The sequence below is a fragment of the Blautia sp. 2227st1_G12_2227SCRN_220401 genome (genome assembly GCF_039062885.1).
Classification (GTDB): Bacteria; Bacillota; Clostridia; order Lachnospirales; family Lachnospiraceae; genus Blautia_A; species Blautia_A fusiformis.
The window spans coordinates 57672-115342 of sequence record NZ_JBCLNI010000001.1; the positions used below are offsets into that span (position 1 = coordinate 57672).

At 43.4% G+C, this 57671-nt stretch carries 58 protein-coding genes and 1 pseudogene (2 of these 59 cut by a window edge); 22 read left to right on the top strand and 37 right to left on the bottom strand.

Annotated features, from left to right (window positions below; genetic code table 11):
* From ABCM67_RS00240 to rsfS, 9 genes are all read left to right on the top strand, one after another.
* On the top strand, nucleotides 1–427 hold the final stretch of the coding sequence (locus tag ABCM67_RS00240; protein WP_147603578.1) for a ribonuclease E/G. 797 nt of this gene lie to the left of the window's left edge; the window shows 427 of its 1224 coding nt (coding positions 798–1224); its start codon lies off the left edge, out of view; the stop codon is at nucleotides 425–427.
* Between the two features lie 141 nt (nucleotides 428–568).
* Entirely contained in the window at nucleotides 569–874 is a 306-nt protein-coding gene (gene rplU, locus ABCM67_RS00245) for a 50S ribosomal protein L21 (protein WP_015525170.1), read from the top strand.
* Between the two features lie 12 nt (nucleotides 875–886).
* Nucleotides 887–1207 carry a ribosomal-processing cysteine protease Prp gene (locus tag ABCM67_RS00250; RefSeq protein WP_015525169.1) on the top strand — a complete coding sequence of 107 codons (321 nt, stop codon included), beginning with the start codon at nucleotides 887–889 and terminating at the stop codon, nucleotides 1205–1207.
* Between the two features lie 5 nt (nucleotides 1208–1212).
* Complete coding sequence (rpmA, locus tag ABCM67_RS00255; RefSeq protein WP_015525168.1) at nucleotides 1213–1500, top strand: 50S ribosomal protein L27; 288 nt, start codon at nucleotides 1213–1215, stop codon at nucleotides 1498–1500.
* Between the two features lie 64 nt (nucleotides 1501–1564).
* Entirely contained in the window at nucleotides 1565–2857 is a 1293-nt protein-coding gene (gene obgE, locus ABCM67_RS00260; RefSeq protein ID WP_021652070.1) for a GTPase ObgE, read from the top strand.
* A gap of 11 nt (nucleotides 2858–2868) precedes the next feature.
* Nucleotides 2869–3159 (top strand): ribosome assembly RNA-binding protein YhbY, encoded by a 291-nt coding sequence (gene yhbY, locus ABCM67_RS00265; protein WP_021978046.1) that lies wholly within the window; start codon nucleotides 2869–2871, stop codon nucleotides 3157–3159.
* A 16-nt stretch (nucleotides 3160–3175) separates the two neighbouring features.
* Nucleotides 3176–3817 carry a nicotinate-nucleotide adenylyltransferase gene (gene nadD / locus ABCM67_RS00270; protein WP_021652068.1) on the top strand — a complete coding sequence of 214 codons (642 nt, stop codon included), beginning with the start codon at nucleotides 3176–3178 and terminating at the stop codon, nucleotides 3815–3817.
* The gene (gene yqeK / locus ABCM67_RS00275) at nucleotides 3804–4418 is read left to right on the top strand and encodes a bis(5'-nucleosyl)-tetraphosphatase (symmetrical) YqeK (protein ID WP_015525164.1); all 615 of its coding nucleotides are present in this window, start codon (nucleotides 3804–3806) and stop codon (nucleotides 4416–4418) included. The genes nadD and yqeK overlap by 14 nt, the downstream gene beginning before the upstream one ends.
* 6 nt (nucleotides 4419–4424) lie before the next feature.
* Complete coding sequence (rsfS, locus tag ABCM67_RS00280) at nucleotides 4425–4790, top strand: ribosome silencing factor (RefSeq protein ID WP_015525163.1); 366 nt, start codon at nucleotides 4425–4427, stop codon at nucleotides 4788–4790.
* Nucleotides 4791–4969: 179 nt separating this feature from the next.
* Here the strand turns inward: rsfS and lexA are convergent, their stop codons facing one another.
* Nucleotides 4970–5590, bottom strand: coding sequence for a transcriptional repressor LexA (lexA, locus tag ABCM67_RS00285; RefSeq protein ID WP_015525162.1), 621 nt, complete (start codon nucleotides 5588–5590; stop codon nucleotides 4970–4972).
* Nucleotides 5591–5804: 214 nt separating this feature from the next.
* On the opposite strand from lexA, the gene ABCM67_RS00290 reads away from it, so the two are divergent.
* The 11 genes from ABCM67_RS00290 to ABCM67_RS00340 all read left to right on the top strand — a co-directional run bounded on the left by ABCM67_RS00290 (nucleotide 5805) and on the right by ABCM67_RS00340 (nucleotide 15986).
* Complete coding sequence (locus tag ABCM67_RS00290; protein WP_147603577.1) at nucleotides 5805–7247, top strand: HlyD family efflux transporter periplasmic adaptor subunit; 1443 nt, start codon at nucleotides 5805–5807, stop codon at nucleotides 7245–7247.
* 19 nt (nucleotides 7248–7266) lie between these two features.
* Nucleotides 7267–7959: a YggS family pyridoxal phosphate-dependent enzyme gene (locus ABCM67_RS00295; RefSeq protein WP_015525161.1), complete on the top strand. Its 693-nt coding sequence runs from the start codon at nucleotides 7267–7269 to the stop codon at nucleotides 7957–7959.
* Nucleotides 7960–7983: 24 nt separating this feature from the next.
* Nucleotides 7984–8637 carry a cell division protein SepF gene (locus tag ABCM67_RS00300; RefSeq protein ID WP_021652063.1) on the top strand — a complete coding sequence of 218 codons (654 nt, stop codon included), beginning with the start codon at nucleotides 7984–7986 and terminating at the stop codon, nucleotides 8635–8637.
* 4 nt (nucleotides 8638–8641) lie between these two features.
* Nucleotides 8642–9394: a YlmH/Sll1252 family protein gene (locus tag ABCM67_RS00305; RefSeq protein WP_021652062.1), complete on the top strand. Its 753-nt coding sequence runs from the start codon at nucleotides 8642–8644 to the stop codon at nucleotides 9392–9394.
* Nucleotides 9395–9414: 20 nt separating this feature from the next.
* A complete protein-coding gene (gene aroB, locus ABCM67_RS00310) occupies nucleotides 9415–10506 on the top strand; it encodes a 3-dehydroquinate synthase (RefSeq protein WP_092069990.1) in 1092 nt (363 codons plus the stop codon).
* 62 nt (nucleotides 10507–10568) lie between these two features.
* Nucleotides 10569–11039 (top strand): signal peptidase II, encoded by a 471-nt coding sequence (lspA, locus tag ABCM67_RS00315; protein WP_326929028.1) that lies wholly within the window; start codon nucleotides 10569–10571, stop codon nucleotides 11037–11039.
* A 47-nt stretch (nucleotides 11040–11086) separates the two neighbouring features.
* Nucleotides 11087–12001, top strand: a complete 915-nt coding sequence (locus tag ABCM67_RS00320; RefSeq protein ID WP_147603576.1) for an RluA family pseudouridine synthase — start codon at nucleotides 11087–11089, stop codon at nucleotides 11999–12001.
* 102 nt (nucleotides 12002–12103) lie between these two features.
* On the top strand, nucleotides 12104–12745 hold the full coding sequence (locus ABCM67_RS00325; protein WP_022427272.1) for a cytidylate kinase-like family protein: 642 nt from the start codon (nucleotides 12104–12106) through the stop codon (nucleotides 12743–12745).
* A 170-nt stretch (nucleotides 12746–12915) separates the two neighbouring features.
* Nucleotides 12916–14343, top strand: coding sequence for an AI-2E family transporter (locus tag ABCM67_RS00330; RefSeq protein ID WP_147603575.1), 1428 nt, complete (start codon nucleotides 12916–12918; stop codon nucleotides 14341–14343).
* Nucleotides 14340–14789 (top strand): D-aminoacyl-tRNA deacylase, encoded by a 450-nt coding sequence (gene dtd / locus ABCM67_RS00335; RefSeq protein WP_092069999.1) that lies wholly within the window; start codon nucleotides 14340–14342, stop codon nucleotides 14787–14789. Before ABCM67_RS00330 ends, dtd begins: the two co-directional genes overlap by 4 nt.
* A 135-nt stretch (nucleotides 14790–14924) precedes the next feature.
* Nucleotides 14925–15986, top strand: a complete 1062-nt coding sequence (locus tag ABCM67_RS00340; protein WP_022427274.1) for a tyrosine-type recombinase/integrase — start codon at nucleotides 14925–14927, stop codon at nucleotides 15984–15986.
* A 221-nt stretch (nucleotides 15987–16207) separates the two neighbouring features.
* On the opposite strand, the gene ABCM67_RS00345 is transcribed toward ABCM67_RS00340, so the two are convergent.
* The 9 genes and pseudogenes from ABCM67_RS00345 to ABCM67_RS00385 form a co-directional block, all read right to left on the bottom strand.
* Entirely contained in the window at nucleotides 16208–16465 is a 258-nt protein-coding gene (locus ABCM67_RS00345; RefSeq protein ID WP_015525151.1) for a hypothetical protein, read from the bottom strand.
* Nucleotides 16466–16622: 157 nt separating this feature from the next.
* The gene (rhaD, locus tag ABCM67_RS00350) at nucleotides 16623–17453 is read right to left on the bottom strand and encodes a rhamnulose-1-phosphate aldolase (RefSeq protein ID WP_022427275.1); all 831 of its coding nucleotides are present in this window, start codon (nucleotides 17451–17453) and stop codon (nucleotides 16623–16625) included.
* 390 nt (nucleotides 17454–17843) lie between these two features.
* Entirely contained in the window at nucleotides 17844–18416 is a 573-nt protein-coding gene (gene cyaB, locus ABCM67_RS00355) for a class IV adenylate cyclase (RefSeq protein ID WP_022427276.1), read from the bottom strand.
* Between the two features lie 4 nt (nucleotides 18417–18420).
* Complete coding sequence (locus ABCM67_RS00360) at nucleotides 18421–18768, bottom strand: hypothetical protein (protein ID WP_015525145.1); 348 nt, start codon at nucleotides 18766–18768, stop codon at nucleotides 18421–18423.
* Between the two features lie 174 nt (nucleotides 18769–18942).
* Nucleotides 18943–19815 carry a DegV family protein gene (locus ABCM67_RS00365; protein ID WP_022427277.1) on the bottom strand — a complete coding sequence of 291 codons (873 nt, stop codon included), beginning with the start codon at nucleotides 19813–19815 and terminating at the stop codon, nucleotides 18943–18945.
* 23 nt (nucleotides 19816–19838) lie between these two features.
* Complete coding sequence (locus ABCM67_RS00370) at nucleotides 19839–20480, bottom strand: GNAT family N-acetyltransferase (RefSeq protein ID WP_114001614.1); 642 nt, start codon at nucleotides 20478–20480, stop codon at nucleotides 19839–19841.
* Between the two features lie 200 nt (nucleotides 20481–20680).
* Nucleotides 20681–21691: a HAMP domain-containing sensor histidine kinase gene (locus ABCM67_RS00375; protein ID WP_147603573.1), complete on the bottom strand. Its 1011-nt coding sequence runs from the start codon at nucleotides 21689–21691 to the stop codon at nucleotides 20681–20683.
* The gene (locus tag ABCM67_RS00380) at nucleotides 21688–22359 is read right to left on the bottom strand and encodes a response regulator transcription factor (protein WP_147603572.1); all 672 of its coding nucleotides are present in this window, start codon (nucleotides 22357–22359) and stop codon (nucleotides 21688–21690) included. Before ABCM67_RS00380 ends, ABCM67_RS00375 begins: the two co-directional genes overlap by 4 nt.
* A gap of 10 nt (nucleotides 22360–22369) precedes the next feature.
* Nucleotides 22370–22555: pseudogene (locus ABCM67_RS00385) on the bottom strand (purine permease); the annotation flags it as partial.
* 310 nt (nucleotides 22556–22865) lie between these two features.
* On the opposite strand from ABCM67_RS00385, the gene ABCM67_RS00390 reads away from it, so the two are divergent.
* Nucleotides 22866–24248, top strand: coding sequence for a citrate/2-methylcitrate synthase (locus ABCM67_RS00390; protein WP_022427281.1), 1383 nt, complete (start codon nucleotides 22866–22868; stop codon nucleotides 24246–24248).
* A 220-nt stretch (nucleotides 24249–24468) separates the two neighbouring features.
* Here the strand turns inward: ABCM67_RS00390 and ABCM67_RS00395 are convergent, their stop codons facing one another.
* From ABCM67_RS00395 to ABCM67_RS00420, 6 genes are all read right to left on the bottom strand, one after another.
* Nucleotides 24469–26223: an alpha-amylase family glycosyl hydrolase gene (locus ABCM67_RS00395; RefSeq protein WP_110103142.1), complete on the bottom strand. Its 1755-nt coding sequence runs from the start codon at nucleotides 26221–26223 to the stop codon at nucleotides 24469–24471.
* 174 nt (nucleotides 26224–26397) lie between these two features.
* A complete protein-coding gene (locus ABCM67_RS00400; RefSeq protein WP_015525138.1) occupies nucleotides 26398–26628 on the bottom strand; it encodes a hypothetical protein in 231 nt (76 codons plus the stop codon).
* 75 nt (nucleotides 26629–26703) lie between these two features.
* Nucleotides 26704–27936 carry an MYG1 family protein gene (locus tag ABCM67_RS00405; RefSeq protein ID WP_114001617.1) on the bottom strand — a complete coding sequence of 411 codons (1233 nt, stop codon included), beginning with the start codon at nucleotides 27934–27936 and terminating at the stop codon, nucleotides 26704–26706.
* A 167-nt stretch (nucleotides 27937–28103) separates the two neighbouring features.
* Nucleotides 28104–28523: a twitching motility protein PilT gene (locus ABCM67_RS00410; RefSeq protein ID WP_114001618.1), complete on the bottom strand. Its 420-nt coding sequence runs from the start codon at nucleotides 28521–28523 to the stop codon at nucleotides 28104–28106.
* 128 nt (nucleotides 28524–28651) lie between these two features.
* Nucleotides 28652–29893, bottom strand: a complete 1242-nt coding sequence (locus tag ABCM67_RS00415; protein ID WP_147603571.1) for a DNA polymerase IV — start codon at nucleotides 29891–29893, stop codon at nucleotides 28652–28654.
* A gap of 42 nt (nucleotides 29894–29935) precedes the next feature.
* Nucleotides 29936–30484 (bottom strand): hypothetical protein, encoded by a 549-nt coding sequence (locus ABCM67_RS00420; protein ID WP_147603570.1) that lies wholly within the window; start codon nucleotides 30482–30484, stop codon nucleotides 29936–29938.
* Nucleotides 30485–30680: 196 nt separating this feature from the next.
* Here ABCM67_RS00420 and ABCM67_RS00425 point away from each other — a divergent pair, with 196 nt between their 5' ends.
* On the top strand, nucleotides 30681–31193 hold the full coding sequence (locus ABCM67_RS00425) for a hypothetical protein (RefSeq protein WP_147603569.1): 513 nt from the start codon (nucleotides 30681–30683) through the stop codon (nucleotides 31191–31193).
* Nucleotides 31194–31259: 66 nt separating this feature from the next.
* Here the strand turns inward: ABCM67_RS00425 and ABCM67_RS00430 are convergent, their stop codons facing one another.
* From ABCM67_RS00430 to ABCM67_RS00530, 21 genes are all read right to left on the bottom strand, one after another.
* Nucleotides 31260–32426, bottom strand: coding sequence for a serine hydrolase (locus ABCM67_RS00430; RefSeq protein WP_147603568.1), 1167 nt, complete (start codon nucleotides 32424–32426; stop codon nucleotides 31260–31262).
* Nucleotides 32423–33598, bottom strand: coding sequence for an FtsW/RodA/SpoVE family cell cycle protein (locus ABCM67_RS00435; protein WP_015525128.1), 1176 nt, complete (start codon nucleotides 33596–33598; stop codon nucleotides 32423–32425). Before ABCM67_RS00435 ends, ABCM67_RS00430 begins: the two co-directional genes overlap by 4 nt.
* A 3-nt stretch (nucleotides 33599–33601) precedes the next feature.
* Nucleotides 33602–33841 (bottom strand): cell division topological specificity factor MinE, encoded by a 240-nt coding sequence (gene minE, locus ABCM67_RS00440; protein ID WP_015525127.1) that lies wholly within the window; start codon nucleotides 33839–33841, stop codon nucleotides 33602–33604.
* A gap of 45 nt (nucleotides 33842–33886) precedes the next feature.
* Nucleotides 33887–34675, bottom strand: coding sequence for a septum site-determining protein MinD (gene minD / locus ABCM67_RS00445; RefSeq protein WP_015525126.1), 789 nt, complete (start codon nucleotides 34673–34675; stop codon nucleotides 33887–33889).
* 57 nt (nucleotides 34676–34732) lie between these two features.
* The gene (locus tag ABCM67_RS00450) at nucleotides 34733–37630 is read right to left on the bottom strand and encodes a penicillin-binding transpeptidase domain-containing protein (protein ID WP_147603567.1); all 2898 of its coding nucleotides are present in this window, start codon (nucleotides 37628–37630) and stop codon (nucleotides 34733–34735) included.
* On the bottom strand, nucleotides 37615–38142 hold the full coding sequence (gene mreD, locus ABCM67_RS00455) for a rod shape-determining protein MreD (protein ID WP_147603566.1): 528 nt from the start codon (nucleotides 38140–38142) through the stop codon (nucleotides 37615–37617). Before mreD ends, ABCM67_RS00450 begins: the two co-directional genes overlap by 16 nt.
* Nucleotides 38132–39028, bottom strand: coding sequence for a rod shape-determining protein MreC (gene mreC, locus ABCM67_RS00460; protein ID WP_015525123.1), 897 nt, complete (start codon nucleotides 39026–39028; stop codon nucleotides 38132–38134). Before mreC ends, mreD begins: the two co-directional genes overlap by 11 nt.
* Nucleotides 39029–39041: 13 nt before the next feature.
* A complete protein-coding gene (locus tag ABCM67_RS00465) occupies nucleotides 39042–40055 on the bottom strand; it encodes a rod shape-determining protein (protein ID WP_015525122.1) in 1014 nt (337 codons plus the stop codon).
* 16 nt (nucleotides 40056–40071) lie between these two features.
* Nucleotides 40072–40779, bottom strand: a complete 708-nt coding sequence (gene radC, locus ABCM67_RS00470; RefSeq protein WP_022427291.1) for a DNA repair protein RadC — start codon at nucleotides 40777–40779, stop codon at nucleotides 40072–40074.
* Between the two features lie 105 nt (nucleotides 40780–40884).
* A complete protein-coding gene (locus tag ABCM67_RS00475; RefSeq protein ID WP_147603565.1) occupies nucleotides 40885–42486 on the bottom strand; it encodes an FAD-dependent protein in 1602 nt (533 codons plus the stop codon).
* Entirely contained in the window at nucleotides 42483–43688 is a 1206-nt protein-coding gene (locus ABCM67_RS00480) for an NAD(P)/FAD-dependent oxidoreductase (RefSeq protein WP_147603564.1), read from the bottom strand. The genes ABCM67_RS00475 and ABCM67_RS00480 overlap by 4 nt, the downstream gene beginning before the upstream one ends.
* Complete coding sequence (locus tag ABCM67_RS00485) at nucleotides 43685–44959, bottom strand: methionine gamma-lyase family protein (RefSeq protein ID WP_015525116.1); 1275 nt, start codon at nucleotides 44957–44959, stop codon at nucleotides 43685–43687. The genes ABCM67_RS00480 and ABCM67_RS00485 overlap by 4 nt, the downstream gene beginning before the upstream one ends.
* 21 nt (nucleotides 44960–44980) lie before the next feature.
* A complete protein-coding gene (miaA, locus tag ABCM67_RS00490) occupies nucleotides 44981–45934 on the bottom strand; it encodes a tRNA (adenosine(37)-N6)-dimethylallyltransferase MiaA (protein WP_147603563.1) in 954 nt (317 codons plus the stop codon).
* Between the two features lie 27 nt (nucleotides 45935–45961).
* Nucleotides 45962–48076 carry a DNA mismatch repair endonuclease MutL gene (gene mutL, locus ABCM67_RS00495; protein WP_147603562.1) on the bottom strand — a complete coding sequence of 705 codons (2115 nt, stop codon included), beginning with the start codon at nucleotides 48074–48076 and terminating at the stop codon, nucleotides 45962–45964.
* A 4-nt stretch (nucleotides 48077–48080) separates the two neighbouring features.
* The gene (gene mutS / locus ABCM67_RS00500) at nucleotides 48081–50699 is read right to left on the bottom strand and encodes a DNA mismatch repair protein MutS (RefSeq protein WP_092070089.1); all 2619 of its coding nucleotides are present in this window, start codon (nucleotides 50697–50699) and stop codon (nucleotides 48081–48083) included.
* 819 nt (nucleotides 50700–51518) lie between these two features.
* Nucleotides 51519–52622, bottom strand: coding sequence for a DUF4179 domain-containing protein (locus tag ABCM67_RS00505; RefSeq protein WP_147603561.1), 1104 nt, complete (start codon nucleotides 52620–52622; stop codon nucleotides 51519–51521).
* The gene (locus ABCM67_RS00510; protein ID WP_147603560.1) at nucleotides 52595–53149 is read right to left on the bottom strand and encodes a sigma-70 family RNA polymerase sigma factor; all 555 of its coding nucleotides are present in this window, start codon (nucleotides 53147–53149) and stop codon (nucleotides 52595–52597) included. The genes ABCM67_RS00505 and ABCM67_RS00510 overlap by 28 nt, the downstream gene beginning before the upstream one ends.
* Before the next feature lie 305 nt (nucleotides 53150–53454).
* A complete protein-coding gene (locus ABCM67_RS00515) occupies nucleotides 53455–53655 on the bottom strand; it encodes an Ig-like domain-containing protein (protein ID WP_342992416.1) in 201 nt (66 codons plus the stop codon).
* Nucleotides 53656–53828: 173 nt separating this feature from the next.
* Nucleotides 53829–56474, bottom strand: coding sequence for an ABC transporter permease (locus tag ABCM67_RS00520; protein ID WP_147603559.1), 2646 nt, complete (start codon nucleotides 56472–56474; stop codon nucleotides 53829–53831).
* Nucleotides 56475–56489: 15 nt separating this feature from the next.
* On the bottom strand, nucleotides 56490–57161 hold the full coding sequence (locus ABCM67_RS00525) for an ABC transporter ATP-binding protein (RefSeq protein ID WP_118392951.1): 672 nt from the start codon (nucleotides 57159–57161) through the stop codon (nucleotides 56490–56492).
* 135 nt (nucleotides 57162–57296) lie between these two features.
* Nucleotides 57297–57671, bottom strand: the 3' end of a protein-coding gene (locus ABCM67_RS00530) for a HAMP domain-containing sensor histidine kinase (RefSeq protein WP_059085807.1). Its footprint extends 525 nt past the window's final position; only the last 375 of its 900 coding nucleotides appear in the window; the start codon falls outside the window, past its right edge — the gene reads right to left on this strand; the stop codon is at nucleotides 57297–57299.

The window sequence follows — 57671 nt, forward strand, 5'->3', positions numbered from 1 at the left end:
TTATAAGCTGTATCGTGTGGAAACTGCACTGGATGCGATCCAGAAAGAAAAAGTATGGCTAAACAGCGGCGGATTTCTGGTGATCCAGCAGACGGAGGCCTTTGTATCCATTGATGTAAACAGTGGAAAATATACCGGAAAGAAGAAAATGGAAGAAACCTTCCGCAAGATCAATCTGGAAGCGGCTGCGGAGATCGGCCGGCAGTTACGGCTGCGTAATCTTTCAGGTATTATCCTGATCGATTTTATCAACATGGAAAATCCGGATCACAGAGATGAACTCTTTCATGTTTTACAGAAGCTCCTCAGAAAAGATCCGGTAAAGAGCAGGGCCATTGATATCACACCATTGCATATCCTGGAAATGACCAGAAAGAAAGTAAGACGTCCGGTGATCGAGGACATTCGGGAGCTTACAAAAAAATAATAAAAATATCAAAAAAACTATTGACATAACAGTATGTCACTGTTATGATAATCGAGTATGCCGCACAAAGAGGTTAAAGAGCTTCAGTTTCAGAATAGAAGCCACCGAATTTGGCGAGTAAATAATTAGGAGGTGCCACAGATGTACGCAATTATTGCAACAGGTGGTAAACAGTACAAGGTTGCCGAGGGTGACGTAATTAAAGTTGAAAAGCTCGGTGTAGAAGCTGGTGAAACCGTAACATTTGACAACGTGATCGCAGTCAGCAATGACGGATTAAAGGTTGGCGAGGATGTAAAAGATGCCAGTGTTACCGCTTCTGTAGTTGAAAACGGTAAGAATCGCAAGGTCATCGTTTACAAATACAAACGCAAAACTGGATATCACAAGAAAAACGGACATAGACAGCAGTACACCAAAGTTAAGATCGAAAAGATTAACGGTTAATCTGGTGTCATCATGATTACAATTAAAGTCAGAAAGAAAAACGGATCTTACGAAGAATTTATTTCGAAGGGACATGCCGGTTATGCAGAAGCCGGACAGGATATTGTCTGTGCTGCGGTATCTGCACTGATCATTACCACGGTGAATTCTCTTGAAAAATTCACAGATGATAAATTTGATGTGCAGGAAAAGGATGGATTTGTTTCCATTCATTTCAGAAATGATCTTTCTGAACGGGGGATGCTCCTTATGGATTCCTTACTTCTCGGTCTGACGGAAATTGCTGGTAGTTATAACAATCGATATTTGACAGTAAAAGTCAAGGAGGTGTAACAACAATGATGAAGATGAACCTTCAGTTATTCGCACATAAAAAGGGAGTTGGTTCTACAAAGAACGGTCGTGATTCCGAGTCTAAGAGATTAGGTGCGAAAAGAGCAGACGGACAGTTTGTAAAAGCCGGAAACATTCTTTACAGACAGCGCGGAACCAAGATTCACCCAGGTGAAAACGTAGGCTGCGGTAAAGACTATACTTTATTTGCACTTACAGACGGAGTCGTAAGATTCACAAGAAAAGGTCGCGATAAGAAACAGGTTTCTATCGTTCCTGTAGACGCAGAGTAATGAAATAGGTAAAAGGCTTCAAATCGATCCGGTTTGGAGCCTTTTTTTGGAATAGAGGTGTAATATGTTTGCAGATAGAGCAAGGATCATTATCCGCTCCGGTAAAGGCGGCGACGGACATGTAAGCTTCCGACGTGAGCTGTATGTACCCAATGGCGGGCCGGATGGCGGCGATGGTGGCCGTGGCGGTGATGTGATTTTTGAGATCGACGAGGGCCAGAATACTCTCGGAGACTACAGACACAGAAGAAAATATAAAGCTGAGGATGGCCAGGAAGGCGGTAAAAAACGCTGCCATGGTGCAGACGGTAAGGATGTGGTCCTGAAGGTTCCGGAAGGTACGGTGATCATGGATGCGGAATCCGGCAAGGTCATCGCGGATATGTCCGGTGAGAATCGCAGACAGGTCGTATTAAAAGGCGGTCGTGGTGGAAAAGGCAATCAGCACTATGCAACAGCTACCATGCAGGTACCGAAATATGCCCAGCCTGGACAGCCGGCTCAGGAGCTTGAGGTTCTCCTTGAGCTTAAAGTGATCGCAGATGTCGGTCTGGTAGGATTTCCGAATGTTGGTAAATCTACTTTCCTTTCCCGTGTAACAAATGCACAGCCGAAGATCGCCAACTATCATTTTACAACATTGAGCCCTAATCTTGGAGTTGTAGATACTGATAACGGCGGCTTTGTTATCGCTGATATTCCGGGACTGATCGAGGGTGCATCAGAAGGTGTGGGACTTGGACATGAATTCCTCCGTCATATTGAGCGTACACGAGTTATCATCCACATTGTAGATGCCGCTTCCGTAGAAGGTCGTGATCCAGTGGAGGATATCCACAAGATCAATAAAGAACTGGAGGCCTACAATCCGGAAATTGCAGCAAGACCGCAGGTGATCGCAGCCAACAAGATTGACTGTATTTTTGATGATGGCGAAGAAAGCCCTATTGATCAACTGAAAGCAGAATTTGAGCCACAGGGTATTTCGGTTTATCCAATTTCAGCCGTTACCGGGCAGGGTGTCAGAGAACTCCTTTTCCATGTGAAAGAGCTTCTGGATAAGAGCCCGATGAAACCGGTAGTGTTTGAACAGGAATTCTTCCCGGAAGATGTTCTTGTAAATGAAAATCTTCCGTTTACTGTGGAGCGCAGCGAGGAAGATCCGGAAGTATTCCTTGTGGAAGGTCCTAAGATTGAAAAAATGCTTGGCTATACAAATCTGGATTCTGAGAAGGGATTTGCCTTCTTCCAGAAATTCCTGAAAGAGGGCGGTATCCTGGAGGAACTGGAAAAAGCCGGTATCCAGGAAGGCGATACGGTTCGTATGTATGGCTTTGATTTTGATTATTATAAATAAGAGGTATGACAATGACAAGTAAGCAGAGAGCATATTTAAAAGGCCTTGCCATGACAATGGATCCGATCCTTCAGCTTGGCAAGGGTGGTCTTACTCCTGAAAATACCGCTGCTGTTGAGGAAGCTCTTGCAGCAAGAGAGCTGATCAAGATCAGCGTTCTTCAGAACTGTCTGGAGGATCCACGTGAAATGGCACAGGTTCTTGCAGAGAGAACAAGATCTCAGGTAGTACAGGTGATCGGTAAAAAGATCGTTCTCTACAGAGAAGGTAAAAAGGACAAGAAAAAAATCATTCTTCCGTAATCTCGGGAGGTTATAAATGAGCAAAGCAACAAAAAAAATAGGAATCATGGGTGGTACTTTTGATCCCATTCATATGGGGCATTTGATCCTGGGAGAAAAAGCCTATGAACAGCTTGAGCTTGATAAAGTTTTGTTCATGCCCTGCGGAAATCCACCTCATAAACGGAACCGTAAGGGCAGAGCGACTGATGAACAGCGTGCGGAAATGGTCCGTCTTGCCATAGAGGATAATCCTCACTTTGAGCTGTCTCTGATCGAGATGCATGAGGAAGGCTATACGTATACTTACCGGACTCTGGAACAGCTGAATAAAGCGAATCCGGACACAGAGTATTATTTTATCATCGGTGCAGATTCGCTTTTTAATTTTGATACCTGGATGGAACCGGAACGCATTTGTCAGGAAGCAGTACTGGTAGTGGCAACCAGAGATCATACTCCATTGAAGGAACTTGATCAGCAGATGCAACTTCTGTCACAGAAGTATAACGGGAATTTTATTCGACTGGATACCATGAATATTGATGTTTCCAGTGAGCTGCTCCGTTCCTGGCATGAAAGCGGGCAGAGTCTCCGCTATTATGTTCCCAAGCCTGTGATTTCCTATATTGAGAAAAACGATATCTATAAAGGAAATGATTCAGATGGGAAAATATGATTTTATCAAGATAAAAAAGAAACTTTCCAAATATCTGGATGAGGCCAGATTTGAGCATACAATGGGGGTTATGTACACTTGTGCTGCGCTTGCCATGGTTTATGATTATGATCTGGAGGATGCACAGGCTGCAGGACTTCTTCATGACAGTGCAAAGTGTATTCCTAATAAAAAGAAACTGAAGCTGTGCAGCCAGCATGATATTCCGGTATCAGATTTTGAAAAGGATCATCCGTTTCTTCTTCATGCCAAACTGGGGGCTTATGTGGCCAGCAGTAAATATGATATTAAAGACGAAGAGATCCTGACAGCGATCACTTATCATACAACAGGAAGACCGGGAATGAGCCTTCTTGAGAAGATCGTATATATTTCAGACTATATTGAACCAATGCGTGACAAAGCTCCGAATCTTGCGAAGGTGCGAAAGATTGCTTTTGAAGATCTGGATGAGTGTATGTATGAGATTTTAAAGGATACACTGGAATATCTGGAGGAAAATCCCAAGGAAATCGACAGTACGACCAGGGATGCTTATGTTTATTATAAAGAACTCCATGACAGAAAAATGCAGGATGCAGCCAACAGACAGGAGGATTAAAATTCTATGAGTATCGAAAAAGAGATGGTCCGGATCGCCTGCAAGGCACTGGATGATAAAAAAGCAAAGGATATCAAGATCATTGATATCCATGAGGTTTCCGTGATCGCAGATTATTTTGTGATCGCAAGTGCTTCCAACCAGAATCAGGTACAGGCAATGGTTGACAATGCAGATGAAATGCTTGGCCGTGCCGGATATGAAGCAAAACAGATCGAGGGAACCAGAAACTCCAGCTGGGTCCTCATGGATTACGGTGATATGATCATCCATATCTTTGATGAGGAAAACAGACTTTTCTACGATCTTGAGAGGATCTGGAGAGACGGCAAGATTCTTGATGCGGAAGAATTTCTTGGTGAGAATGAGTAAAATTTGTTATATTAGTTTACTGTAAAAATATTATGTGAACTAAATAAGAAGAAATCAAAAAGCAGAAGTTTTCTGTTGAAAAAGAAAAGAGAGATATCTTTGTGGGGCTGTACAGCTACCTTAAAGATATCTCTCTTTTTAGATCACATTACATTGGGTGGGATCTGTTGTTTATATTTTTATGAAAAGAAACGAAATACACCAAATACTTTGCCGAGGATCTGCAGATTACCGGTGATGATGATCGGTTCCATATTGTCGTTCTCCGGCTGAAGTCGATAATAACCATTTTCTTTGTAGAAAGTCTTAACTGTTGCAGAATCATCGATCAGAGCAACTACCATGTCGCCGTTTTCTGCTGTTGCCTGCTGCTTTACAAGAACCTGATCTCCATCAAAAATACCTGCATTGATCATACTGTCGCCTTTGACAGTCAGCATGAAACTTTGTTCATTGGGCATATATTCAGCCGGGATCGGAAAGTAAGCATCGATATTTTCCACTGCCAGGATCGGCTGTCCGGCAGCAACAGTGCCTACAAGAGGAACATTGACAACCTCGCGGCGGACCAGATTAAAATTATCATCAATGATCTCGATCGCACGGGGCTTGGTGGCATCTCTGCGGATATATCCGTTTTTTTCCAGAGCTTCCAGATGGGAGTGAACGGAAGATGTGGATTTCAGGTTTACTGCTTCACAGATTTCACGGACGGAGGGCGGAAAACCTCTGTTAAGGATCTCATTTTTCATATAATCCAGTATTTCCTGCTGCTTTTTACTGATTCTGCCATATGTCATGTGTACTTACCTCCCTGGGTTGATTTTATCTGCTGTCGACCATAATATGACAGCATCACGAAATTATATTTTGAATAGTATAACATACTTTTGAAAAAATGGCAAACGGATATTCGGAAAGTATGTTCGCACGTTTTAAAGCTTGTATTCATTTAAATAAAATGTTACAATAAAACGAACTTTAAGAGATGAACGATGTAAAGGAGGCATTCATTTGCCGGATAATAAAGTACATTCCGGAAAAACTCCGGGATTCTTAGCAAAGCTTCGTAAAATTTTTGGTCTGAACATTGGAACTGTAATGTTCGGAGCAATTTTTATCTATATGATCTTTAGTGTGATTCTTTATCTTACAGCTTCTCATATGGAATCTTATCAGGTTCCCTCCGGTCCGTTATCCATGAATGAGACATACACAGGGCTGGCGATCATGACAGAGAACGTAGTGCAGGCAGATGCGGGCGGTTACGTTACATATTACGCAAGGGAAGGTACCAAGATCAATGCCAACGGTGCTGTCTACAGCCTGAACAGTTCAAGATCTGCAGACAATGTAACCTCTCTGAGCAGAGAGGAGCTGGCGGATATACGCAGTAATATGCAAAGCTTTTCCAAAGGATTTGATCCCAGCAAATTCAACAGTGCCTATAGTTTTAAATATCAGCTCAATGGAAGCATCCTTCAGTATGCTTCAGACAGTTCGGGAGCTTCTTCTGCAAGCACGACGTCTGAAGATGGAGAGGAAGCCACAGTTACAACTATAGTTTCCAGTGATCCAAATATCCGCCGTGCGCAGACAGACGGGATCATCCTGTATTCTACAGATGGCTACGAAACCAAAACTGTTGATAATGTCACAGCTGCTGATTTTGATCAGAATTCCTATCAGGAAACGGATCTGAAAACAGATGGACAGATAAAGGCCGGAGATGATATTTATACGATCATTACAGATGAACGCTGGAGTCTTTTGATCCCTTTAAGTGAGAAGCAGGCTGCTAATCTGAAGGAGCGTACATCGATCCGCGTCAAGTTCCTGAAAGATGATCTGACGCAGACAGGAGATTTTTCAATCATGGAGATCGATGGGGCTAAATACGGTAAGATTGATTTTAATAAGGGACTGATCCGATATGCGTCAGACCGGTTTCTGGAAATAGAACTTGTCACGAACAATGTGACAGGTTTAAAGATCCCGTTATCTTCTATCGTAACGAAGGAGTTTTATGCAATACCTTCCAAATATCTTACGATGGATGATGAAACACAGCAATCCGGATTTATGCTTTCCGGAAGAAATAAAAAAGGCGACAGTACGACAACCTTTGTCAGTGCCGGTATCTATGGCCGTGATGAGATCACAGACAAAGAAACACAGGAAACAAGCTATATTTATTACGTAGACAAGAATAAATTTAAAGAAGGCGATGCTCTTGTTGAGCCGGATAGTGGAGAGAAGTTTATCATCGGAGATACAGAAGTTCTGGAGGGAGTTTTCTGTGTCAATCAGGGATATGCGGTATTCCGCCGGATCGAGATCCTGGATGAAAATGAGGAATATGCGGTTGTATCAAAGGAAACCTATAATGGGCTTGTCCGATATGACCGTATTGTGAAAAATGCAGATAAAGTAAGTGAACAGGATATACTTTACTGATTAAAGGAGGATTTATATCATGGTAGCGGAAAATTTGGCACAGGTGCAGAAAAATATTAATGAATCCTGCAATAAAATTAACAGAGATCCGAATGAAGTCACACTGATCGCAGTAAGCAAAACCAAACCGGTGGAGATGCTGAAGGAGGCTTATGATGCCGGAGCACGTGTCTTTGGAGAGAACAAAGTGCAGGAGATCGTGGATAAATATGATCAGATGCCTTCAGATGTCAAATGGCATATGATCGGACATCTTCAGCGTAATAAAGTAAAATATATTGTGGATAAAGTTGCAATGATCCATTCTGTAGATTCGCTTCGCCTGGCCGAGACGATTGAAAAAGAAGCAGCGAAAAAAGCGGTTATTGTTCCGATCCTTATAGAAGTAAATGTAGCGCAGGAAGAAAGTAAATTTGGTCTGAAACCGGAAGAAGTTTTACCGCTTATAGAACAGATCGCAGATTTTTCACACATTCGGATAAAGGGGCTCATGACAATTGCTCCCTATGTTGATAATGCAGAGGAAAATCGCGAAATTTTCCGTGAACTTAAGAAATTAAGTGTTGACATTGCTGCTAAAAACATTAATAATGTTACTATGAGTGTTCTGAGTATGGGAATGACCGGAGATTACATGGTTGCCGTGCAGGAGGGCGCTACGATGGTGCGTGTAGGCACTGGTATTTTTGGTGCAAGAAATTACGCATTATAAGACTAATAAGATTGGAGATTTAAAATGGGCGTTTTAGACAAGTTTTTAGATGCCATCAAACTGAACGACGATTATGACGATGACGAATTGTTAGATGATAGCCTTCTTGAGGATGAGGACGATTATGATGACGATTTCCTCGATGAAGATGATGATATGGAAGAGAAACCAAAGAAGAAATTTTTTGAGAAATTTTCCAAGAAAAAAAATGACGAGGAAGAGGATTTTCTGGAGGATGAGCCGGAAGATGAAACGGTTAAGGCACCTGTTGCTAAGTCATCTGCAAAGACAGCTGCAGCCAAGGCCCCGGCAAGGCAGGAACGTATTTCCAGACCGGCACCTTCTTCCAAGATTACCCCAATGCGTACAAGCAAGCGTTCTTCCCAGGCTGCAAATATGGAAGTTTGTGTGATCAAGCCTACAACCATGGAGGAAGCAAGAGAAATTGCGGATACACTGGTCGATAATTCTACCGTGATCCTGAATCTTGAAGGAATCGATGTGGAGCTTGCACAGAGGATCATCGATTTTACTTCCGGTGCATGTTATTCACTTGGAGGAAGCCTTCAGCAGGTATCCAGCTATATTTTTGTACTTGGACCATATAATGTAGATATTACAGGTGATCTTCAGAATATCCTTGGCGGTTCTGTGCCGTCTGTTAGAGTGGGTTATTAACCTCATGGATAAAGAAGAACTTTTTGTTAAGAGAATCCGTGAACTGGCAAATCTGGCCTATCAGAGAGATATTACCACATTTACGGATTTTCTTAATTTAAATGAACGGAATATTTTAAACAGTCAGAATTTTCATAAGCTGGGTGTTACAGCGGAAGGTTTTGGCGGATATGAGAATGCAGAGCGTCAGATGGTAGCCTTTCACCCTGATGCTCTTGCTTTTACATGGGATTATCCCATTGATTGTATCCGGCTTGAGCCAAAAGCAGTGAAATTTTCAGAAGATCTGACACATCGGGATTATTTGGGAGCGATCCTGAATCTTGGCGTTGACAGGAGTGTTGTTGGGGATATTCTTATAGAAGATCATACTGCGAGTTTTTTCTGTCTGCGTCAGATGACAGATTTTTTTCTGGAGAATCTGTGTCGTGTAAGACATACCACAGTTGTGGCGTCGAAGATAGAAGATCCGGGTGATCTTCCGAGGCCGGAACTGAAACCAGTTAGTGGAACCTGTGCGTCCGTACGCCTGGATTCTCTGATCGCATTGGCTTTTGGGACTTCCAGAAGCAGTATTGTGCATTGTATTGAAGAAGGGCTTGTTTTTGTAAATGGAAAACTGATCACATCCAATGGTTATGAGCCCAAAGAGGGAGACATCATATCCGTTCGGAAAAAGGGACGTTTTATTTATGATGGAGTATCCCGTCAGACAAAAAAAGGACGTCTTGGGGTACGGATTCTGCTTTATATCTGAACAGCTAGGAGGAAAACGCAATGACAGCATCAAAATTACTTGTAAAACGAGAAGGTGATTTTCATTATCCCATCTGTTTTGAAGAAGATTTTTCTAATCTGGCACAGGTTATGAAGGAAGAAGGACTTGTTGACAGAAAAATCTGCATTGTAACAGATTCTAATGTGGGACCACTGTATGAAGAATCTGTAAAACAGGTTTTAAGTGAGGTAAGTTCCGATATTTCTGTGTTCACCTTTGAGGCAGGAGAAAAAAACAAAAACCTTAATACCGTTTCGGCATTGTATCAGGCCCTGATCCAAAATGGTCTTGACCGAAAAAGTCTGCTTGTTGCATTAGGCGGTGGTGTGGTAGGAGACCTTACCGGATTTGGCGCGGCAACTTATCTCAGGGGGATTGACTTCATTCAGGTACCGACAACACTGCTTGCACAGGTAGACAGCAGCGTTGGCGGAAAAACCGGCGTAGATTTTCAGCAGTACAAAAACATGGTAGGAGCTTTTCACCAGCCACGTCTTGTATATATGAATCTAAGCACTCTTTCTTCGCTTCCGGCAGAACAGTTTGCTTGCGGAATGGGTGAGATCTTAAAAACAGGATTGATCTGTGATGGAGATTTTTTCCGCTATGTATGCTGTGAGCAGAAAGGGATCAAAAAGCTGGATATGGAACAGATTGCCAGAATGGTACGCAGATGCTGTGAGATCAAAGCAGGCGTTGTGGAGCGTGATCCTAAGGAACAGGGAGAGCGTGCGCTTCTTAACCTGGGACATACTGTGGGGCATGCAGTAGAAAAACTTAAGAATTTCACCCTGCTCCACGGACAGTGTGTGGGAGTCGGACTGGTAGCTGCGGCATATCTTTCCATGAAACGAGGACTTCTGACCAAAGAAGAATATCAGGAAATCTGCCAGGGATGTTCGGATTACGATCTTCCGGTGCATGTAGATGGTCTTATCCCGGAAGAAGTTCTTTCCGCAACAAAGAAAGACAAAAAAATGGAACAGGGACATATCAGGTTTATCCTGATGGATGGTATCGGAAAAAGCTTTATCGACAAAACAGTTACCGATGAAGAAATGCTTTCCTGTATTCAGGAGATAACTCTATGATCAGTCGTGTTAACCATCATCAGAAAATGTCTTTTAGTAAGTGTATGTCGGGGGACATTTTTTTGCTGATCTTACTCGTGGCTGCGGATCAGGGAGCAAAATGGCTGTCATATCTGTATCTGAAAGGACAACCATCGGTTTCGCTGATTCCCGGCGTACTTAAACTTCATTATCTCTATCCGGAAAACAGGGGAATTGCGTTTGGAATGTTTCAGGGAAGTGTACTCTTTTTTGCCATTGTGAGTTTACTGTTTCTGGGAGTGATCCTCTATGCATGGATCCGTATTCCGAAAGAGCGGTTTTATCTGCCGTTGCTCACCATTGCTACAGTACTTGCAGCTGGTGCACTGGGAAATTTTATCGATCGTTTTTTCAGAGGATATGTGATCGATTTTATCTATTTCTCCCTGATCGATTTTCCGGTATTTAATCTTGCGGATGTTTATGTGGTTGTAAGTGGAATTTTTCTGATCCTGTTTGTATGCACGAAATACAGAGATGATGATTTTGCGTTTCTGAATATCAAACAGTGATCCGGGCAGAGATATAATGCATTTGTCTGTTCTTGTAGGAGATATAAATGGAAATATATGATTATACAGTAGAAAAAGAAGAATCAGGTATACGAATCGACCGCTATCTTGCTGAGAAAGACAGCGGTCTTTCCAGGTCTTTCCTTCAGAAACTTCTGAAAGAAGGACAGATTACCGTGGGAGAGAAGGCTGCCAAATCTAATTATAAGGTCCGTGAAAATGACAGGATCCATCTGGAGATCCCGGATTCCAGTGAGCCGGATATCGTTCCGGAGGATATTCCGCTGGATATTCTTTACGAGGATGAAGATGTACTGATCGTTAATAAGCCCAAAGGGATGGTTGTACATCCTGCAGCCGGGCATTATCAGGGAACACTGGTCAATGCAGTTATGGCACATTGTGGTGACAGCCTTTCCGGTATTAACGGAGTGATGCGGCCTGGAATTGTCCACAGAATTGATAAGGATACCACCGGGGCACTGTTGGTATGCAAAAATGATATTGCTCACCGGGATCTGGCAGAACAGCTGAAATGTCACAGTATCCGCAGACGCTACCGGGCAGTTGTGCAGGGAAATCTGAAAGAGGATGAGGGAACCATAGAGGGACCTATTGGACGGCATCCGACAGATCGTAAAAAAATGGCCATCAATCATAAAAATGGTAAAGATGCAATAACACATTACAAAGTGCTGGAACGTTTTGGCGAGGCCACGTATGTGGAATGTCGTCTTGAAACAGGACGTACCCACCAGATCCGTGTGCACATGGCCAGTATCGGACATCCGCTTCTTGGGGACACGGTGTATGGTTCATCCAAAAATCCCTATCATCTGGAGGGACAGGCACTTCATGCAATGATCCTTGGATTTGTTCATCCACGTACCGGGGAATATATGGAATTTACAGCCCCACTTCCGGAATATTTTGTTAAATTGCTGACAAAATTGCGAAAATAGCTGGAAAACTTGTGGAATATAGTGTATAATAACTATATTAAAGAGGAAGCGGAGTTAATATTTGCAAATTCGCTGAATCTGAGCAGAAAGGATGTGGCTGTTATGAGTAACAATACAACAAGTTCTATTATTACTATCGGTCGTAAATATGGCAGCGCCGGAAGACAGATCGGCCAGGAAGTTGCTAAATATTTTGGAATCAAATGTTATGATAAAGAGCTGCTGGAGCACGCAGCCAATGACAGTGGGATCTGCAAGGAGCTGTTTGAGCATCATGATGAGAAGCCAACAAACAGTTTTCTTTATTCTCTTGTAATGGATACTTATTCATTTGGGTATTCCTCAGCCGGATTTACAGACATGCCTATGAACCATAAGATTTTTCTTGCACAGTTTGAGGCAATCAAGAAGCTGGCTTCAGAAGGTCCCTGTGTAATGGTCGGCAGATGTGCGGATTATGCACTTGCAGATAATCCGGATTGTTTCAGTGTATTTGTTCATGCAAACCTTGACTGGCGTATCAACCGTATTGCTCAGAAATACAATAAAAATGCCAAAGAGGCCAAGGACATGATCAACAAAACAGACAAAAGCCGTTCCAGCTACTATAATTATTATACCAACAAGAAATGGGGATCTGCGGACAGCTATAATCTTTGTCTGGATAGCAGCAAGCTTGGCATTGATGGAACTGCGAAGGCAATTATCGAAGCCATTCACATTTATGACAGCCTGAAAAAATAAACATCAGATTTTTAGGCACCCTGCCATTTTATGGCGGGGTGTTTTCTGTATCAGCGCGATACCCTGAAGTCGGAATTTATCTTTGCAGGTTATTGGAAAATAATGTTTATGTTTTTTTTAGACACAAACCAGAGATGCTATGTTATAATCACCTGGTGGAGGAAATTACTATGAAAATTCGTTGGAACCATCGTTATGTGCAGTTAGGTGTGACTGCATTTCTGGTTATTGCTGCCAGTATTTTATTTTATTACGGGATTTTCCATATGAAATCTCTGATCACCGGAATTAAAACATTTTTCGGTATTATGGCGCCGATCATTTACGGAGCTGCCATAGCATATCTGCTAACCCCCATTGTTAATTTTTTGGAGCGGAAGATCATTTTTCCGATTTTTGAAAAAAGGAATAAAACACTTCAGAAAAAGGGGAGGAAAGTAGTACGCTGGATCTGTGTGATCCTTTCTGTATTTCTTATGTTTCTGGTCATTTATGCCCTTGTCATGATGATCCTTCCTCAATTGATTCGAAGCATCATGAATATTATTTACAGTTTTCCTCATTACGTAAGTGTAGTGGAAAACTGGTTAAACTCCGTCGTGGAAAAGGGATGGAAATTGAATCCGGATATGATCAGCCAGATCAATCAGTATTCCAGTAGATTACAGGAGTATCTGACAAATACGATCCTTCCCCAGATGCAGTTTATGATGAAAAATATATCCGCAAGCTTTCTGGATCTTCTTGTTTTTCTGAAGAATTTCCTTATTGGAGCGATCGTATCTCTTTATATACTGGCGGATAAAGAGGGATTTGTTGCCAAGGCAAAAATGGCTGTTTATGCAGTTCTTCCAACCAAATGGGCAACCTTTCTTGTTCATTCCATGCGTTTTACGCATAAAACCTTTGGTGGATTTATCAGCGGAAAGATCCTGGATTCCGCAATTATCGGTGTATTGTGTTATGTTGGAACATCGATCATCGGAACCCCATATGCGATTCTGGTCAGTGTGATCGTCGGTGTTACAAATGTTATTCCGTTTTTCGGGCCATATCTGGGAGCAGTTCCATGTATTCTTCTTATTTTGCTGGTAGATCCCATTCAGAGTTTGTATTTCCTGCTCTTTATTCTGATCCTTCAGCAGTTTGACGGAAATATCCTTGGACCAAAGATCCTGGGTGAGTCGACCGGACTGTCCAGCTTTATGGTTATTGTTGCAATCATGGTCGGTGGTGGTTTATTTGGAGTTCCGGGAATGATCGTTGGAGTTCCGGTATTTGCTGTGCTGAATGCTGCCGTATGGAAGCTGATCGGACGTAGTCTTGATGAAAAAGATATGTCTGCAGATGCTGAGTTTTATAGAGATATTGATTGTGTAGACCCCGTTTCCGGAAAGGTCCTGCCAATGCCGGTGAAAAAATCCGTATCAAAAGCACAGGAAGTTACAGTAAAAGCGGAAAAAAACAGAATCTGGTCCGGGGCTTGGGATGAAATTAAACGAATGTTTACATTTTTAGTTAAATTTATTCAGGCGAAATATATAGGCTTTCGATTGAAGCAGAAAAACAGACGGAGACGGAGGAAGAACAGGTTATGAAATTTGTAATTCAGCGTGTAAATCATGCAGAAGTCAAAGTAGACGGAGAAATTGTCGGAAAAATCGGAAAAGGGTTTCTTGTTCTGATCGGCGTTGGCCGTGAGGACACCAAAGAGGATGCAGACTGGTATTTGAAAAAGCTTCTGGGACTTCGTATTTTTGAGGATGAAAATGGAAAGACCAATTTGTCCCTGGCGGATGTAAACGGGGAATTGCTTTTGGTTTCACAGTTTACCTTATATGCAAACTGCCGTAAGGGAAACCGTCCAAGCTTTATAGAAGCCGGTGCACCGGATGAAGCAAATAAATTATATGAATATATTATTTCAGAAGCCAGTAAACAGGTTCCGGTTGTGGAACACGGAATTTTTGGTGCAGATATGAAAGTATCTTTGGAAAATGACGGGCCGTTTACCGTTATTTTTGATGAAAATCTACGGAAGTAGCCGTTTGCACTACCCATCTATTTGAAAAACTCGGGTTTGTCGTATAGATATAGATGAGTGTAAAACCACTTCTTTTAACAGGTGTTTCAGGTATTTCCTGCAAATTATGTAAAATTTATATATTAAGGAGTTTTTATGGATAACAAAATTACTTACCACGAACAAAATGACATTGACAATACTTTAAAACTCCGTGAGGTTTTAAAAACGCTTCCGCCATTTTGCAGGGATTATTTCCGGGCTATCGATGCAACGACTACAACCAAGACCAGAATTTCCTATGCATATGACATTCGTATATTTTTCCAGTTTTTACTGGAGCAAAATCCAATGTTCAAAGACAAAACCATGTCGGATTTTACAGTTGATGTTCTGGATCAGGTCAAAGCTGTTGATCTTGAGGAATATGAAGAATTTCTCAAAGTTTATAAATCCGCGGACTCTTCCAAAACGGAAACAAATGGTGAACGTGGCGTCAAACGTAAAATTTCTGCTTTAAGAAGTTTTTATGCTTATTATTATAAACATGAAATGATTACCACCAATCCGTCTGTTCTGATCGATGTGCCCAAGATCCATGATAAGAATATTATTCGTCTGGATACAGATGAGGTTGCCATGCTGCTGGATTATATTGAGCATTGCGGAGATACGCTGACCGGGCAGAAACGGATGTACCATGAAAAAACGAAGGACAGAGATCTTGCTATTGTTACTCTCCTTCTTGGTACCGGGATTCGAGTATCGGAATGTGTCGGACTGGATGTTGAGGATGTAGACTTCAAAAACAATGGAATCAAAGTTACCCGAAAAGGCGGAAATGAAATGGTTGTATACTTTGGTCCTGAAGTAGAAAAAGCGTTGAAGAAATATCTGGAAGTCAGGGAGAATATTACGCCTCTGGCAGGCCATGAGCACGCTCTCTTCTATTCTACCCAACGCCGCCGGATCGGTGTTCAGGCTATCGAGAATCTGGTTAAAAAATATGCCAGGGAGATCACAACTACAAAAAAGATCACCCCGCATAAGCTTCGCAGCACCTATGGTACTGCCCTGTACCAGGAAACCGGTGATATTTACCTTGTAGCGGATGTTTTGGGTCATAAGGATGTCAATACTACTAAGAAGCATTATGCGGCTCTGGATGATGCTAGACGGCGTCAGGCGGCCAAGGCGGTACGTCTTCGCGAGGACTGATGAATAATGGGACTGCGGAGCAACTGATTCGTTTGACATGCATTGCATATAAATATAGAGACAGTTAGTTCACATAATATAAATTATGTAAATCAACTGCCTCTATATATTTAATCAGATCAAGAAAATCTCAAATTCCCTGTAGGGTTCAAAAAACCTTAAGCAGTGATTATGGACATCTGTATTATATCCATGACCCAAAATCAAAATCCGTACTTAACTTATTTATCAAAATCTGTCTCGAATACACCCTCCGGAGTACGCATGGTAAGAACACCCAGATTAAATTCACTGTCCATAATTGAGATATGATATTCAAAGATCACATCATCATCAAATTTGGAAAGCAGCACATAGCTTCCATTCTCTTTCCCATCGATCTGATCGCAGATGTCGTCGTAAACGTCCTCTCCGGAAATCTTTCGCGGGTATCCGCTTGCTTTGATCTTCTCTTCGATCGCTTTATATAATTCTTCCATACTTTATCCCATATCCTTTCTGATATTAATTTGCTGATAAACCAGATATGTTTTTATCATACCAGATTTATCGGCAAAAATCAGCAAATATTTGGTTGTTTCTGATAAAGTTTCAGATAGAGATACCGATTATAGGATTTGCTGCATATGAAGGATTTTATTTCTTTTCGTAAAGGAATTCTTCCGGCAAAGTTACTTTGAAATCTTTTGCAAGAGCACGGAAGTCATTCGGTGTGATGGTCTGCAGTTTCTGCGGAGCCATGGATAAGATCTTAACCAGGATCTCTGCGGATTTTTCAACGGTATGAAGAAGTCCGAAGGTCAGGTCAAAATCCTCGCCTGAGCAGAACATACCATGATGCGCCCAGATAACCACATCATATTTTTTCATCAGTTCAGCGGTTTTGATCGCGATTTCTCTTCCACCTGGAACCATCCATCCGATAACTCCCACACCATCCGGAAATACTACCGGACACTCTGTTGCAGATTCCCAGAGTTCACGGGTGAATACTTTGTCATCCAGAGGAAGAACAAAGGTAAGTGCAATGGTATTGGTGGTATGTGCATGGTAAATAACACGATGTTTACCGTTGGTAAGCTTTTTCTTTACTTCATGGTTCATCAGATGAGTTGGGAGCTCGCTGGTCGGTCTTCCTCCCTCTACAAGACCCCAGCGGATACGGTAATTTGTTCCTGTCTCGTCAAGCTCAATGATCGCAAGACATACTTCCGGGTCAACGATGATATTACGGAAGTATTTTCCGCTTCCTGTTACCAGGAAAAACTCTCTGGCAAGTCCCGGAACCTCAACACCGATAGGGGTCCATTCTCCTGGCGCGTTCAGTCGTGGACGGATCATCTCTACTTCTTCTGCTTTCAGACGATAACTTAAGTTTCCACCGTTTCTCTCGTGCCATCCCTGCTGATATCCATCGTCTGCCATTTTGATAAAGCCCTGTACGAATTTAGATTCAAGAATTTTCATAATATATTTCCTCCGTGTTTAAATGTGGTTTATTGTTGGGTTTGCGATTGCTTCAATATGCTTTCTTGTTGTTTGTGACTTTATTATATGCCCGATTATGTGGATTTGTAAAGGGCTTTTTTGAAAAAATATCAATAAATCCACATGTAAAATACAAAAAATCTTGTAAACATTCAATAAACCACATAAAAATAAACATAAAGCAACAAAAAGCACGAGTGGTCAATCGTAATGACATGTACATTGAATGTGGTTTGATGTTGCTTTGCGATGTGGGATTTATAGTATGGTAGATAAACTTGGAACGCCGAAGAATTGTAAGAAAAGAAAAAACAGGAACATTTCCGTATTCTGTACCTTAGATACTCCCACGAAAATATTCCTGCTGGTTTAAAAAAGATTTTTATTTAATTTTTTCGGAAGCATACTGAGATAAGAAGTCTGTACAGTGTCCGACATGTGATATCCCAATATGGCAAGCAGATCTTCCATTTTGGATAAAATTTCTTTCCGCTCACTTTCCTGCTCTGCGATCACCTCAAGCTCCAGAAAGTCTCCAAGCCCCTCTACCTGATCCAGACAGGCGGTAAATCTGCCACATTTCATATACTTTCGCATTTTCATGACAGACGCTACCGGAGAAAAATCCAGATGGATGAGAATATTTTTAAGCACTTCTGCATCGGATACTTCTGTTTCCAGTTCCATTCGGGACATGGAGATTTTATCCAGTTTGGGCCCCTTAAAATTAATCTGAGTCTTAGAAATACCGGATCTGCAGTCTGTGCTTGTTCGGATACGCAGTGCTTCATCACGTTTTTTTACATCATGATAGACACTGTTAAAATAGGTATCTTCTTCCTGGATCTGTGCTGTCTCCTGAAATCCCTGATCTGTCAGAAATTTCAGGGTTTCCTTAAGATTCTTTAATGGAAGCTTGATCTCAATTTCAAACTGGGCCATGTGATTACTTCAGAATTTCTGCTTTTTTGTTCAGAAGTGCTTCGCAGGCTGCACATGCTGGGCAGTCACAGTATTTTGCACCGGAAGCTTTGATCTCCTCAGCATGAGCCAGGATCTTTTTTGCGTCATCTGCGCCAAATACCTGTGCGCCCATGTCAGAACCTGCAAAAGAGATCAGTCCGTCGATGGGCATGATATCTGCTTCCAGCTCTTTTACGTAAGCAGTTGCTGCATCTGCTTCTTTCTCAGTTCCTGCCGCATCCAGATAATTCTGTGCCGCTTCTTTTACTTCTTTGCATGCAGATGGTGCCTGAAGAAGATCCTGTGTTAATTCTTTAATTGTTTTTGCCATGATAATTTCTCCCTTCTGATCATAGCACTCCCAGAAATTACTGCATCAAGTTCAGCTGTGCAGAACATGAATGGTTGGAAGTGCTATAATAACAGATAAAATCTGCCTGTTATGTATTGATAACAATATCATACCACAACCCTGGATTATTTGCAGAAAATATTGAGACGTTTTTTATAAAGGCATACAGGAACATCCGATTCCCAGTCCGTCCGGGCCAATATGGCAGGAAAGTCCAAGGGAAAGATCATCACACATCACATCCATTCCCGGAAAGCTTTCCCGGATCTGTGAGATCCAGTCTGCGGTAACTTCCGCAGTGCTGCTGGAGGCAGCCATAAGATATACTTTTCCGGCATCATATTCTTTTTTGAAAGTTGTTTCCAATTCTCTGTGCATAGCATCGATCATGGCTTTTCTTGATTTTTTCATGCCTCTGCATTTCTGGAAAACATCCAGTTTACCGGTTCCAAATTTCATAACCGGTTTGATATTGAGAAGATTTGCGGCCAGTGCTGTGGTGGTATTGATACGGCCTCCCTTTTTCAGATATTCCAGTGTGCTTAATCCGACATAGATCACGGTTTTTTCACGGGAAGCTTCCAGAATATCCTTGATCTGCGGTGCTGTATATCCATCTTCCACCAGGTCTATCGCATCCAGAATGGAACGGTGAAGGGGTGTGGAAACACGCCCGTTATCTACCACATACACTTTGTTTTCGTATTTGGGTTCCTGAGACAAGGCGGCAGCAGTCATGCAGGAACCGCTTAAACTACTGCTCAACGGAATGTAGAGGATCTGATCATAAGATAAAAGCATTTCGTCCCACATTTCCATAACTTCCTGTGGGGAAGGCTGTGAAGTTGAAACATCTGCTCCTTCACGCAGCTTCTCATAAAATCCTGTTCTGGAAAAATCCAGGTCTTCATGAAACAGTTCTCCATTCAGATAAAAAGGCATGGGAAGGACATGAATATCCAGTTCCTCTGCTTCTTGTTTTAAAATGCCACTGTGGCTGTCAGCCATGATTCCAATTTTTTTCATTTTCCATTTATCTCCTGCGTAATTTATGAATGTGTTTCGCAACGCGGTTCTTTTTTATAAAGAGCTACACTTTCACGGAAGCGTTTTTTGTTCAGCTCCCGCATCTGGGAAACCTCGTTTTTCTTTACGAAACCATGACTTTCCATAAAGGTTCTTTGATCCAGCTGGTCCATATATATGGAATAATCCGTATCCTTCTCTATTGAAATCTGTTTGAGAAGCCCGGTACCGATTCCGTTTCTACGGTAATCTTTGCTTACATAAAGAAAGAGGATATTTCCGGGAGTCGGTTTCTCCGGGGAAACAGTCAATTGTTTTTTCATATCCTGAAGTTTGTTAAAATGCTCCAGATTCTTCCGGCCTTCCTTAGTAAACTTCAGGCGCAGGAAATGATAGCCTTTTTTCAAACGGAAAACCGGGGCAAAATGGCCATGAGATTCTTTACCGGTAATGAGCACCCCAACTACCTGATCACGGTAGGTTGCCACGGTAACGCTATCTCTGTATATCATATAGGTGTAAAAGAAAAGTCTGGTCAGATGTTTTTCGGTATGTGTTTCCTCAAACTCCCAGCGGTCTTTATAATTTCTTCGGATAAATTCCCGGATTATTGAAAAATCTTCCTTTTCTGCTTTCCGGTAGGCAGGTGCTTTTTTTAATAACATAGTCCATATCTCCTGTATTTTTTCATAAATAACTATCCTATACTTTAAAAGATGATCTGCAACTTAACATCAACTGTTTCTCAACAATTGTTGAAGTTTATGAAAAAGTTTATATAAAATAAAAAAACAACGGAAGAACCTCATGAAAAATAAGGTGTCCGCTGTTTTTTGGTTTTATGGATATGTGTAAAATATTTGTTTTACAGTATAACAGTAAAACGACAGCCGCTTCCGGGAATATTTTCCACGGAAACGGTTCCCTTACACAGGTTCAGGATCTGTTTTACAAGGGCAAGTCCAAGACCGTTTCCCTCCTGTTTATGGGAACTGTCGCCCTGGTAAAATTTGTCAAAGATATGTTTCATGGAGTATTCACTGATCTGGGGGCCTTCGTTTTCTATGGAAAAACGGATCTTTTCTCCTTCCGGCATCATCCGGATATAGATCGTACCACCACAGGGACTGAATTTGATAGCATTGGAAAGCAGATTGTCCCATACATGACAGATGAGATTTTCGTTTCCAAGATACTCCACATCCATCATGTCCACATCAAATTCAATTTCTTTTTCTGACCATTTCGGTTCCATCATAACAATGGATTGTCGGATCTGCTCATCCAGACGGTACCAGTTCTGACGGGTCTGGATCGACTGGTGTTCGATTTTGGACAGCAGCAGGATATTTCCTGCCAGGTGGGAAAGCCTTCTGGTGTTAAAAAGGATTTTGCTGATGTACTGCTCCTGCTCTTCTGATATAGGCATGTCATCATCCTGCAGCAGAGTTGCATAACCCTCAATAGCACTGATGGGAGTTTTGAATTCGTGGGAAACATTGGAAACAAAGTCTGTCTGCAGAATCTCCGTTGCTTCCAGTTCCTGGACCATCAGATTGAAATTAGAATAAATATCTCGTATTTCCTTCATTTGCTTTTCCGTTTCCAGTCGGACGGAAAAATCACCTTCAGCAACCTGTTGCATGGCTTTTTTCAGCTTTAGTACAGGACCGAAATACCGGATACTGAGGAAGTTGTTAAGGACACCCCCTGCGATCACGCTGGCTAGGATGATCCATACGATGTTCGGAACAGCTGAAATATGCAGCACATCCATAACAAGCCAGGATATCAGAGATACACAGGCGAGCTCCGACATGATCATAAAGATAAAACGTAAACGAATGCTTAAATTTATGAAGGGTTTCTTTTTCATGCCTTTATCACCTTATATCCAACTCCACGGATCGTCATGATCTTAAAATCCGGATTATCGCGAAAGCGTTCCCGAAGCCTTCCAATGTGGACATCTACTGTGTGGGCATCGCTTGCGGAATCATATCCCCAGATATCATCCATAAGCTGTTGCCGGGTAAAGATTTTTCCCGGAAAAGAAACCATCTTATATAAGAGCATGAATTCTTTCTGAGGAAGTACCATACTTTCCGAGGAGGTGGAGACCGTCAGGGAATCGCACTCCAAAATGGTATCTCCGATTCGCTGTTTCCGCTCATTGATCATCTGTGCTCTGCGGAGAAGTGCACCTACCCGCAAAACCAGTTCATTGATATTGACCGGTTTCACCATATAATCATCGCTACCGGACAGAAATCCCATACGCATATCATCAAAAGCATCTTTGGCAGTGACCATAAGTACAGGAATGGAATCTCCGGCATCTCTGAGTGAGCGGACCAGTTCATAGCCATCCATGTTGGGCATCATTATGTCCGAAATGATCAGATCGTAATAATCTTTTTCCAGGGCATCCAGCGCTTCCTGCCCGTCAGAGACCCCTTTTACTGTATAACCGTTTTTTAAGAGGACATGCCGGAAAAGCTGGCGGAGTTCCAGGTCATCTTCCGCAATGAGAATTTTAAACATTTTTACATCCCTATTCCTTGATCTTTTCAATGTCCATGTTTTCAGGCAGGATACAGCTTAAAACAATGGATATGATAAATACAACAGCAACTACATTTTGCGCAAAAACGGACTGTATGATCGACGGGAAAATATCTCAGATCCCGCTCTCACTTGCTGTGGTGAATCCGATTCCGATAGCAAGTGAAAGAGATAGGCGGCAGCAGTCCGATGTGAAACAAACTACTATTATAAGAAAAATTACGGAATAATCATAACATAGATTCGTTGTGGAAACCAGACGGATTTTGATGAATAAATGTAATAATAGATGAATTAGGTCATATTATGAATATTTATACACGAAAAAAAGAAATACCCTCTTGCATTTTCGAAACTTTTACTGTAGAATTATTAACCAGGTAAACACAAATGTATGCCATACCCGAACACTGATTACAAAGATGTAACCAATCTTAACTGTATCAGTGTTTTTTAATATACAATGGGGAAACGAGGAAAAAATTATGGAAAAAAAGCATGAAATGATGAGTCTGGAGGACTCCGAACAGCTGAAAGGCAGAATGAAATTCTTTGAAAAGGAACTGGTAGAGAATCATCACATCGATCCCAACCTTTATGTGGAATACGATGTAAAAAGAGGACTTCGTGATTCCGCAGGTAAAGGTGTTCTCACAGGTCTTACTGAGATTTCCGATGTTACCGGCTATAAGCTGGTCAATGGCAGACGTATTCCTGCAGACGGTGCATTGTATTACCGGGGAATCGATGTGCAGGATATCGTAAACGGACTGAAGGACAGACGTTTTGGTTTTGAGGAGACGATCTATCTTCTGATTTTCGGTAAGCTTCCCAGCAAGGAAGAGCTTTCCAGATTTCTTGAGCTTCTTTCTGACATGGAGGATCTGGGAGGACGTTTTGTCCGTGACGTTGTCATGAAGGGAACCAATGCCAATATTATGAATGCTATGGAGCGCTGCGTACTTGCTCTCTATACATATGATGATAACCCGGAAGATATTTCTGTGGAGAATGTACTCCGCCAGTCTCTGGAACTGATCGCTAAGCTTCCTGAAATCGCGGTTTACTCCTATCACGCATACCGTCATTTCCGTAAAGACGAGACACTTTTTATCCGCAATCCGCAGAAGGGGCTTTCACTTGCCGAGAATATCCTTCTGATGCTTCGTCCGGACGGCAATTATACAGAGCTTGAGGCCAAGGTCCTTGATATCGCACTTGTACTTCATGCAGAGCACGGCGGTGGTAATAACTCTACTTTTACCACACATGTAGTAACATCTTCCGGAACAGACAGCTACTCTTCTACCTCTGCATCCATCGGTTCACTGAAGGGACCGCGTCATGGTGGTGCCAACCTGAAGGTCCAGAACATGTTTACAGATCTGAAGGCCAATGTAAAGGACTGGGAAAGTGATGAGGAGATCACAGCATATCTACAGAAAATACTGAATAAAGAAGCATTTGATCATGCAGGTCTGATCTATGGTATGGGACATGCAGTTTATACACTCTCCGATCCGCGAGAAGTGATCCTGAAACGTTTTGCACAGGCTCTTGCAGAGGAAAAAGGAATGATAGATGAATTTAAGCTCTATGATAAGGTTGAGGGTATTGCCGGAAAACTGGTCATGGAACACAGAAAGCTGTTCAAAAATGTTTGCGCAAATGTTGACTTCTACAGTGGCTTCGTTTACTCAATGCTTGGTATTCCGGAAGAACTTTTTACTCCGATCTTTGCCATCGCACGTATGCCTGGCTGGAGTGCACATCGTCTGGAAGAGCTGATCAGTGCCAATAAGATCATCCGTCCTGCTTATAAGTATGTGGGGCATCATGCAGATTTTGTACCTTTTGATGAGAGATAATAAACAGAATGATAAAAGCAGTGGGGATTTCTGATCTATTTAAGTTGGAAATCTCTGCTGTTTTTTTGTTCTCCTAAATTACAGAAAAACAGGATCATAACTATACATAATATATATTATGTAAAATAAATATCTGTTTTCACAAAAAAACAAGGCTCACCGCATAAGATATGATCGGATTGCCTTGTTTTTTGTGGAATCTTACTTTATTATTCTTTTCCTATCGGAAGCTCTTCAGCCAGTTTACAAGAGAATCATGCCAGATGTTGTCGTATACGGTCTTTTTCATCTGGTCATCTACGGGTCCGTTTCCTGCCATTTTTGCAAGGATAGCAGCCTGAAGTTCGCCTACTGTCATTTCTTCTGGTGTTTTGTGCGGATTTGGCGCAGTGACCGTTTCCGTTTCCTGTGTATTGGAGGATTCTGCTTCAGGAGTTGACGGAATATCCGCTGCGTTTGCTGTATTGTCAGAAGCTTTATCTGTATTTTCAGCGTTTGAAGCTTCTTTTTCCGGGGCAGCTTCTGTTACAGTGCTGTTTTCAGCCGCCTGCTCCTCTTCTGCCTCAGATGCAGCGTTTTCGTTCTCTTTTGTTGCGGCAGTTTCCGGAACATTAGTCTGAACCGGCTTATATTCCGGCATATCTCCTGCAGGAAGCCAGATCTCACCGCTGTTTGCTGCAACACGGACACGGATCCGTCCGCCCTGTGCGGAAACCTTCTGACCTGTGAGGGCACCTACGTATTCCGGAGCACTTCCTGTTGGAAGGTTCATCTCTGAATCACTGTCATCATTATTCACAGTAACGATCACTCGTATGCCTTCCAGATCTCTTGCAAAGGCAAACTGACGGTTTGTAAGAGCCAGTTCTGCGTAGGAACCGTAGCTTAATGCAGGAGTTCCCTGGCGGACCTTTCCGAGGGCTGCGATCAGTGCAGTACATGGGTTCTTTGTTGCAGCATCCGCATAATCGTTAAGATCAAGTGCCGGACGTAAGCTGGCATCGGAAAATTTTTCTTTTTTTCCGTCAATACCGAATTCTGAGCCGTAATAAATGCTTGGAACGCCAGGTAAAGTATAAAGAAGTACATGTACAGGAGCAAAATGTGCTTTGTTCTGCAATTTGGTATGAATTCGCTCTACGTCATGGTTGTCCACGAAATTGTAGAGGTCCAGATCTCCCATATTCTGAAGATATTTTACTGTATGAGCAATTTCAAAATAGTTGTGGTCATTATGTCCGCTGTAAAGTGCCTTGTGAAGGGCATAGTTAGTTACACTGTGAAGAGTCTGTCCGTTTACCCAACGGCTGTAATCTCCGTGAATGACCTCTCCCATAAGCCAGAAGTCTTTCTTAACCTCATCTGCGGTATGACGTAGAATACGCATGAAATCAAAATCCAGAACATCAGCGGCATCCAGGCGGATTCCATCAATATCAAATTCGGAAACCCAGAAACGGATCACATCACAGATATAGTTCTGTACTTCCGGATTGCGCTGGTTCAGCTTTACAAGAAGATTGTATCCACCCCAGTTTTCATAGGAAAAACCGTCATTATATTCGGTATTTCCGCCGAAATTTACATTACAGTACCAGTTAACGTAAGGGGAATGCTCACGGTTTTTCTGGATATCCTTAAAAGCGAAGAAATCACGGCCTGTATGGTTGAATACACCATCAAAGATCACGCGGATGCCTTTTTCATGGCAGGCTTTTACAAAATTGGTGAGATCTTTATTGGTTCCAAGACGGGAATCCAGTTTTTTGTAATCGGTTGTCTCATAGCCATGTCCGACACTTTCAAAAAGCGGCCCTATATATAAGGCAGTACATCCGATCTCTTTGATGTGGTCGATCCACGGCAGCAGTGTGTTCAGTCGATGTACAGGAGTTCCGTAATCATTTTCTTTTGGAGCGCCTGTAAGTCCAAGTGGATAAATATGGTAGAAGATTGCTTCGTTGTACCAGCTCATAATATTACACCTCTGTTCTAAAAATTTGCAATTTCCTGATAATTAGAGAAATTACACAAATATCTTCTCTATAATACCAGATTCCTATAATATAATCCAGAATAAATCAGCCAGTTTTTCAGCGAAAAATCCGGCATATTGCTAATTGCCGGATCTTATCGGATGGACATATGTTTATTCGTCAAATTCTGCAGTAACTATAAAGCCGCGTGGCGTATGCTCAATGCTTTTGATGATGCCCTCTTTGGATCTGATGCGGTCTGCGTTTCTGTAGCAGCCAGACATGGCTACTGCAGGCTCAATGATATAGCTGTAGTTCGTGGCAGAGAGAAATTCGGAGATCTTTACTTTATCTCCCACCTGTATCAGCCCCTGTCTTTCCATTTTAAATTTTTCTTCTCGCATAAACATGCCTTCTTTCTGTATAAATACGCAATGTGAATATATCTGTAAATACAATTAATTACATGTTTAAGATCTTTAAGAACCGGATGGGATCCGTACCAGAAGCTTCTGTCCGTCTTTTTCTACTGCTGTAAGAACGGGAATATGTTTTTTTCGCAGAGCATGAACGATGGGATACAGGGAAAACATGGCATTATCTGCAAAAACTGCTTCCGGTTTGTAGCGGAGGATTTCTTTAATCCTGTCTTTTATAAAGCTTTTCCATTCTGTCTTTTCCATGGAGAGTTCTCCGTAGATTCCGTTCAGAGTCAGCTCCGGTAATTGGGGAACCGGCAGATGTACGATCCTGGCAGAAGAAAGATCCGGAAGCTTTTGAAGCAGCATGTCTGTTTCTTTATTTCCGCCAAGGCTTACGATCACAGCTTCTTCATGGAAGGCGGCAAGACTGCTCCTGCAGGCAAGAACAGAATCCTCAAGGGTTCCGCAGGTCATGAGAAATCCTCCTTTATGACAAAAGGCTGCACTTTTAAGACCGGTTACCAAAGATAACTCTTCGCCTTCCAGGCCAAGCCAGGAAGAAGGAAAACTGCATTTGTAATTCATGGAATATTCTTTTTTCTGTGGCTGGATACAGTAACCGCCCCGGTTGGACGGAAAGATCACAAAAGCAATGTTAGTTTCCGAAAGGCGTTTTTGGCAGGGAATAAATTCCGGAAGTATAAGGATATTGGTATTTTCTGCCGGGGTATCGCCCGAAGCCAGGGAAGCAGCATGTTCTGTAAGAACTTCTTCCACCCGTCTGTCTGCACGTTCATTTCCAAGGTAACGCTCGAATTTATTTTCCAGGATCATACCTGCCACACTGACTGCCTGGAAAAAGGCTTCGTCATTGCTGCTTTTGGAATCCCATCCCGGATTAAAATTGCCGATCAGTGTGGCAAGTTCATTTTTTTCACCGGTATTATCATTGATATCCAGAGGCTGGACAAAGGATTCATCGAATTTTAGTGCCAGCTCCTCACCTAGGATTTCCGGTCCAAGCTTTTCCCAGAGAAGGCCGAAGGCCGCATATGGGACGCCATTATCGCGGATACGGCTGTCTTTCTGATGATGATCATACTGTCCTCTGCCAATATCAAAAACAAGACCTTCATAGTTTTCAGGAACCTGGTTTCCACGTGTGATGGTAATCTCGGGATTCAGATATAAAAGCAGAGCGGCAGAAAAAACATCGTCTGCGTGAAATTTTCCGCTGTGGGTGAATGCGGATGCATTTTTTTGTTTGATTTTTTCCAGTAAATGATTCATATGAAACGCTCCTGTGTGTTTATTCTGCTCTTCAGTATACCACAGAAATGAAGAATAAACAAAGTTTCCTACAGTTAAAAAGGGATCCGTCCTGAGGACAGATCCCTTTAAAAATTTACGTTCTTTTATGCTTTATGTACAAAATAGGACGTTCATATTCAATTTTATTATAATGCGCAGATAATTTTATCCTGATATGCTTCCGGAACTTCTTCTTTATCCAGAGACATACTGATAATAAAGGAAACTTTGAAGGTTTTACCGATGGCACTTAACTGATCCAGTGTTTCGGTTGCATCCTTTCCTTCAAGCTTGGCTGTTGTAAGGAAGCTGTCCAGATATACCTGCTCCAGATCATGATCCTGAGAGAGGATACCACAGATAAATCCTACAAATTCGTCCGCATTTTTAACCGGAAATCCGGAAACATCGATAAGGCGGACCTTGTTGTTCAGCTCATACATGTGCTTGGTGCTCTTGTCTAAGTAAACAATACTACCGTTGGCGTCCTTAACAGCTCCGTTTACTTTGTCTAACAGTACTTTTGTTTTTCCTTTGCCTTTCTTTCCTACGATCAGTTCAACCATCCTGTTTTCCTCCTTAGACACATATAATAATTTTGAATAAAATTGCTATTGATATGCTTCAAATTATAGTGCATTGTGAATAAAATTGCAAGGGCTTTTTGAAAAAAACTGGTAATTTTAATCAAGCTTTACTGATCTCTTTCATTTTCCATTTGTGCTTTTGCTTTCCTTCCGATCCGGGCAGTGCTGTTCATGATACTGGCCCGGGTAACCTTGTCGTTTCCGTACTTCAGACGGATGGAATCCAGTGCTGCATCCAGTTTCTGCTGGCGTTCCTTCTTGTGAGTATCCTCAAAAAAGGACAGCTGTTCAAAGGAATCATCCGTAAGACCGGTCAGTGATACTCCCAGGAGCCGGAGTGGCTGTCTCATCCAGGACTCCTGAAAGAGGTTTTGGGCATTTCTGTAAATCTCTTCTGTGATATCGGTGGCATTTGGCAGTTTAGTCTGATGAGATTTGTTTCGAAAATCCAGGGTACGGAAGGTTACAGAAATGCAGGTGCATTTTTTCTTTTTGCGGCGCATGCGGGCGGCCAGAATATCGCATTGTTCCAGCAGGATCGGAAGTGCCTGCTCCAGTGAGACCAGATCATCGTTAAATGTAGTTTCCAGACTGAATCCTTTTGCTTCATCAGGTTTTGCTTTTACAGGGGAGTCATCAAGGCCACGGGCATACTGATATAACTGCTGTCCTGCTTTTTCACCGAGAAGTGCCTGTATCTTTGCTTTTTTTTCATGAGCCAGATCGCCTATGGTTCTGATCCCTGCGTCCTGCAGTTTTTTTTCACAGGATCTGCCAAGAAAAAGAAGCTCTCTCACTGGAAGAGGCCACATTTTTACAGGGATTTCTTCCGGAAATAAAGTATGCACCTTATCTGGCTTTTCGAAATCAGAGGCCATTTTTGCAAGAAGTTTATTGGTGGAGATGCCGATATTTACGGTAAAGCCGAGTTCTGTACGGATCTTATCCTTCAGCTCATGGGCAGTTGCCACCGGATCCGGGTAAATATAGGAGGTTCCGGTCATATCCAGAAAAACCTCATCAATGGAAAAGGATTCCATTACCGGTGCATAGGACCCACAGATTTTTTTGAAGGCTCTGGAACATTTATCGTATAATTCAAAGTCAGATGGAACGGCCACAAGATTCGGACATTTGCGAAAAGCCATAGCCATAGGCTCTCCTGTCTGGATTCCGTATTTTTTTGCAGGAATGGACTTGGCGACAACGATGCCGGTACGTTTACTGGGGTCTCCGCCAATACAGGAAGGGATGTCTCTCAGATCCGGAAGTCCCATCTTTACTCTTTTTGCTGCTTCCCAGGAAAGAAAAGCACTGTTTACATCAACATGAAAAATCAATCGTTCCATATAGGGTTCTTCTTTCAATTGTATAAAGTGTGTCTGTTATATCTATTTACAGATTTTTGCAGACAGCTGATCAAAAAGATTCCGATATTCCTCTTCTACCTGTGAAAAAGGGTATTGCCGGTATTGGATCGGAACATGGACAACCGGTTTTGGAGTGTCCGGTGTTTCATTCAGAAGATATTTCAGGTCATACCAGAGCAGGTCATTGTCGATCTCCTTCAGCTTCTGCTCTTCTATGGCAGAAAGTCCGGATCCCAGATATTTCTGATAGATAATGTTTAAAAGAGCTTCCTCCTGTTTCCAATACGCAGGAAGATTTTTCTTAAATGGTCTTGGAACATCGGACATATAACATTCGCTGGCATCGTGAAGAAGGGACGCCAGTATAAGACGGCCGGAATAGCCACGTGCTTCGGCTTCTTTGGCACAGAGGATGCAGTGCTGTCCTACAGAGAAAAAAGTCCTTACATGACCATTTCCGCGGCATAGAAGAGAAAGTGCGTGTGCAATGTCCTCAATGCAGATCAGCTCTTCGTCCGGATGTGTCGGATCAAAATGTTTTCCAGTGTATGTGGTAATGCAGTCGCCCATAAAATGTTACGCCTTTCTTTAAGCTTATGAATAAATATGATTATTTTATTATAAACACCCAGAGACAGTGTGTCTATATGATCGCGAAATAAATTTCGGGAACTGTTACAGAAAAACAAAAGAAATACATGGCTGTTTTACAAATATGAGTGATTCTGTGCTATAATACAAAAAAACGACAGGGAGATCATCAGCGATGAAACATATGGAAGAAATGAAGATTGCCGGATTAGCCATGGCATTATGTATCGTGATGCTGGGAATCTATATCGTCGTCCCAAAGGATGGAACGGTTTCTCATCTTACTGCTATTCCGGATAATAATGCGGCGGAGCCTGTTACAGATTCTACATCAGAGGGAACTGCTGATGCGGATTTTCCAATCTATACAGAGGACAGCTACAGCAGTGAGCCCGAGAGTTCTGACGATACTGGGGACGGAAATTCCTATACGGAAGAGCCGACTTATGATCCAGGTGATAATTCTTACGACGGCAATACGGATAGTGAAGCCAATGGAACAGATACTTCAGATACATCTTCAGATGGAACCGGTGAAGACGCAGGCAATTCTGAAGATCCGGACAGTGGCTCCGGTGAAGTGGTCGATGACAATGATTCCAGTGGTACTTCGGATACGGATCTTGATAGCAGTGAGACCGAAGATACCGGCAGTGATGGCACCAATGATACAGTAGAAATTAACTGAATGAATAAAAAAGCAGATCTGCGAAATAAAATTTCAAACAGATCTGCTTTTTTGTATGGAATCCTGTCAGTTGATGTTCTGGAGCAAGGATGTCATTTCCTGATAAAGAACATCCTTTGAGGACGCACCCATGACGATGGAAATAAATGGCTTCCCATAAGCATTCTGGCTTAAAAGTGCCAGACAGTTACCGGCTTTATCGGTTGTTCCTGTTTTTCCTCCAAGGATAGTGACATCCTTAGGAGTTGCTGCCTCTCCGGTAAGATAATGATCTGTAGCGGGTAAGGTAGCACTTGCATCGGAGCCATCGGAATGCTTATAGCTAACTGTATAAGATGCCATTTGTGTGATGTCTGTAAACTCCGGATAATTCAAGGCTTCTTTCAGCATCAGATAAATGTCATAAGGCGTTGTATAATGATTTTCGTCCTGAAGACCATGGGGATTGGTAAAGTGAGTTCCTGTACAGCCAAGTTCTGCAGCAAAGCTGTTCATCATCTCTACAAATTTATCTGTTGATCCACCTATATGTTCCGCAATGGCAGATGCTGCATCATTGGCAGAATAAACAAGAAGACAATGAAGAAGCTGATCCATGGTAACCTGATCTCCCGCCTGGAAACCAGCTACCTGAGAACCGGATTCCAGGGTAACATTCTCCTGTGAGATCGTTACTGTATCGTCCATGTTTCCATATTTCAGTGCAAGCATAGCTGTCATGATCTTTGTGATGCTGGCAGGATAAACCTTGTTGTAGGCACCTTTTGCATAGAGTACCTTTTTATCACTGAGATTCAGAAGCACACCGGACTGGCTGTCATCCAGACTGACAGAATCCAGAGCAACATCTTTTGTAACAACACAGAGATCATGGGCGAAACCTGCCGCGCGCTGCTCTTCTTTGGAAGTCAGAGTATTATCAAACTCGGAGAATGCATTGAAAGAATTTGCAGGAGTGGAAAAATCTCCGCCCTTCAGCATGTAAATACCAAAACCGCCAGCTGTGCATAGTACGATCAGCAGAAGAAGGAGAAAAATGGTGTTGCGGATCCTTTTGCGACGCATCCGTTTCATCCGGGTATTTTGAGCTTTACGTCTGGCAGAAACAGTTCTGTCAGACGGCATGGAAGTTGTTTTTGTCCCCTTGGAAGCTGTATGTGCAGCCCGGGAAGCCTGACCTCTGGAAGGATTGCCAGAACGTATATGATTTTTTACAGGTTCTTTACGTGTCATAAGTATTCCTCTTTCCGAAAGTAGGTATCCGATTTCTGACCTTTTTTCTGTAATTCTTTATTATATGCACTGCTCTGCAGTCCTACATTGAGAACAAGTCCCATACCCATAAACAGACTGATCAGAGAAGTAAGACCATAGCTTACAAAAGGAAGCGGAGTACCTGTGTTTGGTGCAAGGCCGGTAGCAACACAGATGTTGATGAAGCTCTGTATGGAAACAATGCTTCCAACACCGCAGCATATGATCTTACCGGCAAGATCCTTGGCCCGCAGGCTCATACGGATACATTCAAAGGTGATCAGAAACAGCAGCAGTACGATCAGAGTACAGCCGATAAATCCGTACTGCTCTCCAGCCACCGCAAAAATAAAGTCGGTCTGATTCTCAGAAACAAAGTTTCCATCATTTACGGATGTAACACTGGTGTCATTACTGAAAGCACGTCCCACAAGCTCTCCGGAGGCGATGGCTGTTTTTGAGTTGTTCTGCTGTTCAATATCATCTGCGTATTCTTCGTTCTCCGGATACAGGAATGACATGATACGGTTTCTCTGGTAATCCTGTATCAGTTTCTGATCCGGCTGCACGATAATGGACAGAAAGATGATGGCCAGAGGAATCGCGATCAAGGCTACACCTCCGATGATCTTATAACTAAGTCCTGCGATGTAGATCAGAATACAGAACAGGACTGTTACGGTGATGGTGTTTTTCATATCCGGCTGTACATAGATCAGCATCAGTGGGATGACCAGAAGGACAGCTGATTGTATCAGAGTCTTTAAGGTATTCAGATCTTCCTCATGATCCATAAAAAATTTGGCAAAAAACAGGATAATGATGATCTTTGAAAGCTCGGTAGGCTGGAAACGGATAAAACCTAAATCCACCCATCTGGCAGCACCATTGGCGCTGGATCCGAAGAACCGGACAGCCAGAAGCATAACGATATTAAATCCATACATGATCCATTGAAAATTCAGCAGCCAGGAATAATCCATCAGTGAAAGGATCAGCATAAAGACCACACCGATGATCACACCCAGAAGCTGACGTGTGCGAAGGTAGTCGGCAGCTGTTCCTACAAGCTGAATTCCAATAAAGCTGATCGCCAGGAGAAAGATCACCAGTCGAAAATTGTAAAACCGCAGCTTATACTGTTTAATCATAAATTATGCATCTCTTTTCTTAAGTACGGGTATGACTGCATGCAGAACAGGTGGTTCCTGTGTGATCTGTATGGTCACCCCTGGTTCATCAATTACAACGTATTTTTTTACGGCATGTATCAGATCGTTCCGTAAAAGCTTCATCATCTGTGGAGAACAGTCTATGCGTTCCGATACAAGAAGAAGCTTCATCCTGTCGCGTGCATAGCCTGCAGAGTGGTTTTTCCCGGAGAAAAATCCCATAATCATTCCTCCTGTGATGAAAAATGTCAGACAGCAAAGCGTCTGTTATTTTCGAAAAATGCTGCCAAGACGGTGGAATACACCATTTTTTCGACGCACAGTAACATAAGGGACCTCTTCGCCCATAAGCCTCCGGCAGATATTGCGATACTCTTCTTCTGCCTGGGAATTTTTTCCGGATAAAGGTTCTCCCTGATTTGTGGAGATCACGATCTGTTCATCATCCAGGATCGCACCGATCAGATCTACAGCCAGGATTTCCAACACATCCTCTACGGACATCATATCACCTCTGGCGATCATTTCCGGTCGAAGCCGGTTGATGATCAGCCGGATATCCCGGAGTCCTCCGGACTCCAGCAACCCGATGATACGGTCTGCATCCCGGATCGCGGAAACTTCCGGTGTGGTCACGACCAGTGCACGATCCGCTCCAGCTACTGCATTTTTGAATCCCTGTTCAATTCCTGCCGGACAATCCAGAAGGACATAATCGAATTCTTCCCGGAGATCATCGGTAAGCTTGATCATTTGTTCCGGAGATACGGCAGTTTTGTCCTTGGTCTGGGCAGACGGAAGAAGATACAGTTCTGAATGCCGACGATCCCGGATCAGTGCTTGTTTCAGGCGGCAGCTCCCATTGATCACATCAACCAGATTATAAACAATACGGTTCTCCAGTCCCATGACAACATCCAGATTTCGGAGTCCGATATCGGTATCTACAACTGCAACCCTTTTTCCCATGGCAGCCAGTCCGGTCCCGATATTTGCCACGGTGGTGGTTTTTCCAACACCGCCTTTTCCAGATGTAATGACAATGACTTCACTCATGTTTTCTGATTCCTCCTATAAAATGTTCCACACTTCTGGTATCCTCATAAAGTTTGTTTAGTCATTCGATACATTACTGGTATCGCTTGCTGCATAGCCAGTGAGAATGGTGCTTTCATCTGCAAGTCCGAAAATGTATTTAAAGATATCATTAGCTGCAAGGCAGGCATTACCGGATGCATATCCGTTTGCGATTCGTACAGATATTGCGTACTTGGGATCAGAAACAGGCGCATATCCGATAAAAAGTGCATTGTTCGGATGATAATAGTCAATCTCGGCAGTACCGGTTTTTCCTGCTACTTCAACTCCAAGTCTGTTAAACTGATCATGAGTCTGCACCACACGATACATACCGTCATGGATGTCATCCCAGATATTGCTGGAAAGATCCAGCTGTCCAGCTGTTTCGGAAGGATATTCCTTTATAAGTTTTCCTTTGGAATCCGTCACACGGTCCAGAAGGGAAAGCTTATAGATCGTACCGGAAGTGGCGATCGTTGACGCATAACGTGCAAGCTGGCTGGTCGTAAACGCATTGGTACCCTGTCCAATATAGGAAGGGACGGCGTTTTTGTCAGAAACCTGCGGAGAAGCTTCGGAAATTTCAATGCCGGTTTTCTGATCCAATCCCATGAGGGAAGCATATTTCTGAAGCATTCCAAGACTTCTGGCTTCAGAAAAGTTACCTTCGGAATCTTTACCAAGTTCGAAACCAATCGTAGTGAAAAATACGTTACAGGACTGCTCAATGGCTTCACGGATATCAAGAGAACCGTGGCCCTGTTTATTCCAGCAGTTGATCGGAGGTGTTACAAGGTCAAAGCTTCCTGTACATTCAATATATGTGCCATCATCTATTACGCCCTCAGACATGCCGGCAACAGTAGATAAGATCTTTAAGGTAGATCCTGGAGCCGTCTTCTGCTGTGTTGCCTTGTTGAAGAACGGGCTGGAAAGATCTGTGGAAAGCTTTGCATAATAATCAGTATCCATATTGTTGGTCAGACGATTATTATCATATCCCGGATAGGAAACACATGCGAGAACATTTCCGGTTGTAGTATCTGTGATCACCGCAGATGCAGAGCACGGAGCCAACGCAAGCTGGGCCGGTGTGATCTCAAGATTTGCGATCTTGCGATACATGAAGGTGTAGGCATCAAGACCACCGGAGGCCATTGTCTGATACAGCTCGTCTTCTTTGGAAAGAACGCCCTGTTCATAGAGAACAAGACACAGATCTTCTCCACTGATGGTGTCTTCCTGAAGCATATATTTATACAGAAGCTTTGAAAAGCCTGTATCTGTTTTCAGGTAATCAATGATATAGGCGGTAAGAGCCTGATAGATCTCTTCAGAATCCAGATATTCTCCGGAGGTTGAGATCTGGGAAATATCGATCCAGTTCTGACTGGCAGCGTAGTTCAGATAATCCTTCAGACTGATACTCTGGTCATTTTTCCAGGCTTTGTATGTTTCATCTGAGGTATCAATGGAATCACTTTTCAGTACCTTCAGGGTATTGGTAAGAAGATCATCACAGATATAGGTAAGATATTCCTGCATCTGCGTATCTTCATCCTTATAGGCTGGAGGATTGTCACCTGTCAGCCTGTTACTTATTGTATCAAAAACCTGTTGCTGTTTTTGCTGAAATTTGGCGTATAAATTTTTTTCTGTATCGGAAGCATCTGCATCGCTGAATTTATTGATATCGATCACACTGTTTGCAATCAGTGCATTGTATACATCATAGATTGGGATGGTGATCTTACTTGCATCTTTCTCTGCTTCATAATCAAAGCTTTTATTTGGTGTCAGTTTAGAGAGGACAATACCGGCAACACGCTGTTCCAGGATCTGGTAAATACTCTTCTGCCAGTCGGAATCAATGGTCAGATAAACATCGTTTCCGGCCACAGGATCAACAGTTTTGGAATTGTCAATATCAAGGACTTTACCAAGATTATCAACTGTGACCGTTTCTTCTCCATCTTTTCCCTGAAGTTCAAGCTCCATATACTGTTCGATCCCGGCTTTTCCAACAACCGCATCATTGGAATAATCAGGATTATCCTTACGAAGGGTTTCCAGTTCTTCAGAAGAGGCCTGGCCTGTGTAACCGAGGATCGGCGCCATACTCTCATCGTCCACATATTTTCTGGTGGAATCTTCTACAATGTCAATACCCTGGAGAGCGGCCTGATTTTCTTTTATGGCTGCCACAGATTTTTCACTGACATTTGTTGCAATGGTCACCGGCATATATTTCTTGAAACTGTTGGTGTTCAGCTGATAGCGCATGATCGCAATTTCGAGGATTTCCTGTTTGGTAAGCTCTTCCGGAAGAGAATGTGCGGCAAGTTCTTCCGGGGTGTAGGCATCTTTTCCGTAAAGAACGATAGAAAATCCGCTACTTCCGGTAAGATGATCCATGATCTGGGTTGCGGTTGCGTTTTTCTGCTCATCACTGAGATCATCAATCTGTGCTTCTCCGTAAATATCCGCACGGAAACGGTTAAGAGTAAATCCTTCATCTACATCAAAAGCATAGTCGCCATGATCATTGACGGTAATATGAAAATTATCAGATAAGCTGTCCCCGTTTTTGGAAAGGATCTGTAATACCTGGTAGGCGATACCGTTCAGAGTCAGATTCTTTTCTCTGGTGCTGTTGTATGTACCGCTATCTTCGAATGTGACAGAATATGCAAGTACATTGGAGGCGACAACTGTGCCGTTACGGTCATAAATATTACCACGGGTGCTTTTGATCACGCGTGTTTTGGTGGTACGTGTCTGAAATTTACTGATGTAATCCTCTCCCTGTATGATCTGCAGACTGAAAAGCTGCCGGACCAGGACAGATGACAGAAAAATAAATACGATCACAAGAACTGTAGTACGTTTCAGACGGATTTTTTTGATGATTTTTTTTATTTTAATTCCCAAATAGACTCACTTTCTTTCCTTACAGTATCCATTAAGTGGTAGTTGATCCAGTAAAATACCCGGTATACGATGATGGTGAGAAAAACCGTATATACAATCTCGGGGATAATGATCCTGTATATGTAGGTCCAGAATCCAAGACGGCCTCTGAGCAGAAACTGGAGGCCATACACAGCCAGATTATAAAGAAGATCTGTTCCTGCTACAAGAAAAAGCGGAACTTTCAGATCATCATCATAAAAACTGCGGAATGCATAGCCGCTGATAAAACCTATATACATATAGATCAGTGCATAAAATCCAAACAATGATCCATAAAGGAGATCGACAAAAAGCCCGGAAAAAAATCCAGTCCACAGACCGACTTTTCTTCCACGCATAAGTCCCATGGATACACACAGGATCAAAAGCAGATTTGGAGTGATAGATCCAATGGAAATACGGTCCATTACTGTGCACTGAAGGAGAAAACAGACAATGATAGTGATAAATAATATAATCCTATTTTTCATTGGACGCATCCTCCGATTTGTCTATCGCGTCCTGTTTATTGGTGGTGATCACAAAGACATCTTTCAGATGACCGAAATCAACCGGTGTAACGATCGTACCTGTTTTTGTCAGGTTATTGGGATCCTGCTGGATCTCACTGACATAACCAATAAACAGTCCTTCCACATATTTTTCACTGATGTTCGAGGTGACAATACGTTCTCCGACTGTTACCTTGTTATCCTGATCGTAAAGCTGCTCAAAGCTTAATTTGCCTTCATCGATCAGTTTCAGATCTCCAGTGACAACGCAGTTGTCGGAAGTACTGACTGCCATGGCACTGACATTGCTGCTGTCATCGATGATGGAACGGACAGTAGCCCAGGAAGGTCCCACTTCTGTAACGATACCCACAAGACCCTTTCCGGCGATCACGTTGTTATCAACCCGGATCCCGTTATTACTGCCTTTGTTGATCATAAAGGTATCATACCAGTTTCCGGGATCTTTGGAGATTATCCTTGCGGCAACCTTGGGATAGTCGGTATATTCCTGATCAAGATCGTAAAGTTCCTTCAGGCGTGTGAGCTCTGTCTGGTCCTGGATCAGGATGTTATTCTGTTCCGTAAGACTGTTGATCTGACTTTTCAGCTCTTCGTTTTCCTGAAGCACGTCCTGTTTATCACGAAGATTGTTTTTTACATTTCCAAATATATCGCTGACACCGGCGATCCCCTTTTCAAAGGGAACGATAAGAAAACCGGCTGCCTCCTGAAGTGGTGCGGAAGAGGTTCCGGAGGCTGCTGTAGCTACAATGCAGCTTCCACAGAAAAGTGTCATGATTACCAGAAGATGTTTACTTTTTAAATTAAAATGAAAACGCACTTTTTTTCGGATGTTTTTCATTATATATGCCCCTTTACAGTTTTTTCTGCTTTACCGGCTGGGCCCATTTGCGCAGGTTTCTGTCGCGGATGATCTTTTCCAGGCCGTATGCTGCAGAAGTTTCATACAGATCAGAAAGATTAAAGGCAAATCCTGTATAGCTAGCCAGATAGTTATCTATATAAGGAAGCCGTGTACTGCCGCCGGTCAGATAAATGCCCTCTTTTGCGATATGATAAGCAATCTGTGGCGGGGTACGTTCCAGAAAAGATTTCATCTCTGCTGCGATCTGATTCACACAGTTGGCGATCCCTTCATTAACAACGTAGGCAGAAATAACTTCTTCTCGTGGAAGTCCGGAAATACTGTCGATCCCGACTACTTTTCGGGCTTCTTTTTTCTGATCATTCAGTCTTCCCATAACTACTTTCAGACGTTTTGCAGTTCGTGTTCCAATCTGAAGATTATAATGTTTTCGGATCTCGCTGCAGATAGATTCGTTCATCTGTCTGCCTCCGATGGGGATCTTACGGCTAATGATGATCTTGCCGTCGGTTATGATGGAAAACTCTGTACTCTGTGCACCGATGTTTACGATCATGCTGCCCTGATTCTTTTCAGGGTCGATTCCCATGGCAATGGCATCTGCAATAGGGGCCTCCACCATAAAAACACGGTTTTTCCGCAGCCAGTGACCATTGACCAGATGATAGTATGCCCTCTTTTCGATAGCAGTCATATCAAGTGGTACGGAGAAATACATGTCTGCTCCGAGACCGGATGTATGATCGATTTTTTTTATCATGCTGTAAAGGACGATCTCCTGCAATTCCAGATTTGCCAGCATACCGAAAGCCATAGGAGAATTTACGGAAATATCTGCAGGTGATTTTTCAAACATTTCATAAGCTTCGTTCCCTATGGCAAGGATCCGGCGTCCTCTGTAGGCTACCATGTTCTTTTCTATGTAACTTTTGTTTCTGAAAAATGAATAGACTTTTACAGAGCTGCTTCCAAGGTCTACTCCGTAATTATTTCTAAAAAGCATAAATCTGTCCCTTCACTTAAGTATATTCATCAAAAATCCCTTTTTCGCGGAAACTGACATACCTGTGATCACCGATGATGATATGATCCAGAAGATGGATGCCGAGGAGTTCACCACAATGATAGATCCGTTCCGTAACATCCAGATCAGCCTGACTGGGGGAGGGATCGCCTCCTGGATGATTGTGGACCAGGATCAGGTTCACCGCCCGATACTTTACAGCTTCTACAAAGACTTCTCTTGGTGTGATCAGTGTGGCATTGACAGTACCGCGGCTTAAAAGCTGTTCCCCCGACAAATGGTTATGTCCGTCCAGCATCATGCAGTAAAGCAATTCCTGTTCTTCATGCCGGAGCCGCTCCATATAATACTTCGCAATGGTTACCGGATGGTGAAAAGATAATTCCGGTTTTGCAGCTGCGGTTGCCATACGCTTGGAAAGTTCCCCGATACATTTCAGCTGTATGGCTTTTACCTTACCGATCCCATGGATCTTCATCAGTTCCTGCATGGAAATATGAAACAGTCCAAGCAGGCCACTGTATCCGGTCTGTTTCGATAAATTCAGGATTTTATCTGCCAGAGTCAGGGAACTGGATCCCTGTACGCCACAGCGCAGGATCACAGCAAGAAGCTCTCGATCGCTTAAGGACTGTTCTCCTTCCCGCAGACATTTTTCATACGGACGCTGATAATCTGGCATTTCCATTATAGTATCTTTCATATGATTTCCCTTTTCGCTCTCGAAGAAGGGGATGCAAAATTGCAGAAGTTATTTTAGCATAAAAAAGCAGGGATGTACACTCTATCCCGGAAATTTCCACTTTTTTCACATTTTGTTTACAGGCAGGGCATAAACAGAAGCGACTGCTTCTGCCACCTTGATCCCGTCCATCGCTGCGGATGTAATGCCTCCGGCGTAACCGGCGCCCTCTCCGCAGGGGTAGATCCCTTCTATATTGGAAGTGAGCTTTTTCGGTTCCCGAACGATCCGTACAGGAGAAGAGGTACGGCTTTCTACTCCTTCCAGCAATGCATCCGGTCGGTCAAAACCGGAAAGCTTTTTTCCAAAAGCATGGATTCCTGCTTCAATGGAATCGCCGATCTCTTTCGGGAAAATACTGCGGACATCGGTAAGTGTATAAGCTCCTTTGATACAGGGGATCACATCTCCAAGCCTGGTACTTTTCTGATGGGTACAGTAATCTTTGAAAAGCTGTACCGGAATTTTTCCTTTTCCGGCTTCCCAGGCAGCGCGCTCCAGTTTTCGCTGCAGAGCGATTCCGCCGAGAACTCCCTCTTCAGGAAAATCAGAAGGGTTTACCGTAACGATGATAGCACTGTTGGCATTATGGCTGTCACGTGCCTGATAGCTCATACCATTCACTGCAAGCATACCTTCTTCAGAAGATGCATTTACAACATATCCGCCGGGACACATACAGAAAGAATAAACGCCACGTCCGTTTTCCAGTGTATGGGTAACCTTGTAGCTGGATGCACCCAGACGGTCGTTTTCCGGTTCCCCGTAAAGATCCTGGTTGATCATAGTCTGCGGATGTTCCACACGTACCCCCACTGCAAAAGATTTCGGCTCCATGTTAATATTGTGTTTTTCCAGCATGGCAAACGTATCTCTGGCGCTGTGGCCGGGAGCAAGAATGCAGATTTCTGCCGGTATTTCCTCTTTTGCATTGACAATGACTGCAGTAAGCTTCCGGTCACGGATCATCAGATCAGTTACTGTGGAACGAAAACGGAATTCCCCGCCCATTTCTTCAATCTGATGACGCATAAACTGAACGATACCTACAAGCTGATCTGTGCCAAGATGAGGCTTTTGCTGGTAAAGGATCTCAGAGGGAGCTCCTGCCTCCACAAATCGGGAAAGAACTTCCCTTCCTCTTCCAAAAGTATCTTTTACCAGAGTATTCAGCTTTCCATCGGAAAAAGTCCCTGCACCGCCCTCTCCGAACTGTACATTGGAATCCGGATCCAGGATGCCGTTTTTCCAGAAATTTTCCACGGTTTCCTGGCGTTTGTCTGCTTCTTCTCCCCGTTCCAGTACCAGTGGACAGTACCCGGCTTTGGCCAGGTACCAGGCACAGAATAATCCTGCAGGTCCGCTTCCGATCACTATAGGACGATGGGACAGAGTTTCAGAGCCAGATGAGGGGAAATGATATTTTTTCTCGGAGGTTAACATAATATTTTTATCGTGAATCTTTTTGAGAACACGGGATTCGTTATCCAGTTTAATATCTACAGTGTAGACAAATTTTTTGTCCTCTTTGTGCCGGGCATCCAGAGATTGTTTTCGGATCTCATAGGTGAACGGCTGATTTCCAAGACGAAGCATTTTTGCTATTTTTCGGTGAAGCTGCTCTTCTGTATGAGTGATGGGAAGCTTCAGCTGTGTGATCCGGATCATTTTTCTTCCTCCTTTGCTGCCCAGATACCGGCGGCAGCTCCGCTTGACCACGCCCACTGCAGGTTATAACCTCCGCAGGTACCGTCAATGTCAAGGAGCTCTCCGGCAAAATAAAGACCTTTATGAAGCCTGGACTCCATGGTTTTGCTGTGAACTTCAGACGTATCCACTCCACCGGAACAAACCTGTGCCTGTTCAAAGGAAAGGCCGTTTTTTACCGGGAGACGAAAATCGGTGATCCCGCGGATAAGATCCTTCTGTGCACATAAAACACGGATCAGTTTTTCAGGAAAAAGTCCGATGAGAAGTTCTTTTTCTGTTTTGTAAGGACAGGCTGCTTTTCTGTGCTCCAGGTATTCTTTCAGCTCTTTCCGGTTCAGTTCCGGAAAAAAATTTATGGAAAGCTCCACATTTTTGTTTTCATGGACGGCACGGATAGCATAGCGGGAAATCTGGAATACCGGGATCCCGGATACACCGTAATCGGTAAGCTGCAGCTCTCCTTGCTGGGAGACTGTCGGTGTGTCGTCTATATAAAGTGTTATCTTCCCTTCTGTCCGTACACCACTCCAGCCGGAAAAAGAATTTCCCTTACATTTCAGAGCTGTCAGTGCGGGAAGGGGTTCAATCAGATGATGTCCGAGACTTTTTGCAATTTCATATCCGCTTTCGCAGGAACCTGCAACGGAAGACGCACGGGAACCATTTGCAAGGATCACCGCATCACCACTGTAGGTCCATCCGTCCGTATGGATCTTCCATTGTCCGTCTGCAAAAGACACGCCGGTAACGGTCTGATTGGTTTTCAGCTTTACCTTCAGGCTGCGTGCCTTCATGACAAGAACATCTACCACACTCTGTGCCTGGTTGCTTCGGGGATAGATCCATCCGCTGCGGTCTGTGGTACAGATTCCCAGTTCCTGAAAGAATTTCAGAGTTTTTTCCACAGGAAACTGTGCTAGGGCATCCATGGCAAATTCAGGATGAGATCCCCGGTAAGCGTTTTCATCCTGATTCAGGTTCGTCATATTACAACGGCCGTTTCCCGTAGCACAGATTTTTCTGCCGGGACGGTCATTTTGTTCCAGAACCGTAACTGCAGCTCCGTATACAGCAGCCTGAATAGCTGCCATAAGACCGGAAGCACCGGCTCCTATGACAAAGATCTGTTTTTTTAAGTCCGGTCCTTCGGATTTTTTCATAATCTCACAAGTTCCTTATCAACCATATACTGAAGAGATTTCAGGATTCCCAGCTTTGCATGCTCCCAGGTGAGACCACCCTGGAAATAAACTGCATAAGGCGGTTTCATAGGACCATCGGCAGAAAGCTCGATGGAAGAACCCTGGATGAAAGCACCTGCTGCCATGATCACCTGGCTGTCATATCCCGGCATATCCCACGGCTCCGGTGTTACAAAGCTGTCTACCGGTGCAGCAGCCTGGATACCCTGGCAGAATGCTACAAGACCCTCCGGTGTTCCGAGAGTGACTGCCTGGATGATATCCTGACGTGGCTCTGTGCTGTTGGGAACTACCGGGAAACCAAGCTTTTCGTAAATGTTCGCTGCAAAAACAGCGCCCTTTAAAGCTCCTTTGGTGATCATCGGTGCAAGGAAAAATCCCTGATACAGAGAACGGTTTACACCAAGAGTTGCACCGACTTCCATGCCCAGTCCCGGGCAGGTCATACGGTAGGAAGCATTTTCCACACAGTCTTTTCTTCCTGCGATATAACCACCGATAGGAGCAAGGCCGCCACCTGGATTTTTGATCAGGGAGCCGACCATGATATCTGCACCTACATCACTGGGCTCGATGGTATCTACGAATTCTCCGTAGCAGTTATCTACCATGCAGATCACATCCGGCTTGATCTTTTTTACAAAAGAGATCAGCTCACCGATCTGTTTTACGGAGAAAGAAGGACGGGTCTGATAGCCTTTGGAACGCTGGATGGTTACCAGCTTTGTTTTTTCATTGACTGCTTTTCTGATGTTTTCATAATCAAAGGTACCATCCTCGAGAAGATCCACCTGACGATATTTTACGCCATATTCCGCAAGGGAACCATTGGACGGGCGGATACCGATCACTTCTTCCAGAGTATCGTAAGGCTTTCCTACAGGGGAAAGAAGCTCGTCACCGGGGCGCAGGTTTCCGAAGAGAGCAATGGCAAGTGCATGAGTTCCACAGGTGATCTGCGGGCGTACCAGGCAGGCTTCTGTGTGGAAGGTATCGGCATAGACCTGCTCCAGAGTCTCGCGGCCAAGGTCGTTGTAGCCATAACCGGAAGAAGCTCCGAAACAAGCCTCACTGACACGGTTCTTCTGCATGGCGCGGATAACCTTCATCTGGTTGTATTCTGCAGTCTTATCAAATTTCTCAAAACGTTCTTTCAGGGAATCTTCCACAGATTTACCGAAATCGTAAACTGCAGAAGAGATTCCAAGCTGTGCATATAATTCTTTCATGATCATTTTTCCTTTTTTATTTTATTTGGCAGGGAGGATTCCCTTTTCCCTGCATACAGAAAGCATGTAGGAAAGGATCCTGCTGTCATCGTAATCAAAGTTATCTTTATCTACCCAGGTTACTTCGCTTTCTCTGCGGAACCAGGTAAGCTGCCGTTTGGCAAAGTGTCTGGTGTCACGTTTTAGGACACTTACGGCTTCCTCATAAGAATAGTTTCCGTCCATCCAGTCCAGGATTTCCTTATAGCCAAGCCCCTGCATGGAAACCATTCCCCTGTGGCAGCCCATCTCCCGAAGCTTTTTAACTTCTTCTGTCAGACCGTTTTTCAGCATTTCGTCCACTCTTGTGTCAATGCGTTCATAGAGAAGTGGGCGTGGTGCGTTCAGGACGAAATAAGCCAGTGCATAGGGGCTGGTATGCTCCTTCTGTTCTTCATTATGTTCGGAGATCCTGGTACCGTTCTGTTTATAAAATTCCAGGGCACGTATCACCCGCTTGACATTGTTCTCATGGATATCTTCGGCTGACTTGGGATCGACCTTGGCAAGCATGTCATGGAGAAATGCAGGCCCCTTCTGCTCTGCCAGCTCTTCCAGCTCCCTGCGGTAATGTTCATCCTGGTCGGAGCTGGTAAAATCAATATCTCTGGTCACAGACTGAATATAAAATCCTGTGCCGCCTACCAGGATCGGAATCCGGCCTTTGTCATAAATTTTGTCCATGGCATCTTTTGCCATCTGCTGAAAAAGGACAATGTTAAAATCTTCTGTTGGCTCCAGTACATCCACCAGATGATGTGGGACGCCATCCATTTCTTCCGGCGTGATCTTGGCGGAACCGATATCCATATGGCGGTAAACCTGCATGGAATCCGCGGAAATGATCTCTCCGTTTACTGCTTTTGCAAGGGCAATGGAAAGCTTTGTTTTTCCCACGGCAGTAGGCCCGGTAAGGACGATAAGAGGTTTTTTCATATATTTCCTCCGTTTATGTTAAGTATCTTACACGATACGTTTGAATTTTTTTTCGATTTCTGTCTTACTCATGGCAATGATCGTTGGTCTTCCATGAGGACAGTTATAAGGATTATCCAGTGTCAATAATTCATCGATCAGCTTGTCAGCTTCCTGAGGCGACATGGAATGATTGCCTTTTACAGCAGCCTTACAGGCCATGGTCGCAAGCCTTGAGGCAAAAATTTCAAAGGCATCCTTGGAACCGTCTGCAGTGAGATGGTCCAGCATTTCCAGAAACAGCTCTTCTTCTGTCATTCCCAGAAGGCTGGAGGGAACCGCACTGATACTGTACTCCCTTCCGCCAAAGGGTTCGATCTCAAAGCCGAAATCCCGGAAATACTTTTTGTTTGCCTTCAGCAGATTCTCCTCCTCAAGGCTGAGTGAAACGATCAGTGGGGGACTTACATACTGGGACTGGATGTTCTGGGACTGAAACTGCTTTACGAATCGCTCATAATATACTTTTTCATGGGCAGCATGCTGGTCAATGATATAAAAATTATCCTCAAACTGTACCAGCCAGTAGGTATCAAACAGCTGTCCGATCAGTCTGTGGCGGCTTCTGGATTCAGGAGCAAGAAGCCGTTCTTCGAACAGTTCCAGCTGTTTTGGCGGTTCCTGTTCCAGCGATTTGATCGGCTCGTTGTCTACCTCAGGAGGTGCCGATTCAGCAGGCTTTTCAGAAATCACTTCATAATCTGCTGTTTCTGCAGCAGAATTTTCATTTCTTCCGTCTTTTAATGTTCCGGAAAACATTTCCTCTTCTTCTTTTGTGAAAGGCTGCGATCCATATACGGGATTTTCCCGCAGAGAATCCACACGTTTGTATTTATCTGCAGAAGAAGCTGAAGAATTGTGAGCTGTTTCAGCTGAACCATAGGAGGCGGTACCATTTGTTGGCTTATTATAAGGTATCGATGGAACCGGCGCTGTACTACGTACTTCAGAAGCTGTCGGTGCAGCATGGGAAGCTATATTTGCCGTCCGATTCGGGTGACCGTACATCTCCTGCCGCCGTTTTACTTCAAAAGGCTCCGGAATATTTCCTGGCTTTATCTGTTCTGTGCGGGATGTCGGTTCGTCTTTTCCAACAGATACCTGCGGGATCAGTTCTCTGTGGGTCAATACCTTGCGGACAGTTTCATAAATGGCCGTATAAACTTCGGTTTCTCTGGCAAAACGCACTTCTCTCTTTGCGGGATGCACATTAACATCCAGGTCATTGCCGTCCATTTCAATCCGAAGTGAGACAAACGGAAATTTATGCTGCATGACAAGTCCTTTATATCCGTCCTCAATGGCCTTGGTAATGATCTTGTTTTTTACATATCGGCCATTGATATAATAATTTTCAAAAGTACGGTTTCCTCTGGAAATCTCCGGTTTCCCCACAAAGCCCTCGATCTTCATGAAATCATTTTCGTAGGAAACATCCAGAAGCGCCTTGGCAATCTCCCGGCCGTAGACACTGTAGATCACATCTTTTACGCTGTAGTTTCCGGAACTGGAAAGCTTCACCTGACGGTTCTGGATATATTTAAAGGAGATTTCCGGATGGGAAAGCGCTAGCTGCTCCATCAAAGTATTGATGTAACCGGCTTCTGTCATATCGGATTTTAGGAATTTGCTCCTTGCAGGTGTATTGTAAAAGAGGTTTCGGATCAGAAATGTTGTTCCCTCCGGTGCCCCCATTTCCTCCAGAGACTGTTCTTTTCCGCCTTCGATCACATAACGGGTACCACTGATCCCGGAAGGAGTCTTTGTGATCAGCTCCACCTGGGAGACGGCGGCAATACTGGAAAGTGCTTCACCGCGGAAGCCAAGAGAGGCAATGTGGGTCAGGTCTTCTACTTTTTCAATTTTACTTGTGGCATGGCGGAGAAAAGCAAGCGGAACCTGCTCTGCATCCATTCCGGAGCCATTGTCCGTGATACGGATCAGCTTTTTTCCGCCGTCTGTGATCTCTACAGTAATAGCGGTAGCACCTGCGTCAATGGCATTTTCCACAAGCTCTTTTACAACGGAGGAGGGGCGCTCTACGACCTCTCCTGCTGCGATCTTATCAATGGTATTCTGGTCTAAAACTGCAATTTTTCTCAAGGTATCACCACCGGTTCTTTATTTTGTTCTGCAGATTATAGAGAATATTCAGGGCCTCCATTGGAGTCAGGTTGCCAATCTCCAGGCCTTTGATCTCTTCGATGATATCATTATCCTGCACCGTGTCAAAGAGTGACATCTGTGCCATATCCACCTGATCATAGGTGATCTTCTGCTTCTTTTTCGGAGCAGTCAGGTCTTTTACCGCTGCGGTGATATCTGCGTCACTGAGCTCTTCCACAAGTTCCTTGGCACGCTGGATCACGGAATCCGGAACACCGGCAAGCTTGGCCACCTGGATACCATAACTCTTGTCAGCGCCACCTTTTACGATCTTACGAAGAAATACGATATCGTCACCCTTTTCTTTGACAGCAATACAGTAATTGTTGACACCGGAAAGTTTTCCCTCCAGTTCGGTAAGCTCATGATAATGGGTCGCAAATAAGGTTTTGGCACCGCAGAGCTTGGTATTGCTGATATGTTCGATCACTGCCCAGGCAATGGAGAGGCCGTCAAAAGTACTGGTTCCACGTCCGATCTCATCCAGGATCAGAAGGCTACGGGAAGTGGCATTGCGAAGAATATTGGCAACCTCCGTCATTTCCACCATAAAGGTACTTTGTCCGCTTGCAAGGTCATCAGATGCACCTACACGGGTGAAGATCCGGTCAACCACACCGATGTTTGCACTGTCTGCCGGAACAAAGCTTCCGATCTGTGCCATCAGTACGATCAGGGCTGTCTGGCGCATATATGTGGATTTTCCGGCCATGTTTGGTCCTGTGATAATGGAGATCCGTTTTTTGTGGTTGTCAAGATACGTATCGTTTGGAATGAACATATCATTTTCGATCATCTGCTCCACAACCGGATGACGGCCGTTTCGGATATCAATGAGGCCTGTCTCATTGATCTTTGGCCGGACGAAATTATTCCTCTGGGCAACCAGTGCAAGAGAAGCGAAAACATCCAGTGCAGCCACTGCTTTTGCAGTGCGCTGGATACGGACAACTTCCGCTCCAACCTGATCACGGATACTGGAAAACAGTTCAAATTCCAGCGCATAAAGCTTATCCTCAGCTCCAAGGATCAGATCTTCCAGATCTTTCAGTTCCTGAGTGATATAACGCTCTGCATTGGTAAGGGTCTGTTTGCGGATATAATCCTCCGGCACAAGATCTTTGAAAGTATTGGTAACTTCCAGAGAATAACCAAATACACGATTGTACTTGATCTTCAGGCTTTTGATACCGGTACGTTCCCTCTCTCTTGCCTCCAGCTCAGAAAGCCATTTCTTTCCATCTGTCCGGGAACGGCGGAATTTATCTACATCTTCATTATATCCTTCCCGGATAATGCCACCGTCTTTCTGGGCAAGAGGCGGATCATCGGTGATAGAGTTCCGGATCAGCGAGGTAATGTCTGTCAGAGGATCCATATCTTCGTTGATCTTAGTAAGCAGTGGAGATTTGAATTCTGCCAGGACCTGTTTTATATAAGGAAGCATTTCCAGAGAAGAGGCAAAAGAAACCAGATCTCTCGGATTAGCGGATTTGTAACTGATACGGCTGATCAGACGTTCCAGATCATAGATCGGGTTTAAATATTCCCGGATCTCATCCCGTTCCATGGGTTTTTCATTCAGTTCTTCCAGAGCACCCAGTCTCTTTTCGATTTCCTCTGCATCGATCAGAGGCTGTTCCACATAAGACCGAAGTGTTCTGGCTCCCATAGCTGTTTTGGTCTTGTCCAGTACCCAGAGAAGAGAACCTCTTTTCTGTTTTTCGCGCATGGTTTCCACAAGCTCCAGATTACGACGGCTGGAGCTGTCGATAAGCATGTATTTCTCGGCAGAGTAAGGGCGGATACTTGCCATATGGGAAAGTGCTGTTTTCTGTGTTTCTTTCAGATACAGGAACAGAGCACCGGAAGCGATGATCCCGCTGTCGTAGTCACCAATTCCTAACCCCTCCAGATTTCCCACATGGAAATGTTCTTTTAGAGTTTTCTGACACAGCTGATCGTCAAAGTACCAGGGATCCAGGGCGAATACGCAGATTCCAAGACGTCCTTTCAGATCCTCCACATCCACACCACTTAAAAGAAACGCATCGTTGCAGATGATCTCTGCAGGTGTGAATTTATTGATCTCATCCAGAAGTTTCTGAGGCTTATCCAGCTCTGTAAGAAAGCAGTCACCGGTTGTGATATCTGCAATAGCACAGCCAAAATGATCTCCGATGGAGACAATGGACATCAGATAATTGTTTTTGGATTCGTCCAGTGACATGGCATCCAGTGTGGTTCCCGGTGTGACAATACGAACAACTTCACGTTTTACAAGACCCTTGGCTTTTTTCGGATCTTCTACCTGTTCACAGATGGCAACTTTATAACCTTTTTCTATCAATCGGTTGATATAAGTTTCCGCAGCATGAAAAGGAACGCCACACATGGGCGCTCTCTCTTCCAATCCGCAGTCTTTTCCTGTAAGTGTGATCTCCAGTTCCTTGGATGCAGTCAGCGCATCATCAAAGAACATTTCATAAAAATCGCCCAGACGGTAAAAAAGGATACAGTCGCTGTATTCTTCTTTGGTCTTTACGTATTCTTTCATCATCGGTGATAATGTACTGGTATCAGCCGGAAACCCAGTGTTTATGCGGGTTTCAGATGCCTTATATTTTTTTTTGACCCACTTTTGACCCATTTTTTTCTCTTCTTCAGTGTTTCTTGCTTTTTCCAAATATTTAAACCTCTTCCTAAATTGTCATTTTATCAGTAAAATTAGCTTTCTTTTCCATACTTTTCTTCATAATTTCTTATCGTGGTTGCTTTAAGATTCCGAACCTTATAAAGTTCCATCCATTTCTCATACCATTTTGAAACGGACATACTCGAATCAAAGCCTGGAATACCTGGGAGAACTTCCGCCAAATACATGTTTCTTTGCTTTTTCACCTGCTGAAGATTTGTTCCATAGATAGAAAAAGGCGGTTGCCAGATCCCTTAATTGTGATTCTGGCTTCTTACCGCCCATCTTTTCTTTGTCGGATTCCCTTACCTATTTCTTTTCCTCTTAGATTTTTTCCATAACATTACCATCCTTTTTCTAATAACAATAGATGATCATGCATGGCACTGGACTTAATTTTAACACAACCCCAAAAACCTTTCAAGACTGCCGATCTATCCATTTCTGAAATTTTTTCTTATCAATCAGGGTTCTTCGCCCAATTCGTACCATGAAGGTATTATTCTTCATAAGAATTCTCATGGTTTTCTCTGAAAGACCTGTGCGTTCACAGGCTTCCTTGACTGATATAAGAATCTTATCGTTATCTGCTGCTTGTATTTTTTATGTATCATATATATTACAGCCAATATCTGAAGGCAGATGATATTGGCTGTTCCTCTCTTCGATTAAATTATTCTTTTGTCATCTGATTTTAATTTCTATTTTTCCTTCCACTAGGCTATATAAATCCAGAGGATCTTCATCACTTTCATAAACACGTCCTACGCCTTCTCCGTAAGTATCTTCTGTTCCTGTTTCATATTTTTTATATGTTGTTCTGTTTTTTTCTTCTTTATTTACATATAATTCTAATGTCACCGTTTTAGCATCTGGAGAAATTCCTTTATATTTTGTATTATTTCTGCTTTCTTCAAACACAGTCTCTGTGTCTCCATAATTTGTCATTCTATAAAGCCCCTGATTTCCTTTATCGTCGGTTCCTATTAAATAATAATCTTCATATTCTTTATTATCCAAATTTCCATAAATTGTACTTGCCAAATCGTTTAAGCTCATTTTTGAAATCGTCAGATTTTGATTTGGAGATATCTTTATTTTTTTATTCACATTTACATTTATTGTATTCTTCTCTAATTCTTCCCAATTTGATGAAAATTCAAAAATATAGTCATCCGTATCTTTTGTATCTGCAGTATCCATTTCTGTTGGATCAAATAACCATACTTTCATTTTTATATCTGCTGTATTATCTTTAATAGTTGTATCTTCCACCCTATAATGACAAACCTGACCATCTGTTCCGTTCTCCTTTTTCTCCAGAGCATATGTTCCATCTAACTGTGCCGCTTTTCCATTTATCTCCACTTCTGTTAGTAGAATAGTCTCCTTTTCTTTTGAAGCATTTATATTATCAGATATTGCCACCCATAAATTCTCCTTATCCGCAGCAATTTCATCTAATGTAATAGAAATTCCATTTTTAGTAATCGTTTTTCCAACACTATCTATATATGATTCTACATTTTCATTAATCCCCAATGCAGTTTGAATCCACGAAGTAATCTGTTCCCAGGCCGCCTTTATCTCGTGCGGATGTCCCAAGCCTCCTATCAATAATGCTATTACAACTCCTGCTGCTGCAATCTTTGCTAATTTTAATTTCAAATTAACATTTCGCTTTTTCCATGGCAAGGAAGCTTCGTAAACAAATTTTTCATCTATTTCTCCCATCAAATCCAAAAAATTGTTTTCTTTTTTCATATGATTTCTTTCACCTCTTCCCATAATTTGTTTCTGCTTCGAAAAAGACTAGATTTAATTTTAGTCTCAGAGCATCCATGTCTTTTTGCAATGTCTTTAATATTATCCATATACCAATATCGCCTGACGAAAATATCCCTGTCCCCTGCTTTTAAATCACTTAAAAATTTTTCTAAAATATTCAAAATTTCCTTTTTCTTTATATCCTCTTCCACATAATCCTTTATTGTATTTTCCATTTTTTCCACTTCACCACAAATATCCATCATATGTGTATCTGCTCTTTTTGAAGCATTTTTCTTTCTGAAATTGTCCAATGCCAAATTTCTGGTTATTTTTCCAAGAAATGCAGATAATTTTGTTGGCGTTTTGGGCGGAATCTTATTCCACGTTATCAGCCATGTATCATTTACACATTCTTCTGAATCTTCTGTGTTATATAAAATATTCCATGCAATCTTAAAGCAAAATTTTTCATACTTTACTTCTACCTGGCGAATTGCATCTTCTGATTTTTCTAAAAATAAATTTATAATATGTATATCTTCCATATCACATTTCTCCCCTGTATATTAGTGTTTTTATGCAGATAGGTTATTTGCAGTGTGCCATATTAATGTTTTCTATTATATAGAACGTATTTTTTTCTGTTTGGTTGCACTTTTTTTCTATTTTTATAATTTTTTTGTTACCATGCTTCCATTATCACTATAACATATTATCTAAACATTTTTCTCTCTTGGTCAACTATTAATATCGTAATCTACTTCTGCAAATAAAACTACATGCAAAAAATGAAAAAAGGAGCTGCCATTCCATGTGTATTCATGAAAGGCAGCTCCTGCTTGAATCATTTTTATTTAACAACTACTTTTACTTTTTTACGGATCTTTCCAGATTTCACTGTGATATAGGCTGTTCCCTTTTTCTTTCCAGTGATCACACCACTGGAACTTACCGTTGCTATCTTCTTATTTGAAGAACTGTAGGTAACTTTCTCCTGGGAAGTGATCGGGCTGATGACCGGTTTCAGCGTAAGTTTTTTTATTCTTTGCAACAGTCACGCTTGATTTCAGTCCGGTGATCTTTGTTGTTCTTACTGTTGTTTTTTGCACAGTAACGGAAATGACCTGTTTCTTGCCGCTGGCCAGTGTAATGGTCACTTTGATTATTATTTGAATTCCAGCCCTCAGCCTTTTCATTGACAGAGGGCTAATTTTGGCTTAACAATTATTGAGCATCCCTTAACTGATCTACAATGCTGCATTTCGCTGCGTTATCATACATCATGCAGGGAATCAGCCACCCAAGCAGAAGAAATACCGGAATTGTCAGCAGGACAGGCAGAACGGTGAACCGATACTCAAAGAACCAGAACATACTGCCCAGCATTTTCCCCGCAAGAGGTCCCACCGCCAGTGAAAGCACAAAGGCCACCGATACGGAAGACATTGCGTAAAACAACCCCTCGTAGATCAGCATGGTTTTGAGCTGTCGGGGCGTCATTCCTACAGCCTGAAGCACCGCAAATTCCCGGCGGCGGGAAAGAATACCGGTCATCATGGCGTTGAAGAAATTTAAGAGTCCCACCAGCCCAATGATAGCACAAAGGATACCACCGATCAGAAGGAACATCTGCCGGAACTGAGCAAACTCAGAGCGAGCCGTGGCTTTGCTTTCATACATCAAGGGCGAAAACTCACCGGCCGTGAGCTTTGACAGATATTGCTCTGCTTCGGCCTCGTCAGCTTCGTTCGCTGTGTCGAACAGGTAGAACATCGGAACGACTGCACCACCGCTGTCCCTCTGTGCGGTGTCCACAGACAAAACTGCATCATAGCCAACGCCGCTATAACGATAACTCATGGAATTCGGAAGTTCTACCAAGGCGCAGACCGTGTACTCTACATCTCTGGCTCCATACAGTTTTTTCTGACGGTACTCCTCCGGTGTATCTTCGGTGCGGAGTTCTCCGGTGCGGCTGTCGATATATTTCACATCATCCGCATAGGTAGCCGTGATCGTGTCTCCCACCTTGGGGTAGTATTCAGGATTGAGCAGATTACCGTAGTCATCTAAGGAAACCGCAATGGCAATGGCGTTATTGTCCGGCTCCAGCATAGGAGAAATATCTCCGTCGAGCACTTGCAGCTTGTCAAACAGACTGTTATCCAGAGCCTCGATTCTGGTATCTCCCATCACCATATTGCCCCGGTGCTCCATGCGGCTCATATGGCTGTCCAACTGCTCGGCGCTTTCGTACCTTGCATAGTCCTGCCGCAGAGCATCCTCCGTCATCCACAGATATGCGGGTTTTCGCACAGCATATCCCGTGCCGGAAAGACTGGCCTTTGTGTTTGCTGCGATCTCTCCGATCTGTTCTGGCGTGATGAATTCATCTGCTGGGTTATAACGAAAATAGTCGGGAGTGCTGACGATAAAATCGGCGCAGGTCATGGAGGATACATACTTCTCCATGCTGAAGCCGCCCACAAAGGCACACAGCGCATTGAACAGTGTCACCGACAGTGCCAGAGACAACACCACCAGTACCGTCTTTTTCTTGTTTCGTCCCAGATTGGCAAAGGCCATCTGATGGAGCTTTGCTCCTCGGATGCTGCGCCGTTTTTTCTTGGTCTGCATCACATCCGTATATTTGGTAGCCTCCACCGGAGAGACCTTGGCTGCCATTTTTCCGGGCTTGGAACAGGACAAAAGCACCGTCAACAAGGCGAACAGCATAGAACCAAGGAAGATCACAGGCGAAGTGCTGATGGTGGTGATGCCTGTATTCAACTGGATGGAGTGCAAGACAACAGGCACCAAAACAGCGCCGATGCCGTAGCCCAGCAGCAGCCCCGCCGGAATGCCGATCAGACAAAGCAGAAGTGCCTGCTGGCGAATGATGCGTTTGAGCTGCCGGGGCGTTGTGCCAATGGTTTTCAGAAGTCCGTAAAACCGGATGTCCCCTGCAACAGAGATCTGAAAAATGTTATAGATGATAAGATACCCCGTGAAAATCACCAGTAGCAAAAAAGCTGCTATGGCGATCATCAGCTCTGGATCGAGCTGCGACTCCAGCTGGGATGAGGTATATCCCCAGTTGACGCCGATCCGGACGCTGTTGGGATCAGTATAGCTGTCCCATGTGTAGCCAAGATCGGTATCCACCTGCTCCATCTGCCCTTGAATATTTGTGCTGGAGGTCAGCATGACATTCAAATCGGTGCGGAAAGGCTGTAAACCTGTTTTCACTGCCTGCGCTTCGATGTCATCTGCGTAATCACGGCTGATGTTGATGTAATGAACAGGCATTAGTTCATCATAGTCCCAATAGCCCACCAGCGTAAAGGTATCTGTTACAGTAAAGGCGGTTTGATCCTTGTCCGTAATGGAATAGGAAACCGTGACCTCTGCGCCCAGCTCCGGCGTTATGCCAAGCAGCTGCAACGCTGCCGTATCCATGGCTACCTCTTTGCCGCTTTCGGGCATCCGTCCGGTAGTAGGGGTGGCATAGCTCCATTTAGTGCAGTTGGCATCCATGTAGCTGATCTCTGCCGGTATTTTGGCAAAGACCCCCTCCACAGTGATACCGATTACCTTCCGTGCCCCCGTAGCCTTTACTTTTGGGTGGGCAGCGATGCGTTCCGCCTGCTCGGGGGAAACATCCTTAAAGGTGCCATGCGCATAGCCGCCTACCTGCCGAAACTGGTAGGTTTCATAACTGGCGTTCAACGACAAGACAATGGTGAACATGGACGTAAATAGCAGCGTTGTCAGCGCAATGGCAAAAATGGCGATCAGATTGCGACGACGGTTCGCATAAAGAGATTTTAAGCTGAGTTTTCGAATACATTTTCGATTTTTGACATTCATCGTAGCCACCTCCCGTTAGTTCTGGGAGACGATCCGACCATCTTCGATACGGATAATGCGGTCTGCCATCTGCGCAATTTCTTCGTTGTGAGTGATCATTACGATTGTCTGGGCGAACTTTTGACTGGTGACTTTCAAAAGGCTCAATACATCCTGGCTGGTTTTGGAATCCAGATTGCCGGTGGGTTCATCTGCCAGAATGATAGCGGGTGCTGCCGCCAGCGCACGGGCAATGGCTACTCGCTGCTGTTGACCGCCTGAGAGCTGATTGGGCAGGGCATCCAGACGGTCGCTCAGTCCAAGCGTCTGCACGATCTGCTGCACAAAAGCCTTGTTTACCTTTCCGCCATCCAGTTCAGTGGGTAGAATGATGTTTTCATATACATTCAGCACCGGAACAAGATTGTAGCTCTGAAATACAAAACCGATTTTTCTGCGGCGGAAAATAGTCAGAGCTTCCTCCTTCAGGGAGAAAATATCCTGTCCGTCCACCATGACCGTGCCGCTTGTAGGGCGATCCAGCCCGCCCAGCATATGCAACAGCGTGGATTTTCCGGAGCCGGACGTGCCGACAATTGCAACAAATTCGCCCTTCTTCACACTTAAATCAACTCCATCCAACGCATGAACTGCGTTATTGCCGGAGCCATAAATCTTTTTCAGGTCTTTTGCCTGTAAAACCTCCATAAATGAGTACCTCCATGAAAAAATCTGTATGTATGAAAGGAAATGCTCCTTTGATACATACAGATTATCGCATAAGATTCTTTCCACATTCTTTCCGGCGGAAAATGAAATCTAACAATTTTGATAGAATTGTTGTTATTTCGGCAGAAACACGGAAAAAGTGCTTCCTTTGCCGGGGACAGAGGCGACTTTGATATAGCCGCCCTCGCCGGATATGATCTGTCGGGCAAGGTATAAGCCGATGCCAACCCCTTCTTGTTCCTGAACAGCATTTGAACGATAAAAACGGGAAAATATCTTTGTCTGCTCGTTTTCCGGGATACCTGAACCGGTATCCGATATATCGATCCTTGTAAACATTTCGTAACTTACGGTAGAAATCGTGATTGTTCCATGCTCCGTATATTTGATGGCATTGTCTACAATATTAGCCAGTGCTTCCGCTGTCCATTTGAAGTCAAATGTAGCGGAAATATCTGTATCGTACAGATATATGGATAATCCTTTTCC

Coding starts and splice junctions, on each gene's coding strand:
- rplU (WP_015525170.1), top strand. CDS start 569: ATGTACGCAATTATTGCAACAGGTGGTAAACAGTACAAGGTTGCCGAG.
- ABCM67_RS00250 (WP_015525169.1), top strand. CDS start 887: ATGATTACAATTAAAGTCAGAAAGAAAAACGGATCTTACGAAGAATTT.
- rpmA (WP_015525168.1), top strand. CDS start 1,213: ATGATGAAGATGAACCTTCAGTTATTCGCACATAAAAAGGGAGTTGGT.
- obgE (WP_021652070.1), top strand. CDS start 1,565: ATGTTTGCAGATAGAGCAAGGATCATTATCCGCTCCGGTAAAGGCGGC.
- yhbY (WP_021978046.1), top strand. CDS start 2,869: ATGACAAGTAAGCAGAGAGCATATTTAAAAGGCCTTGCCATGACAATG.
- nadD (WP_021652068.1), top strand. CDS start 3,176: ATGAGCAAAGCAACAAAAAAAATAGGAATCATGGGTGGTACTTTTGAT.
- yqeK (WP_015525164.1), top strand. CDS start 3,804: ATGGGAAAATATGATTTTATCAAGATAAAAAAGAAACTTTCCAAATAT.
- rsfS (WP_015525163.1), top strand. CDS start 4,425: ATGAGTATCGAAAAAGAGATGGTCCGGATCGCCTGCAAGGCACTGGAT.
- lexA (WP_015525162.1), bottom strand. CDS start 5,590: ATGACATATGGCAGAATCAGTAAAAAGCAGCAGGAAATACTGGATTAT.
- ABCM67_RS00295 (WP_015525161.1), top strand. CDS start 7,267: ATGGTAGCGGAAAATTTGGCACAGGTGCAGAAAAATATTAATGAATCC.
- ABCM67_RS00300 (WP_021652063.1), top strand. CDS start 7,984: ATGGGCGTTTTAGACAAGTTTTTAGATGCCATCAAACTGAACGACGAT.
- ABCM67_RS00305 (WP_021652062.1), top strand. CDS start 8,642: ATGGATAAAGAAGAACTTTTTGTTAAGAGAATCCGTGAACTGGCAAAT.
- aroB (WP_092069990.1), top strand. CDS start 9,415: ATGACAGCATCAAAATTACTTGTAAAACGAGAAGGTGATTTTCATTAT.
- ABCM67_RS00320 (WP_147603576.1), top strand. CDS start 11,087: ATGGAAATATATGATTATACAGTAGAAAAAGAAGAATCAGGTATACGA.
- ABCM67_RS00325 (WP_022427272.1), top strand. CDS start 12,104: ATGAGTAACAATACAACAAGTTCTATTATTACTATCGGTCGTAAATAT.
- ABCM67_RS00330 (WP_147603575.1), top strand. CDS start 12,916: ATGAAAATTCGTTGGAACCATCGTTATGTGCAGTTAGGTGTGACTGCA.
- dtd (WP_092069999.1), top strand. CDS start 14,340: ATGAAATTTGTAATTCAGCGTGTAAATCATGCAGAAGTCAAAGTAGAC.
- ABCM67_RS00340 (WP_022427274.1), top strand. CDS start 14,925: ATGGATAACAAAATTACTTACCACGAACAAAATGACATTGACAATACT.
- ABCM67_RS00345 (WP_015525151.1), bottom strand. CDS start 16,465: ATGGAAGAATTATATAAAGCGATCGAAGAGAAGATCAAAGCAAGCGGA.
- rhaD (WP_022427275.1), bottom strand. CDS start 17,453: ATGAAAATTCTTGAATCTAAATTCGTACAGGGCTTTATCAAAATGGCA.
- cyaB (WP_022427276.1), bottom strand. CDS start 18,416: ATGGCCCAGTTTGAAATTGAGATCAAGCTTCCATTAAAGAATCTTAAG.
- ABCM67_RS00360 (WP_015525145.1), bottom strand. CDS start 18,768: ATGGCAAAAACAATTAAAGAATTAACACAGGATCTTCTTCAGGCACCA.
- ABCM67_RS00365 (WP_022427277.1), bottom strand. CDS start 19,815: ATGAAAAAAATTGGAATCATGGCTGACAGCCACAGTGGCATTTTAAAA.
- ABCM67_RS00370 (WP_114001614.1), bottom strand. CDS start 20,480: ATGTTATTAAAAAAAGCACCTGCCTACCGGAAAGCAGAAAAGGAAGAT.
- ABCM67_RS00375 (WP_147603573.1), bottom strand. CDS start 21,691: ATGAAAAAGAAACCCTTCATAAATTTAAGCATTCGTTTACGTTTTATC.
- ABCM67_RS00380 (WP_147603572.1), bottom strand. CDS start 22,359: ATGTTTAAAATTCTCATTGCGGAAGATGACCTGGAACTCCGCCAGCTT.
- ABCM67_RS00390 (WP_022427281.1), top strand. CDS start 22,866: ATGGAAAAAAAGCATGAAATGATGAGTCTGGAGGACTCCGAACAGCTG.
- ABCM67_RS00395 (WP_110103142.1), bottom strand. CDS start 26,223: ATGAGCTGGTACAACGAAGCAATCTTCTACCATATTTATCCACTTGGA.
- ABCM67_RS00400 (WP_015525138.1), bottom strand. CDS start 26,628: ATGCGAGAAGAAAAATTTAAAATGGAAAGACAGGGGCTGATACAGGTG.
- ABCM67_RS00405 (WP_114001617.1), bottom strand. CDS start 27,936: ATGAATCATTTACTGGAAAAAATCAAACAAAAAAATGCATCCGCATTC.
- ABCM67_RS00410 (WP_114001618.1), bottom strand. CDS start 28,523: ATGGTTGAACTGATCGTAGGAAAGAAAGGCAAAGGAAAAACAAAAGTA.
- ABCM67_RS00415 (WP_147603571.1), bottom strand. CDS start 29,893: ATGGAACGATTGATTTTTCATGTTGATGTAAACAGTGCTTTTCTTTCC.
- ABCM67_RS00420 (WP_147603570.1), bottom strand. CDS start 30,484: ATGGGCGACTGCATTACCACATACACTGGAAAACATTTTGATCCGACA.
- ABCM67_RS00425 (WP_147603569.1), top strand. CDS start 30,681: ATGAAACATATGGAAGAAATGAAGATTGCCGGATTAGCCATGGCATTA.
- ABCM67_RS00430 (WP_147603568.1), bottom strand. CDS start 32,426: ATGACACGTAAAGAACCTGTAAAAAATCATATACGTTCTGGCAATCCT.
- ABCM67_RS00435 (WP_015525128.1), bottom strand. CDS start 33,598: ATGATTAAACAGTATAAGCTGCGGTTTTACAATTTTCGACTGGTGATC.
- minE (WP_015525127.1), bottom strand. CDS start 33,841: ATGGGATTTTTCTCCGGGAAAAACCACTCTGCAGGCTATGCACGCGAC.
- minD (WP_015525126.1), bottom strand. CDS start 34,675: ATGAGTGAAGTCATTGTCATTACATCTGGAAAAGGCGGTGTTGGAAAA.
- mreD (WP_147603566.1), bottom strand. CDS start 38,142: ATGAAAAATAGGATTATATTATTTATCACTATCATTGTCTGTTTTCTC.
- mreC (WP_015525123.1), bottom strand. CDS start 39,028: ATGAAAAACATCCGAAAAAAAGTGCGTTTTCATTTTAATTTAAAAAGT.
- ABCM67_RS00465 (WP_015525122.1), bottom strand. CDS start 40,055: ATGCTTTTTAGAAATAATTACGGAGTAGACCTTGGAAGCAGCTCTGTA.
- radC (WP_022427291.1), bottom strand. CDS start 40,779: ATGAAAGATACTATAATGGAAATGCCAGATTATCAGCGTCCGTATGAA.
- ABCM67_RS00475 (WP_147603565.1), bottom strand. CDS start 42,486: ATGATCCGGATCACACAGCTGAAGCTTCCCATCACTCATACAGAAGAG.
- ABCM67_RS00480 (WP_147603564.1), bottom strand. CDS start 43,688: ATGAAAAAATCCGAAGGACCGGACTTAAAAAAACAGATCTTTGTCATA.
- ABCM67_RS00485 (WP_015525116.1), bottom strand. CDS start 44,959: ATGAAAGAATTATATGCACAGCTTGGAATCTCTTCTGCAGTTTACGAT.
- miaA (WP_147603563.1), bottom strand. CDS start 45,934: ATGAAAAAACCTCTTATCGTCCTTACCGGGCCTACTGCCGTGGGAAAA.
- mutS (WP_092070089.1), bottom strand. CDS start 50,699: ATGATGAAAGAATACGTAAAGACCAAAGAAGAATACAGCGACTGTATC.
- ABCM67_RS00505 (WP_147603561.1), bottom strand. CDS start 52,622: ATGGGAAGAGGTGAAAGAAATCATATGAAAAAAGAAAACAATTTTTTG.
- ABCM67_RS00510 (WP_147603560.1), bottom strand. CDS start 53,149: ATGGAAGATATACATATTATAAATTTATTTTTAGAAAAATCAGAAGAT.
- ABCM67_RS00520 (WP_147603559.1), bottom strand. CDS start 56,474: ATGAATGTCAAAAATCGAAAATGTATTCGAAAACTCAGCTTAAAATCT.
- ABCM67_RS00525 (WP_118392951.1), bottom strand. CDS start 57,161: ATGGAGGTTTTACAGGCAAAAGACCTGAAAAAGATTTATGGCTCCGGC.